Annotated in this window: 61 protein-coding genes and 1 pseudogene (1 of these 62 only partly in view); 39 read left to right on the top strand and 23 right to left on the bottom strand. The window is 60.6% G+C overall.

Annotated features, from left to right (window positions below; translation table 11 throughout):
- The 3 genes from QQK18_RS17110 to QQK18_RS17100 form a co-directional block, all read right to left on the bottom strand.
- Positions 1–411, bottom strand: the 5' portion of a protein-coding gene (locus QQK18_RS17110; RefSeq protein ID WP_284341576.1) for a Gfo/Idh/MocA family protein. 681 nt of this gene lie to the left of the window's left edge; 411 of the gene's 1,092 nt are visible here — the first part of the coding sequence; it begins with the start codon at positions 409–411; the stop codon falls past the left edge of the window.
- Between the two features lie 55 nt (positions 412–466).
- The gene (locus QQK18_RS17105; RefSeq protein ID WP_284341575.1) at positions 467–1,588 is read right to left on the bottom strand and encodes a Gfo/Idh/MocA family protein; all 1,122 of its coding nucleotides are present in this window, start codon (positions 1,586–1,588) and stop codon (positions 467–469) included.
- A 71-nt stretch (positions 1,589–1,659) separates the two neighbouring features.
- On the bottom strand, positions 1,660–2,949 hold the full coding sequence (locus tag QQK18_RS17100) for an ABC transporter substrate-binding protein (protein WP_284341574.1): 1,290 nt from the start codon (positions 2,947–2,949) through the stop codon (positions 1,660–1,662).
- A 138-nt stretch (positions 2,950–3,087) separates the two neighbouring features.
- Here QQK18_RS17100 and QQK18_RS17095 point away from each other — a divergent pair, with 138 nt between their 5' ends.
- Positions 3,088–4,017 (top strand): LysR family transcriptional regulator, encoded by a 930-nt coding sequence (locus QQK18_RS17095; RefSeq protein WP_284341573.1) that lies wholly within the window; start codon positions 3,088–3,090, stop codon positions 4,015–4,017.
- A gap of 35 nt (positions 4,018–4,052) precedes the next feature.
- On the opposite strand, the gene QQK18_RS17090 is transcribed toward QQK18_RS17095, so the two are convergent.
- Positions 4,053–5,192: a Gfo/Idh/MocA family protein gene (locus QQK18_RS17090; protein WP_284341572.1), complete on the bottom strand. Its 1,140-nt coding sequence runs from the start codon at positions 5,190–5,192 to the stop codon at positions 4,053–4,055.
- 479 nt (positions 5,193–5,671) lie between these two features.
- A complete protein-coding gene (locus QQK18_RS17085) occupies positions 5,672–6,571 on the bottom strand; it encodes a LysR family transcriptional regulator (RefSeq protein WP_284341599.1) in 900 nt (299 codons plus the stop codon).
- Between the two features lie 191 nt (positions 6,572–6,762).
- Between QQK18_RS17085 and QQK18_RS17080 the strand changes: the two genes are divergently transcribed.
- From QQK18_RS17080 to QQK18_RS17050, 7 genes are all read left to right on the top strand, one after another.
- A complete protein-coding gene (locus tag QQK18_RS17080; RefSeq protein WP_284341571.1) occupies positions 6,763–8,667 on the top strand; it encodes an ABC transporter substrate-binding protein in 1,905 nt (634 codons plus the stop codon).
- Between the two features lie 89 nt (positions 8,668–8,756).
- The gene (locus QQK18_RS17075; protein ID WP_284341570.1) at positions 8,757–9,857 is read left to right on the top strand and encodes a mandelate racemase/muconate lactonizing enzyme family protein; all 1,101 of its coding nucleotides are present in this window, start codon (positions 8,757–8,759) and stop codon (positions 9,855–9,857) included.
- Between the two features lie 31 nt (positions 9,858–9,888).
- Positions 9,889–10,872, top strand: a complete 984-nt coding sequence (locus QQK18_RS17070; RefSeq protein WP_284341569.1) for an ABC transporter permease — start codon at positions 9,889–9,891, stop codon at positions 10,870–10,872.
- Between the two features lie 4 nt (positions 10,873–10,876).
- Positions 10,877–12,085 (top strand): ABC transporter permease, encoded by a 1,209-nt coding sequence (locus tag QQK18_RS17065; protein WP_284341568.1) that lies wholly within the window; start codon positions 10,877–10,879, stop codon positions 12,083–12,085.
- A 9-nt stretch (positions 12,086–12,094) separates the two neighbouring features.
- Positions 12,095–13,129 carry an ABC transporter ATP-binding protein gene (locus QQK18_RS17060; RefSeq protein ID WP_284341567.1) on the top strand — a complete coding sequence of 345 codons (1,035 nt, stop codon included), beginning with the start codon at positions 12,095–12,097 and terminating at the stop codon, positions 13,127–13,129.
- A complete protein-coding gene (locus QQK18_RS17055; protein WP_284341566.1) occupies positions 13,126–14,175 on the top strand; it encodes an ABC transporter ATP-binding protein in 1,050 nt (349 codons plus the stop codon). The genes QQK18_RS17060 and QQK18_RS17055 overlap by 4 nt, the downstream gene beginning before the upstream one ends.
- Positions 14,176–14,256: 81 nt before the next feature.
- The gene (locus QQK18_RS17050; RefSeq protein ID WP_284341565.1) at positions 14,257–15,219 is read left to right on the top strand and encodes a hypothetical protein; all 963 of its coding nucleotides are present in this window, start codon (positions 14,257–14,259) and stop codon (positions 15,217–15,219) included.
- Positions 15,220–15,618: 399 nt separating this feature from the next.
- Here the strand turns inward: QQK18_RS17050 and QQK18_RS17045 are convergent, their stop codons facing one another.
- The 3 genes from QQK18_RS17045 to QQK18_RS17035 all read right to left on the bottom strand — a co-directional run bounded on the left by QQK18_RS17045 (position 15,619) and on the right by QQK18_RS17035 (position 17,614).
- Positions 15,619–15,942 carry a hypothetical protein gene (locus QQK18_RS17045; protein ID WP_284341564.1) on the bottom strand — a complete coding sequence of 108 codons (324 nt, stop codon included), beginning with the start codon at positions 15,940–15,942 and terminating at the stop codon, positions 15,619–15,621.
- 161 nt (positions 15,943–16,103) lie between these two features.
- Entirely contained in the window at positions 16,104–16,718 is a 615-nt protein-coding gene (locus QQK18_RS17040; RefSeq protein WP_284341598.1) for a metallophosphoesterase, read from the bottom strand.
- A gap of 92 nt (positions 16,719–16,810) precedes the next feature.
- Positions 16,811–17,614 carry a hypothetical protein gene (locus QQK18_RS17035; RefSeq protein WP_284341563.1) on the bottom strand — a complete coding sequence of 268 codons (804 nt, stop codon included), beginning with the start codon at positions 17,612–17,614 and terminating at the stop codon, positions 16,811–16,813.
- Positions 17,615–18,006: 392 nt separating this feature from the next.
- Here QQK18_RS17035 and QQK18_RS17030 point away from each other — a divergent pair, with 392 nt between their 5' ends.
- Positions 18,007–18,276: a helix-turn-helix transcriptional regulator gene (locus tag QQK18_RS17030; RefSeq protein ID WP_284341562.1), complete on the top strand. Its 270-nt coding sequence runs from the start codon at positions 18,007–18,009 to the stop codon at positions 18,274–18,276.
- A gap of 41 nt (positions 18,277–18,317) precedes the next feature.
- Here QQK18_RS17030 and QQK18_RS17025 read toward each other — a convergent pair whose 3' ends face one another.
- Entirely contained in the window at positions 18,318–18,707 is a 390-nt protein-coding gene (locus QQK18_RS17025; protein ID WP_284341561.1) for an SPW repeat domain-containing protein, read from the bottom strand.
- 307 nt (positions 18,708–19,014) lie between these two features.
- On the opposite strand from QQK18_RS17025, the gene msrA (QQK18_RS17020) reads away from it, so the two are divergent.
- Positions 19,015–19,524: a peptide-methionine (S)-S-oxide reductase MsrA gene (msrA, locus tag QQK18_RS17020; protein ID WP_284341560.1), complete on the top strand. Its 510-nt coding sequence runs from the start codon at positions 19,015–19,017 to the stop codon at positions 19,522–19,524.
- A gap of 93 nt (positions 19,525–19,617) precedes the next feature.
- Here the strand turns inward: msrA (QQK18_RS17020) and QQK18_RS17015 are convergent, their stop codons facing one another.
- Positions 19,618–20,148, bottom strand: a complete 531-nt coding sequence (locus QQK18_RS17015) for a DUF1993 family protein (RefSeq protein WP_284341559.1) — start codon at positions 20,146–20,148, stop codon at positions 19,618–19,620.
- Between the two features lie 367 nt (positions 20,149–20,515).
- Positions 20,516–20,857, bottom strand: a complete 342-nt coding sequence (locus tag QQK18_RS17010) for a hypothetical protein (RefSeq protein WP_284341558.1) — start codon at positions 20,855–20,857, stop codon at positions 20,516–20,518.
- Positions 20,858–21,334: 477 nt separating this feature from the next.
- Between QQK18_RS17010 and QQK18_RS17005 the strand changes: the two genes are divergently transcribed.
- Both QQK18_RS17005 and QQK18_RS17000 read left to right on the top strand, forming a co-directional pair.
- On the top strand, positions 21,335–21,781 hold the full coding sequence (locus QQK18_RS17005) for a YybH family protein (RefSeq protein ID WP_284341557.1): 447 nt from the start codon (positions 21,335–21,337) through the stop codon (positions 21,779–21,781).
- A 346-nt stretch (positions 21,782–22,127) separates the two neighbouring features.
- Complete coding sequence (locus QQK18_RS17000) at positions 22,128–23,420, top strand: MFS transporter (RefSeq protein ID WP_284341556.1); 1,293 nt, start codon at positions 22,128–22,130, stop codon at positions 23,418–23,420.
- A gap of 82 nt (positions 23,421–23,502) precedes the next feature.
- On the opposite strand, the gene pdxR is transcribed toward QQK18_RS17000, so the two are convergent.
- Entirely contained in the window at positions 23,503–24,909 is a 1,407-nt protein-coding gene (pdxR, locus tag QQK18_RS16995; RefSeq protein WP_284341555.1) for a MocR-like pyridoxine biosynthesis transcription factor PdxR, read from the bottom strand.
- A 162-nt stretch (positions 24,910–25,071) separates the two neighbouring features.
- Between pdxR and QQK18_RS16990 the strand changes: the two are divergent.
- From QQK18_RS16990 to QQK18_RS16935, 12 genes and pseudogenes are all read left to right on the top strand, one after another.
- Positions 25,072–25,393, top strand: a pseudogene (locus QQK18_RS16990) (carboxymuconolactone decarboxylase family protein); the annotation flags it as partial.
- 134 nt (positions 25,394–25,527) lie between these two features.
- Positions 25,528–26,409 carry a LysR family transcriptional regulator gene (locus QQK18_RS16985; protein WP_284341554.1) on the top strand — a complete coding sequence of 294 codons (882 nt, stop codon included), beginning with the start codon at positions 25,528–25,530 and terminating at the stop codon, positions 26,407–26,409.
- Positions 26,410–26,540: 131 nt separating this feature from the next.
- Positions 26,541–27,506, top strand: a complete 966-nt coding sequence (locus tag QQK18_RS16980) for a DUF5996 family protein (RefSeq protein WP_284341553.1) — start codon at positions 26,541–26,543, stop codon at positions 27,504–27,506.
- Positions 27,507–27,703: 197 nt separating this feature from the next.
- Positions 27,704–28,303, top strand: a complete 600-nt coding sequence (gene wrbA, locus QQK18_RS16975) for an NAD(P)H:quinone oxidoreductase (RefSeq protein ID WP_284341552.1) — start codon at positions 27,704–27,706, stop codon at positions 28,301–28,303.
- Positions 28,304–28,309: 6 nt separating this feature from the next.
- Positions 28,310–28,876 (top strand): DUF1003 domain-containing protein, encoded by a 567-nt coding sequence (locus QQK18_RS16970; RefSeq protein ID WP_284341551.1) that lies wholly within the window; start codon positions 28,310–28,312, stop codon positions 28,874–28,876.
- Between the two features lie 131 nt (positions 28,877–29,007).
- Entirely contained in the window at positions 29,008–29,613 is a 606-nt protein-coding gene (locus QQK18_RS16965) for a sulfite oxidase-like oxidoreductase (RefSeq protein ID WP_284341550.1), read from the top strand.
- Positions 29,606–30,352, top strand: a complete 747-nt coding sequence (locus QQK18_RS16960) for a ferredoxin reductase (protein WP_284341549.1) — start codon at positions 29,606–29,608, stop codon at positions 30,350–30,352. The genes QQK18_RS16965 and QQK18_RS16960 overlap by 8 nt, the downstream gene beginning before the upstream one ends.
- 39 nt (positions 30,353–30,391) lie before the next feature.
- On the top strand, positions 30,392–30,901 hold the full coding sequence (locus QQK18_RS16955; RefSeq protein ID WP_284341548.1) for an OsmC family protein: 510 nt from the start codon (positions 30,392–30,394) through the stop codon (positions 30,899–30,901).
- Between the two features lie 155 nt (positions 30,902–31,056).
- Positions 31,057–31,977, top strand: coding sequence for a LysR family transcriptional regulator (locus QQK18_RS16950; RefSeq protein WP_284341547.1), 921 nt, complete (start codon positions 31,057–31,059; stop codon positions 31,975–31,977).
- Positions 31,978–32,140: 163 nt separating this feature from the next.
- Positions 32,141–32,812 (top strand): peroxiredoxin-like family protein, encoded by a 672-nt coding sequence (locus tag QQK18_RS16945; protein WP_348523238.1) that lies wholly within the window; start codon positions 32,141–32,143, stop codon positions 32,810–32,812.
- Between the two features lie 186 nt (positions 32,813–32,998).
- Entirely contained in the window at positions 32,999–33,937 is a 939-nt protein-coding gene (locus QQK18_RS16940; RefSeq protein WP_284341546.1) for a LysR family transcriptional regulator, read from the top strand.
- 230 nt (positions 33,938–34,167) lie between these two features.
- The gene (locus tag QQK18_RS16935; protein ID WP_284341545.1) at positions 34,168–34,857 is read left to right on the top strand and encodes a peroxiredoxin-like family protein; all 690 of its coding nucleotides are present in this window, start codon (positions 34,168–34,170) and stop codon (positions 34,855–34,857) included.
- Positions 34,858–34,986: 129 nt separating this feature from the next.
- Here the strand turns inward: QQK18_RS16935 and QQK18_RS16930 are convergent, their stop codons facing one another.
- The 6 genes from QQK18_RS16930 to QQK18_RS16905 form a co-directional block, all read right to left on the bottom strand.
- Positions 34,987–35,262: a hypothetical protein gene (locus tag QQK18_RS16930; RefSeq protein ID WP_284341544.1), complete on the bottom strand. Its 276-nt coding sequence runs from the start codon at positions 35,260–35,262 to the stop codon at positions 34,987–34,989.
- A 57-nt stretch (positions 35,263–35,319) separates the two neighbouring features.
- On the bottom strand, positions 35,320–36,744 hold the full coding sequence (gene gorA / locus QQK18_RS16925; protein WP_284341596.1) for a glutathione-disulfide reductase: 1,425 nt from the start codon (positions 36,742–36,744) through the stop codon (positions 35,320–35,322).
- A 292-nt stretch (positions 36,745–37,036) separates the two neighbouring features.
- Positions 37,037–38,731, bottom strand: a complete 1,695-nt coding sequence (locus QQK18_RS16920) for a thiamine pyrophosphate-binding protein (protein WP_284341543.1) — start codon at positions 38,729–38,731, stop codon at positions 37,037–37,039.
- Between the two features lie 299 nt (positions 38,732–39,030).
- The gene (locus QQK18_RS16915) at positions 39,031–39,966 is read right to left on the bottom strand and encodes a pirin family protein (protein WP_284341542.1); all 936 of its coding nucleotides are present in this window, start codon (positions 39,964–39,966) and stop codon (positions 39,031–39,033) included.
- Between the two features lie 103 nt (positions 39,967–40,069).
- A complete protein-coding gene (locus tag QQK18_RS16910; protein ID WP_284341541.1) occupies positions 40,070–40,477 on the bottom strand; it encodes a cupin domain-containing protein in 408 nt (135 codons plus the stop codon).
- 108 nt (positions 40,478–40,585) lie between these two features.
- Positions 40,586–41,272 carry an antibiotic biosynthesis monooxygenase family protein gene (locus QQK18_RS16905; RefSeq protein ID WP_284341540.1) on the bottom strand — a complete coding sequence of 229 codons (687 nt, stop codon included), beginning with the start codon at positions 41,270–41,272 and terminating at the stop codon, positions 40,586–40,588.
- Positions 41,273–41,715: 443 nt separating this feature from the next.
- Here QQK18_RS16905 and QQK18_RS16900 point away from each other — a divergent pair, with 443 nt between their 5' ends.
- From QQK18_RS16900 to QQK18_RS16865, 8 genes are all read left to right on the top strand, one after another.
- On the top strand, positions 41,716–42,120 hold the full coding sequence (locus QQK18_RS16900; protein WP_284341539.1) for a host attachment family protein: 405 nt from the start codon (positions 41,716–41,718) through the stop codon (positions 42,118–42,120).
- 105 nt (positions 42,121–42,225) lie between these two features.
- On the top strand, positions 42,226–43,407 hold the full coding sequence (locus QQK18_RS16895; protein WP_284341538.1) for an MFS transporter: 1,182 nt from the start codon (positions 42,226–42,228) through the stop codon (positions 43,405–43,407).
- Positions 43,408–43,688: 281 nt separating this feature from the next.
- Positions 43,689–44,141, top strand: a complete 453-nt coding sequence (locus tag QQK18_RS16890; protein WP_284341537.1) for a universal stress protein — start codon at positions 43,689–43,691, stop codon at positions 44,139–44,141.
- A gap of 85 nt (positions 44,142–44,226) precedes the next feature.
- Entirely contained in the window at positions 44,227–44,361 is a 135-nt protein-coding gene (locus tag QQK18_RS16885) for a hypothetical protein (protein ID WP_284341536.1), read from the top strand.
- 69 nt (positions 44,362–44,430) lie between these two features.
- The gene (locus QQK18_RS16880) at positions 44,431–46,527 is read left to right on the top strand and encodes an FAD-dependent oxidoreductase (RefSeq protein WP_284341535.1); all 2,097 of its coding nucleotides are present in this window, start codon (positions 44,431–44,433) and stop codon (positions 46,525–46,527) included.
- Between the two features lie 68 nt (positions 46,528–46,595).
- Positions 46,596–47,531: a hypothetical protein gene (locus QQK18_RS16875; protein WP_284341534.1), complete on the top strand. Its 936-nt coding sequence runs from the start codon at positions 46,596–46,598 to the stop codon at positions 47,529–47,531.
- 34 nt (positions 47,532–47,565) lie between these two features.
- On the top strand, positions 47,566–48,009 hold the full coding sequence (locus QQK18_RS16870; RefSeq protein WP_284341533.1) for a c-type cytochrome: 444 nt from the start codon (positions 47,566–47,568) through the stop codon (positions 48,007–48,009).
- 32 nt (positions 48,010–48,041) lie between these two features.
- A complete protein-coding gene (locus QQK18_RS16865) occupies positions 48,042–48,506 on the top strand; it encodes a pseudoazurin (RefSeq protein WP_284341532.1) in 465 nt (154 codons plus the stop codon).
- Positions 48,507–48,531: 25 nt separating this feature from the next.
- On the opposite strand, the gene QQK18_RS16860 is transcribed toward QQK18_RS16865, so the two are convergent.
- On the bottom strand, positions 48,532–48,915 hold the full coding sequence (locus tag QQK18_RS16860; protein ID WP_284341531.1) for a hypothetical protein: 384 nt from the start codon (positions 48,913–48,915) through the stop codon (positions 48,532–48,534).
- A gap of 266 nt (positions 48,916–49,181) precedes the next feature.
- Here QQK18_RS16860 and msrB point away from each other — a divergent pair, with 266 nt between their 5' ends.
- From msrB to QQK18_RS16830, 6 genes are all read left to right on the top strand, one after another.
- Positions 49,182–49,631, top strand: a complete 450-nt coding sequence (gene msrB, locus QQK18_RS16855; protein ID WP_284341530.1) for a peptide-methionine (R)-S-oxide reductase MsrB — start codon at positions 49,182–49,184, stop codon at positions 49,629–49,631.
- 2 nt (positions 49,632–49,633) lie between these two features.
- Positions 49,634–50,146 carry a peptide-methionine (S)-S-oxide reductase MsrA gene (msrA, locus tag QQK18_RS16850; protein WP_284341529.1) on the top strand — a complete coding sequence of 171 codons (513 nt, stop codon included), beginning with the start codon at positions 49,634–49,636 and terminating at the stop codon, positions 50,144–50,146.
- 24 nt (positions 50,147–50,170) lie between these two features.
- Entirely contained in the window at positions 50,171–50,650 is a 480-nt protein-coding gene (locus QQK18_RS16845; protein ID WP_284341528.1) for a peroxiredoxin family protein, read from the top strand.
- Positions 50,651–50,867: 217 nt separating this feature from the next.
- Positions 50,868–51,122 (top strand): DUF2171 domain-containing protein, encoded by a 255-nt coding sequence (locus QQK18_RS16840; protein ID WP_284341527.1) that lies wholly within the window; start codon positions 50,868–50,870, stop codon positions 51,120–51,122.
- Between the two features lie 191 nt (positions 51,123–51,313).
- Positions 51,314–51,526: an ATP-binding cassette domain-containing protein gene (locus QQK18_RS16835; protein WP_284341526.1), complete on the top strand. Its 213-nt coding sequence runs from the start codon at positions 51,314–51,316 to the stop codon at positions 51,524–51,526.
- A 192-nt stretch (positions 51,527–51,718) separates the two neighbouring features.
- On the top strand, positions 51,719–52,000 hold the full coding sequence (locus tag QQK18_RS16830; RefSeq protein WP_284341525.1) for a DUF427 domain-containing protein: 282 nt from the start codon (positions 51,719–51,721) through the stop codon (positions 51,998–52,000).
- A gap of 87 nt (positions 52,001–52,087) precedes the next feature.
- On the opposite strand, the gene QQK18_RS16825 is transcribed toward QQK18_RS16830, so the two are convergent.
- From QQK18_RS16825 to QQK18_RS16815, 3 genes are all read right to left on the bottom strand, one after another.
- On the bottom strand, positions 52,088–52,747 hold the full coding sequence (locus QQK18_RS16825; RefSeq protein WP_284341524.1) for an RraA family protein: 660 nt from the start codon (positions 52,745–52,747) through the stop codon (positions 52,088–52,090).
- A gap of 268 nt (positions 52,748–53,015) precedes the next feature.
- Positions 53,016–53,459 carry a hypothetical protein gene (locus tag QQK18_RS16820; protein WP_284341523.1) on the bottom strand — a complete coding sequence of 148 codons (444 nt, stop codon included), beginning with the start codon at positions 53,457–53,459 and terminating at the stop codon, positions 53,016–53,018.
- A gap of 73 nt (positions 53,460–53,532) precedes the next feature.
- Positions 53,533–54,081, bottom strand: coding sequence for a hypothetical protein (locus tag QQK18_RS16815; RefSeq protein ID WP_284341522.1), 549 nt, complete (start codon positions 54,079–54,081; stop codon positions 53,533–53,535).
- Between the two features lie 592 nt (positions 54,082–54,673).
- Between QQK18_RS16815 and QQK18_RS16810 the strand changes: the two genes are divergently transcribed.
- Positions 54,674–55,801: a site-2 protease family protein gene (locus QQK18_RS16810; protein WP_284341521.1), complete on the top strand. Its 1,128-nt coding sequence runs from the start codon at positions 54,674–54,676 to the stop codon at positions 55,799–55,801.
- A gap of 18 nt (positions 55,802–55,819) precedes the next feature.
- On the opposite strand, the gene QQK18_RS16805 is transcribed toward QQK18_RS16810, so the two are convergent.
- Positions 55,820–55,971: transposase (locus QQK18_RS16805; protein ID WP_284341595.1), on the bottom strand; the 152-nt coding region annotated here is incomplete at its 5' end.

Here is a 55,971-nt window from a genome sequence, read left to right as displayed (position 1 = left end):
CTTGATCAGGCGCGAGAGCGTCAGTATCTCGCCACGAGCCCGATGCTGGAAATTGACCGCAAGCTTGCGTCCGTTGCGCTTTGCCGCTTCGATCATCGCATCGGCCTCCGAAGTGCGGACAGCAATCGGCTTTTCCACCAGCACATGCACCCCGGCATCCAGGAGCTGAATGGCAAGCTTTGCATGGAACGGGTGCGGTGCCAGGATCACCGCCGCATCGGGTCGGGTCTCGGATATCAGCAAGTTGAGATCGTCATAGAACGGAACTCGGAGCTCCCCGGCCCGGAGCCGTCCGTTCTCGGTGACATCCATGCCGCCGACGAGCTCGAACGAACCGAGTTCAAGCGCCATCTTGTGCTGGGAGAGGATGCCGGCCCCGATGCCGACGATGACGTAACGAAGGGTCTTCATATATCCAACCTGTTGAGCTGGCGGATTGCGGCGGTGGAGCGATGCAGCGCAGTAATCAAATCAAAGGGTGTTTGCGTTTTTCGAGGGGGAACGGCACGCGACAGCCACTTAGGTGCGACCAATAGATACCGTGCACCATTTCCATGGCCCAACGCCCATCTCGGGCGCTGACTAGCGGTTCGCGATCCTCTTCGACGGCTCGAATGAGATCGGCGATCGCGAGGCGATTGCCGCGCGTGGGCGGATGGCCGGTCGCCAGCGGCGGGCTGCCGGGAACAACCGGCTCCGGTGGAACGTCGATCGGCTCCCAACCCTCAGCCTCTTCGGGCACCATATTGGCTTGGGTGATCCGCATCTTTGAGGGGGATTCCATGTCCATGAAAAAGCGAATGGCGATGCTCGCTTTGGTGCCGACCAGGACGAAACCCCATCGATCTCCACGATGGTGTTGGTTGGCAGCGCTGACGAAGTGACCAATAACCCCCTTCTCAAAGCCGTACATAGCGTGGACGGCATCGCCGGCGACCGGGCCGCTTCTCTCGGTCGGCTGGAAGGCATCCGCCTTGGTGATCTCCCGCCCATCTTTGGTGACGCGCCCGAACACCCACTGGGGGTCGCCCGCGAACCAACGCATCAGGTCCATCATATGGACGCCGAGTACCAGGGTATCTTCACCGCCACCGCGGTGGTCCTCTTTGCCGCGGGCGTGCATGGTTACGAGATCCCCGATCTCACCGACTTCCAGCAGTTTCTTAGCGGTCAGGAAGGGCTCGACGTAACGGCTCTGCTTGGCCACGGCTACCCGCACACCGGCTTTTTCACTGGCCTCCACGATCTCGTCGCATTCAGCGACATCCACTGCGAGCGGCTTGTCGCTGTAAACATGTACGCCTGCGGCAATGGCGGCAAGGATCATGTCCTTGTGCTCGGCTGACTCACGCGGGCAGACGCTGACGATATCGAGTTGCGCCTTTTCCAGCATCTCCCGGTAATCGGCATACCCGGCCTCTGCTCCGCTCTCCTCGATCGCTTTCTCGCGCCCCGCTTCGTCGGGATCCGCGATGGCGACCATTTCGACGTTCGGGATATGCTGGAACGGGAGGTGCAGTAGGTGACCATAGTCGCCAAATCCGGTGTGACCGATTGCGCCGGCTCGATAGATCCGTGAAGCGTTCACGAGGAACTCCTAGAACAAGAGGGTGGACAGTGAGCGCCCAAGGCGCTCACTGTCCGGGAGGAACAACCGCGTCACACCCTTTGGAGCGTAGCGCTGACTTCGCTGACGAGCTGTTCGCCCGCCGCTTCCGGCGTGGTCACGCCAAAACCCACTTCCTCGCTGATGCGCAAGAGGATTGTCTCCGCCTCGCCCGCCCCTTGCGGCGGCAGCGGCGGTAGATCGGCGAGGACCGTATCGTCGAGATTGGCTATGAAATCGAGCATCTCGCGCTGCTGATCGTCCAGGGTCGGGGCGATATTCTCCTGCACTGCGGGAGAAAGCGGCACTCCCCGCTCCAGCCCCATGATCTTGGTGGCTTCTGGATCGGTTAGCAGGAACGTGAGGTAGTCGAGGCTTTCCTCGACGACCTGCGTTTCGGCCGCAAGACTGAACAGCATGGCTGGCTTGAGGTAGTGGCCCGGCTGTGGGTTGGTATCGGGTACTGGGTAAGTCGCCAACGTCAATCGCTCCGGATTGAGCGACTGATAACCGATGAGATTGCTCGAGAACGCAAAGTTCAGCGCAGCATAGCCGGTGTTCACGAGACCGGTTTCGAATGTGTCAAGATCAAGCGCAACGACATCTGGCGGTGGGCAGCCGCCCCGCTCGCGTAGATCCTGCCAGAATTGGAACCACTCCGTTGCGTCTTCGGCGGTGAATCCGAGTTGTCCCTCGGTGGTGTAGAGGGACTTTCCTCGCTGAAGCAGCCAGACCTCAAGCACCGGTTCTTTGCCGCTGCCGTCACTCGAACCATAATAGTGGGGCCTTTCGGTCGTTTCCGTCAGGGCAACGGCGTTGTCGGAGAACTCCGTCCAAGTCATCGCCGCGGAAGGCGGCTCCAGTTCCACCTCCTCATAGGCGCCCCTGTTCACGACCATCGCAGCCGTGTTCACCCCGCAGGGGACGGCGTAGAGAGTGCCGTTCATCCGCCCGCCATCAAGACCTGGTCCGAAGTCAGCAACACCCAGAGCACCCCCGACATATTGGTCCAGAGGAAGCAATACTCCGCGGCCGCCATATTCGGCCAGATACCGATAGTCCATGTTGATCACGTCGGGCGGATTGCCACCCGCGACCTGCGTTGCAAGGCGCGGCCAATAGTCGTTGAAGGCTGCCGTTTCGCCCAAGATCGCAATGTTCGGATAATGCTGCTCGTAGAGAGTGTTGATCGCCGTTTGAAGCTCATTGCGTCGCGCTGATCCCCACCAGAACATGCGGACCGTCGCTTCCTGCGCAAGAGTAGCCCGGACGCCCATGCCAGCGGCGGCGATCGTTGCCGCGCTGCCGAGCAGAAATGTGCGTCTGTTGGTATTGATTGTCATCTTCTCCTCCCATCCGCGCCGGCAGAAGGTGAGCCAGGCCTCCTCATGGTCACCAGCCCAAACGCAGGTTCAGGCTAGACCCCACAGCGATAGCCGTCTAATGAGTTTCTCCTAGGTTGTTATTACCTGAGGTTATCGATGTTCCACTCCCGCTATCACAACGCCATGGCTCGACTGCGCTTCAGACAACTTCAGTTGATCTCTGTGCTCGGCAGGACCCACAATCTCAATGCGGCGGCGCGGCAGATGGTGATGACGCAGCCGGCCGCCACAAAAATGCTTCAAGAGGTTGAGGACATCGTCGGCTCCAGGCTCTTTGAGCGCTTTCCCCGAGGAATGCGGCCGACCGAGGTAGGCCAGTTGGCCGTCACCTACGCGCATCGCGCCATCGACGAGGCCGTCAAGTTTCTCGATGACTCCCGCGTGATGCGCGAGGGGGGTCACGGCGTCGTGCGCGTTGGAGCGATAACGTCGGTGGTTCACCGGCTCCTTCCGACGGCGATAGCCGACATGAAAAAACTCCGGCCCTTGGTCACCATCCGACTAATGACCGGAACGAGCGATCAGCTGGTGATTGCGCTGCTGCAGCAACGGCTCGACATCGTCATCGGGCGGCGCTCGGAAACAACGTCGTCGGCTACTACGTTCGCGGCCCTCGGCAATGAGGAAATTTGGCTGTTCGCCGCCGCCGATCACCCGTTGGCGCAGATCGAGCCGACCACTGCAGACCTGTTGGAGGAGTCCTGGGTCCTCCAGCCGATCACTAGTCCCCTGCGGCTGCTCATGGAAGAATTCTTCACTTCCAAGGGAGGAGCCCCGAGGAGTTTGGTGGAAACGACGTCGGTACATGCGACAATGCAGCTGGTGCTGGAGGCTGGTATGATCTCGAGTCTTCCTTCTGTCCTCCTTAGATCCGAGATCAAGATGGGGCGGATCAGGCGCCTGCCGATAACCGTTCCCGCAGGTCTGGACGATTATGGCATCATCACCCGCGCCGACGAAGAGAGGCCGCCGATAGACCAGGAGTTTGTAGAAACGCTGATGCGCGTTAATGCGGTGCCCGCTTAGGCACCCGCAACCGTCCCGTTTCCAAAACCGGCCAACTATTCGAGCGGGTGAGAGCGATCTGCCAAAGGTAAGGCCACTCGGCGCTGGCTGAGGTGTGACTGATAAATGCCAAGCGCCATCTCAAGCGTCCATCGTCCATCCCGTGCACTGGACTTGGGCTCGCGACGCTCTTCGGCCGCCTTCATCAGGTCAAAAACCGCCTGCCTGTTGCCTCTCAGTGGCGGATAACCGGTGTTGGCAGGAACGGCACCCGGAACTTCGGGCTCAAGTGGGACCTCAAGAATTTCGAACGGACCAGCCTCCTCCGGGACCGATCGTTTCCGACTGATGCTGAGTTTCGAAGGCGACGAAAGGTCGTTGAACATGCGCAACGAAACCGCCCCTCGGGTACCTTCGAGAGTCAGACCCCAGCGCTCTCCCCAATCATGCTGGTTACGAACTGAGGTGAGGTGACCTATGACGCCGCCCTCGAACCCGAAGGCAGCGTCGGTCCTGTCTCCGGCAACAAGACCGTTGCAGTCCACTGGTACATAGGCGTCCGCCTTCGTCACCGCCCTACCCTCTACGCTGACATAGGCCGATACCCATTGCGGGTCGCCGGCAAACATCCGCATCAGGTCGAGGATGTGGACCCCGCAGCAGATTACATCCTCGCCACCACCCCGGTGATCTTCCTTCACGCGACCTCGCATGGTCACCAGAGAACCGATCTCACCCGCAAGCAGCATTTGATGGGCCGTCAGGAAGGGCTCCAGATACCGACTTTGATGCGCAACGGCGAGCTTTACCCCGGCCGCATCGCAAGCGTGAACAATCCGGTCCGCGGATGCCAAATCAACGGTAAACGGCTTATCCACGAACACATGACAACCAGTGGCGACAGCAGCGAGCACCATCTCTTCATGGCGGCTTGCTTGCCGCGAGCAGACGCTGACGATGTCCAGCCGCTCCGTGGCGAGCATCTCGCGATAATCAGAATAGGATCGAAGGGCGCCTGTGATGTCCATGCCGTGCGCTCTCGCGGATGGGTCGTGATCGGCAACGGCAGTCATCTCGAATTGTTCGAGGTCCTTGTAGGGCAAATGAAGGCCGTGGCTCGCGTCGAAACCTAGGTACCGGCCTGCGTTATCAACGTGCCCGGTGTCACCAATAGCTCCTGCACGATATCGTCTCACGACATGCCCTCCGCTTTTGTGAGAAGAGCTAGGTCGTACGGCCCGGTACGTCCAATTCACATTGGGAACCGCAACATAACGTCAGATTATGGAACTCTGGGCTCTCGCGGACGCGCTCCCCAAACGACTTGGTCAGGCATCCGCGGGGCGCTGGAGCTACTACGAGCGAGCGTCTTGGTTGGATGCGACGATCCGAATAAGTCAGCCGAGGACGAAGTTCACCTGCGCCTCATCGTGCTTGTGCTAGCCGCCAGTATGAAGGATTCCGACTACGGCCGCCTTCTGCAAGGGGTCCTCGATCGATCCACTGACGGAAGTGGGGCCGGAAGCCTGCCGTCCGCTACTGGGGGAGGAAGCAACAAAAAAGCGGACAAACGACTACCGGGTGCCAGAGGCCAAAAGTGGCCCTAACCAATCGTTCGACGCGTGCAAGACTCGCGGCCACTTACGGTTACGTCAAGTACCCTTGATCTCGCTCTCTAGGTGGCCAACATTTCGCGAAACCTGCGTTCCCACTGTGCTCCGGCGGCCCGGAGGCTCTCGAGGAGGTCGGCCTCGAGCTCCGGTAGGACGCGGCGGTTCGAGTGGATCGCAAAGCATTCGATCTGAATGGTGGGGGTAAAAGGCCGCATGACAAGATGCTCGGGCAGGCCAGAGCTGAGGAAGAATGGATCAAGCAGCGCAAGGCCGAGACCGCTGGCGCAGAAGTGCGCGGCCAGACCGGAATCCGCGATCTGAATGCTGATCCGACGGGCAATGCCGGCCGCGTCGAAGGCGTCGATGACTTGCTGGCTGAGCGGCGATAGGCGGCCCATCGAAATCAGGGGCTCCTCGGCGAGATCGCCTGGACCGAGCTCGGAACATGCGGCAAGCGGATGGTCGCAGTGCATCAGGCATACCACGTGGGCGCTGCATAGGCTGATTGCGGTGAGCGCATCATGCTGTGCAATGCCATGTACAAGGCCCAGATCCGACTCTTCTCGGATGACCTCCTGCTCGACGCCAGGACGATGATTGAGCCTGACGGCAATTGGCGTTTGTGGATGCCGTCGGCGCAGATCGACAAGCGCAGGAGTCAGCATGGTCTCGGCCAGAACCGACATGGACGAGATGTGTATAGGGCGGCCGAGGCCGGCACCGAGGGCCAAGGTCAACGCCTGAACGCGGTCGACGCTCGCGAACACCTTTTCGAATTCGCGGCTCAGTGTCGTCAGGTCGGGCGTGGGGATTAGCTTTGAGCCGCGGCGCTCGAAAAACTGCAGGCCGGTACGGTCCTCGGCCTGCTTGACCATACGGCTGATTGCCGGCTGGGAGACGTTTATCATCTGCGCCGCCTTTGCCATCGTGCCGTACGTAAGGATGGCGCGGATCATCTCCATCTCACGCAAACTGATGCGACTGGAGTAGCGAGACATCGTAGCAATAACCTCAGGTCATCGAGTCCTTACTATTGATGATTAGACGACATCCCTATCCCTGCCTATGAGTCATAGTTGGGAAGGCGGAGGACCTTCCTAAGGCGCGGACGGGTCGAAAGCGACCGCCGCGCCGCATCCAGGGAGGGGATACCTTGAGACGCTTCGCGCGACGACTTGCCTATTCGCACGTGGTCCTTGCCGGACTGCTGAGTTCTGTCCTGATTGCACCTTCCGTGCTGGCCCAGACGGCCATCGCCCAGGCCCCCATGCTCGACGCCATGGAAGAGTTGCCCCCGGTCGCCGATCGCGTCGGCAGCGAACCGATGGTCATTGTGCCGGTAGACGGCGTCCGCACCTACGGCGGCAATCTGCGTCAGGTCTACCAGGGCGCGGGCGACGAGTCGTGGCTCCAGACCTTCTACCACTACGAGCCGCTGATGCGCTGGAACAACGAGATGAGCGAGGTGCTCCCGAACATAGCCGAAGGATACGAGGTCAACGCCGATGCCACGGAGTACATCTTCGATCTGCGCGAGGGCATGAAGTGGTCGGACGGCGAGCCATTCACCGCCGCCGACATCGTGTTCTGGGCCGAGCATGTGCAGTTCAACGACAATATCGACCCCCTGTTCCGGTTGGGCTTTCTCACGGCCGAAGATGAGTTGAAGGTCGAGGCGATCGACGACTATACCGTGAAGTTCACCTTTGGCCGCTCCAAGTCGATGCTGCCGCTCCAGCTCGCCACCAACAGCGGCATCTGGCTCGCGACATACCCGCGCCACTACATGGAACAGTTCCACCCGGACTTCAACGCGAACGCCGAAGAAGAGGCGCTCGCCGCCGGCTTCACGAACTGGGAAGAGCGGTTCATGGAGCGACACAACATCTACAATAATCTCGAAAAGCCGGTGATCACACCCTGGGTGTACACGCGGCGCGCAGACGATACCGAGATCATCACCATGGAGCGCAACCCCTACTACTGGAAGATCGATGATCAGGGAAACCAGCTGCCGTACCTCGACGGTTCGACAATTGAAGTCGTCAAGGACTTCGAAGTCATGCTGCTCAAGGTGCTAAACGGTGAGGTGGACTACAACGCCCGCTACGTCAACACGCCGGCCAACCGCGCCGTGATGTTCGACAACGAAGCGAAGGCGGGTCTCAAGTTCTTCGAGATCGTCAATGGGGCGGCGGCATCTCCGGTGCAGATCCACCTCAACCAGACGGCGCGAGACCCGGTGCTGAAGGCCCTGTTCTCGAACCGTGACGTGCGCATCGCGCTGAGCGTCGCTATCGATCGGCAGGAGATCATCGATATCGTTTATGCGGGCCAGGGAACGCCGCACCAGATCTCGCCGCGTCCCGAAGAAAAGCAGTTCTACGACGAGGAGATGGGCACGCAGTTCACTCAGTACGACCCCGAGATGGCGAACCAGCTGCTCGACGCGGCGGGCTACGATAAGCGGGACGCCAATGGGTGGCGCCTATCCCCGGACGGCCAGCCGATCAACTTCGTGATCACCACGCGTGCCGACCGCCAGCCCTATGTCGACATGCTGCCCTTCCTCGAGGAGGACTGGCGCGCCATCGGCTTCAACGTACAGTCCCGCTCGCTGGAGAAGGCCGCCAAGGATACGCTGCGCAACGCCAACGAGCACCATGTCCTAGTGGATGACGGCGACGGCGCCTCGATGAACACGTACGTCTTCCCCCGTGCCTACGTGCCGCTCAACGCCGACTCCGCGTGGATGACGGGATGGGTGCACTGGGCTGTCGGCGGCGCCGACCCGCAGGAGCCGCCGCAGTGGATGAAGGACGTGATCGCGCTTCACGAGCAGATGCAGGTTGAGCCCGACCTCGAAAAGCAGGCGGACCTCTACCGGCAGATCCTCGCCATCCACAAGGAGCAGTTCAACATCCTTGGCCTTGGCCTGCCGGTGAACGGCATCGGCGTGCATCGCCTGCAAAACGTGCCTTCGGTGGCCTATGCCAGTTCGGCGCCCCTGTTCCCAGGCCCGACGCAGGTGGAGCAGTACGCGGCCGGCGCTCAGTAGCCACCCCCAAGGTACCGGGAGTGTGCCACGGCGCACTCCCGCCATGCGACCCTGCCGCCGCTCTACCAGAAGCCATTCAGGACCTACCGATGACTGCCTCCGGACTGAAGATCACTGCCATAGACGTCAAGGAGTATAAGTGGAAGCGGGATGTTCCCATCAGCAACGGGCTCCACACCTACACCAATCATGAGATCAGCTTCGTCGAAGTGCAGACGAACGCGGGCATCACGGGGTACGGCATCGGCCGCCCTCGCCCCGCCGAGCGTGCCTTTCGCGAACAGTTCACCAAGAAGCTGATTGGTCGCGATCCTCTGATGACGGAGGCGATCTGGAAAGAGCTCTGGTCGCCCAAGCTCTATGGGCGGCGCGGCATGGAAACGCGTGCCCTCTCCTCGATCGACACCGCACTGTGGGACATCAGGGGTAAGGTAGCGGGCCTGCCGCTCTACAAGCTCGTCGGTGGCTACCGCACCGATATCCCGATCTACACCGCCGGGGGGTACTACGCGCCGGACAAGGGCCTCAAGGAGCTCGCAGAGGAAATGGTGGGCTATGTCGAAATGGGTGCCCGCGCTGTTAAGATGAAGGTCGGAGCCGTCTCGATCACTGAAGATGTCGAGCGCGTGCGCGCCGTTCGCAATGCCGTCGGTCCAGACATCAAAGTGATGATCGACGCCAATTGCGCCTATCGCGCCTATGATGCGATCTCGCTCGCCCGCCGCCTGGAGGACCAGGACATCTTTTGGTTCGAGGAGCCGGTACAGCCCGACGATTACGAGGGATTCCGCCGCCTGTTCGAGGCGACCGGCGTCACCATTGCGACCGGCGAGAACGAGTATACCAAGCATGGTTTCCGCGATCTGATCGCGACCGGGGCAATCTCCATCCTGCAACCGGACGCCCGATACACCGGCGGCGTTACCGAGTTCCTCAAGATCGCCGCGATGGCCGATGCCAACGGGCTGGACATCTGCCCCCATGGCGAACAACTCGCGCACCTGAACCTGCTCGCAGCAATTCCCAACGCCCGGATGCTGGAATACTACCCCAAACCCGCCGGCACACCGGATTTCTTCCTCCATACCGCTCCCGTGAATGCCGACGGTACCGTGACCTGCCCCGACGTTCCGGGCATGGCGCTCGATCCCGATCCCGACTTCCTCAAGACGGCGGAACGCCTCGCTTGACGAGTCACGCCACCAGCAAGGAGGCAGGAGCATGATCCACTTCATTGCCAAGCGGCTGGTCGCCATGGTGGTGATGATGTTCCTCATCTCCGTCGCGGCGTTCGTGATCATCCAGCTGCCGCCGGGGGACTTCCTCACCACGCTCGTCGCCAGCATGCAGCAGGGCAGCGACGTCAGCCAGGAGCAGATCGCGTTTCTTACGCGGCGCTTCGGGCTGGATCAGCCTCTCTATATTCAATATTGGCGCTGGATCAGCGGCATCCTCCTGGAAGGCGACTTCGGCTACTCGTTCCAGTGGAAGCGCCCGGTGGCGGAACTGATCTGGGACCAGCTCGGGTTCACCATGCTGCTGTCGCTCGCGACGCTGCTCTTTGCCTGGGCAATTTCGTTCCCGATCGGCGTCTATTCGGCCGTCAAGCAGTACTCGATCGGCGACTACATCGTCACGTTTATCGGCTTCATTGGGCTTGCGATCCCCAATTTCCTCCTCGCGCTCGTGCTGATGTACATCGGTTTTCGCTACTTCGGTCAGTCGGTGGGCGGCCTGTTCTCCCCGGAATATCGGACCGCGCCGTGGTCGTGGGCAAAGGTCTGGGACCTCATCAGTCACCTCTGGATCCCGATGATCGTGATCGGCGCGGCGCGCACGGCAGAGCTGATCCGCATCATGCGCGCCAACCTGCTCGACGAGCTCAACAAGCCATACGTCACTACGGCCCGCGCCAAAGGCCTCTCGGAGGTGCGGCTGATCCTCAAGTACCCCATCCGGATCGCACTCAACCCCTTCGTTTCGACCGTCGGATGGGTGCTGCCGAGCCTCGTCTCCGGCGCGGTGATCGTCTCGGTGGTCCTCAACCTGCCGACGGTGGGGCCGCTGCTGCTCACCTCGCTGCAGAGCCAGGACATGTACCTCGCTGGTGGTTTCATCCTGCTGCTCTCGGTTCTGACGCTGGTGGGCACGATCGTCTCGGACATCCTGCTTGCCATCCTCGATCCGCGTATTCGGCTGGAGTAAGGCCATGACAACCGAGCTTCCCAGCGCCGTGCCCGAAACGCATCCCCGCACCAAGGGCGACACGCTCCCGACCGTCGCGGCCCGCAACTCCGTTGCCGACGATATCGCGGAGTCGGATGCCGGCACCGTGGTCGACGTGGCCAGCCAGTGGCAGCTCATGCGCTGGAAATTTTCGCGGCACAAAGCCGCCGTGGTCAGCCTCTGGATCGTCGCCTTCATTTATTTCGTCGGCGCCTTCGCTGAGATCATCGCGCCGCAGGACCCAAACCGCACTTCGGGCCGGCACCAGTACGCACCGCCCATGGCGATCCACTTCTTTGCCGAGGACGGATCGGGCTTCGCGCCACACGTCCATGACTACAGTTTCGAAACCGACCCCCGCACTTACCGCAAGACCTTCGTTGAAGACCCCGAGAAGGTGATCCCGATCGCCCTCTTCGTCCAAGGCGACACCTATCACTTCTGGGGGCTCTTCGAGTGGAACATCCATTTGATCGGTCCGGTCGAGCCGCGCCAGCCGTTCTACCTGCTTGGCACTGATCGTCTCGGGCGTGACAATATTTCCCGCATCGTCCATGGCACACGTGTGTCGATGTCGATCGGCTTGGTGGGCGTAGCGGTCAGCCTTGTAATCGGCCTCATTCTAGGGGGTCTCTCGGGTTATTACGGCGGCCGGGTCGACCACGCGATCCAGCGCACCATCGAGTTCCTGCGCTCGATGCCCACCATCCCCCTATGGATGGGCCTGGCCGCGGCGATCCCCCTGACCTGGGACCCGCTTGCGGTCTACTTCATGATCACCGTGCTGCTGTCGCTCATCGGCTGGACCTCCCTCGCCCGCGAGACGCGCGGAAAGGTGATGTCGCTCAAGAACGAGGACTTTGTCACCGCTGCCCGCCTCGACGGAGTCAGCGAGTTCCGCATCATCACCCGACAGCTGCTGCCGGCGTTCATGAGCCACATCATCGCAGTGACGACGCTGGCTATCCCCGAAATGATCCTCGCCGAGACGGCACTGTCCTTCCTCGGCATCGGCCTCAGGGCGCCTGTCGTCAGCTGGGGCGTGCTGCTGCAGGAGGCGCAGAACGTCAATACGGTAGCCACCGCTCCGTGGCTGATCCTGCCGGGGGTCGCCGTCGTGATCGCCGTGCTTGCCCTCAACTTCCTCGGCGACGGCCTTCGCGACGCGGCCGATCCCTACTCGCACAATTAGGGGGCCGCCATGTCCGACATTCTCCTCGAGATCAGGAACCTCTCGACCTACTTCGAGACCCGGTCGGGCGTGGTCAAGGCCGTCGACGGGCTCGACCTCACGCTCCGCCGCAACCACACCATGTGCGTCGTCGGCGAAAGTGGCTCGGGCAAGTCGATGACCGCTTCGTCGATCCTCCAGATCCTCAAGAGACCTGGCCGGATCGTGTCGGGCGAGATGATCTATCACTTCAGGGATGGCCGCACGGTCGACATCGCCAGGCTCGACCCCAACAGCAAGCAGATGCGGGCGATCCGGGGCAAGTATATCTCGATGATCTTCCAGGAGCCGATGACCTCGATGTCGCCGGTTCACACCATCGGCAGCCAGATCAGCGAGATGATGCTCGTCCACGAAGACGTGTCGAAGGCCGAGGCCAAGGCGCGCACCATCGAGCTTCTGACCCGGGTGCGCATCCCAGACGCAGCGGCACGTTTCTCATCATACCCGTTCCAGCTTTCGGGCGGCATGCGGCAACGCGCGATGATCGCCATGGCGCTGGCCTGCCGGCCCGACCTCGTGATCGCCGACGAGCCAACCACCGCGCTCGACGTCACCACGCAGGCCAACGTGCTCAACCTGATGCGCGAGATCCAGCGCGAGTCAGGCATCTCGATCATGCTGATCACGCACGATCTGGGCGTGGTCGCCGAAGTCGCCGACGACGTCACCGTTATGTATCTCGGTCGGACCATGGAACAGGCCAACGTGTTCGATCTGTTCAATGCGCCAAAGCACCCGTATACGCGCGCGCTGCTCGGTTCGGTGCCCCGTCTCGACCTGCAGCGCGGCGAGCGCCTGACGCAGATCCGCGGCATGGTACCCAATCCGTTTGCGCGCCCGACCGGCTGCCCCTTCGTCACGCGCTGCCCGGAGCGTCGCTTCGGCCTTTGCGACAGGCAGGAGCCCGACCTCTACCGGCTCGACGGCAGCACCTCCCGATGCTTCCAGCACGATCCGGTCCATGCCGCCGCCTGGGCGCAGAACGACGAGGTCCTGGCATGACCGACGTGATGCAGCCTCCCGCAACCGCCAAGACCGCCGAGTCCTGCCTGGAGGTGCGCAACCTCAAGATGCACTTTGGCCAGAGCGGCGGCTTCTTCAGGCAAAAGACCGGAGTGGTGAAGGCGGTCGACGGCGTCGACCTGACGGTCGCGGATGGCGAGACGGTTGGCCTGGTGGGGGAGTCCGGCTGCGGCAAGTCCACACTGGGCCGAGCCATCCTCAGGGTCTACGAACCCACCTCGGGCGAAATTCGCTACCGCCGGCGCGGCGCGGGCGACTGGATCGACCTGGCCCGCGCGTCACCCAAGACGATGACGGACCTGCGGAATGACATTCGGATGATCTTTCAGGATCCGTTCACCTCGCTCAACGCGCGGCAGACCGTGCTGGAGGCGATTGGACAACCACTCTTTGCCCGCGGTGTGGCAAGATCCGAAGTACGCGATCGCGTGGCGATGATCATGGGTAAGGTGGGACTCCGCCCGGAATTCATGCCGCGCTACCCGCACGCCTTCTCGGGCGGTGAACGCCAGCGCATCGTTATCGCCCGCGCCCTGGTGGTCGAGCCGCACCTGGTCGTCGCCGACGAGGCGGTGTCCGCGCTGGACGTGTCGGTGCGCGCCCAAACCCTCAACCTTCTGCAGGACCTGCAGGACGACTTCAATCTGACCTATCTCTTCATCAGCCACGACCTGTCGGTGGTCAAGCATGTCTCGGACCATGTGGCGGTGATGTATGTCGGACGGATCGTCGAGTTTGCGCCAAGCGCCGAGATCTTCGCTCGGCCGCTGCACCCGTATACCGCTTCGCTGATTGCCGCCATTCCGGTGTCTTCACCAAACCTCCGTGGTCGCCCCCGAGCCGAGTTGACGGGGGAGATACCCGATCCGTCGAAGCCGCCGCCGGGGTGCCAGTTCCATCCGCGATGCGCGTTCGCCACGGAAGCCTGTCGCAAGGACGTACCGCCGCTCCGACCGATGGCCGGCGGCCGGCAGGTGGCCTGCCATCATGCCGAAGAGCTCGAGCTCGCGGGGATTCCGGCATGAGGGGCGATCACCGAGGCAGCCCGCTGGTGGGCCGCCCGACAAAGAGACAACGACAATCCCATTTCCTGAAAGGGCGCCACCATGTCGGACATGCTGACTCATTGGGCGATTTGTGACGACAGTCTGAGACTGATGAAGGCGGACGCGCGCGTCGAATCCGCGTTTACCGAGGCCTGCGAACATCAGCCGCAGGTGGTGCGCCTGGGCGCCTGCACGCGCGGCGGCGGCAAGTGGATGCATCCTCTACTCGCAGAATCGATCAAGCGCTGGGACGATGCCGAGGCGCACCCAGAGATCGACAAGAAACTCGCCTGGGCCGTCGGCGGCATCACCCACCAGGCATGCGATACCGTCGCCAAACCCTATCTCTCCATGCATGCCGGATCGGAGTGGAACCTTACGCATGACGTGCTCATGGAGTCACCGAAGGCGCGGGGTCGCGAGCACGAGGTCAACGCGCTCGAGGTGATGACCTGCTCGGCCTATTGCGATGTCCACGTCTTCCGCAAAGTCTACCTGTCAGGTGAGGAGACGCCCTTCACGCGGCTTTTCCTCGCCGACCTCGGTGACGCCGGCAAAGCGTTCGAGAGCTTCATCGGTACCATGTTCCAGCGCGCTCTCCTCGCGGCACATACCTTCAAACCACCGCAGCCGCACACCGACCAGGCTTTCCTCGCGTGGTTCGACCACCTGATGGAATACGTGCAGCCGCTCTACCTCGATACCTCGATCTGGGTGAAGGCGTTCAACAATCCCGATCCGGCGCTGATGGAGCGCTATGCCATCGAGACAAAGTTCTACCTCGACAGCGACCCCGTGATCGAGGTCGCGCGGGCCCTGCATCAGGGCAAGAGCGTGTCGCAGTCGACCATTGAAGGGGCGACGGCCGACGGCATCAACCAATCCATGTACGGGCAGGGACTGGAGCTCAGCATGCGCTATCTCCACAACGCCACCGACCTCTGGCACGGTCGGGCCGATAAGCTGGTGGCGCCTCTCGCCTACCAACCAATCTGGTTCGAAAAATCCTTGACCCAGGCCTGAATACGGCAAAGCCGCCAACTCCCTGTGCTGACCGGCGGAGGCTTCGTCGCGGGTCAGCGGGTCTTCTGCCTGTCGTGTGGCGATTTGACATAGCGCAAAGGGATTCAAGGCGGTGGCTTCCTCGTTGCCGATGCGTTCGATTTTCAAGACTTCCGGTCTCCGTGCCTGAGCTCGTCGATGTGGGTGAGCAAGATGTCGGCAAGGGTGGGCCAGCCCGCTTCGGCGGCTGCCTTGTCGTATATCTCGATGAACGCTCCACAGGTGTGGTTCTCATTTCATCGAAGAGGTCAATCGTTAGGGTCGGGGCCTCGCCGATGATCCTTGCGAAGTCCTCTTGCCGCATGCCGGCGGCCTCGATCGCGAATACAGTGCCGCGAAGGAGGCCGTTTTTGACATCCATCATCGCTTTCTCCTGACGACCCATCCCTCTGGCGTCCGGTCGATGCCTTCTAGCCGAACCAGGCCGTCCTCATGGACCGGGTACCAAATCTCGTCGCGGGTCCAGATCGCAAAGGACTGCCGATCGTAGGCCTCGTGTTGCTCTTTTGTGAGGTCGCCGCCCCAAGGCAAATCTTCCTCTGTCCGAAAGTTCATCTTCTCGAGCCAGCCCTTCAGCTCGCTTGGGCTGACGACGCGGACGTCCCCTCCGACGCGCACGGCCGCGACCTCAATCTCACCGATGGACCGCGAGTACTGGCTCACAAGCTCCCAGCCCGTTTTCATAGCTCGACTACCTTCTCGGGCTCGAAGGACCAGTTCTCGAGCCGCTCGAACGGTGAGCGATCACTATCAATCCGCTTGACCACAGCGTACCCCCTGGGATTGCAGACGATCCTTGTCGCCTCGACGTCGTAGCCTCTCGAGTGATGCACGTGGCCATATATTCACACCGCAGGTTCCGTCATCTTGATGAGGTGACTAAGATCACTCGCGAACGACCCATCCGAGGGATCTATCATCACATGCGACCGAAGCGATGTCGGGTGTGGTGCGTGATGCGTGACGACAATAGTAGGCGGCTGGGCCTCACGCTCCGTCAGCAAGTCTGCTAGTAGCCTCAAGTGCCTGCGGTGCAAATCCAGGAGGTCTCGCGTGCCGATCCTGCGCAGCCCGAGATCAATGGATTGCAGATCAGGCATCGACAACCTAGCCCACGCACGAGCGGCATCGACGTCCCCTGCGATCGCGTAATCTGTCCAAAGCGTGCAGCCTATAATCCTGACCCCCGCAATCTCGATGCTGGGGCGGCCGGGATACAAGAGTTCGATGCCGGCCTGGCGATAGAGACCTGTGTAGTCGTCGACGAGGTCCCATCCATAGAAATCGTGGTTTCCCGCGACATAGATGACCGGCAGGCCGATGGGCACGACATGGTGCCGCAGCCACCTCGCGGACAGGTGGTGCCCGTCGGCGATGTCACCCGCGATGATGATGCAGTCGATGTCGGGCGGGGTCGGGGGCACTTCGTAGTCGGCCGCGTCGACGTGGAGATCGGACATGACCACGCTCTCACGACTCGTCTCCGCTCTTGCGATCCCGCAGTATTTCAGAGCTTGCTGCACATCCGCCCGCGCTGATCGTTCCTCGAGCATCACGTAGCCGTCGATGCGTTTGAGTGCGTCGGCGTTCGAGATGTTTTGGATGCTGCGTCTAATGCTGTTGCGGAGACGATCCCTTTCGATCCCGCGGTCATCAGCAAATTGCGCGCTGATCCGGTCCAGTTCGTCGAGCACCTCGTCGAAGTCGACAGAAAGTCCCGTTTCGAGCTGCACGATGCCGTGAATAACCCGCAGGATTTCGAGGATGCGGGCGGCGTACTCGGCGCGAGGCGCACGAGACGTTGCATCCCGACGCTCATAAGCTCGTCAGCGTCGCCGAAATCATATGCCGCGCCATTCCGGCGCAACGGCAATCCAACCGCAAATGCCAAGCGATATGCGTCTGCCACCAAGCTCTTTTGGATGCCCGATGGTACCCGAAGAGCCTGCTTGACTACGTGACGTTGGGCATCGGCATCGCCGAGATAAGCGAGCCACACGTCGGCACGGTCGGCAAGTAGGGCATCCTCATAATTACCGTGGGCGTCAAAGGAACGAGCGGCACGCTCCCGCACCTTATGAAGCACCTCAGGTTCAGCATTGGCTCTCGCGGTTTCGGTTGCAACGACAAGGTCTGCATCGATTTCGCCGTCGCGACCTGCCTTCCAGCTGTCGAGGTACGCCATCACGTCAGACTGCAGGCTGTCCCTGCAGAACAGCAGCCCGGTTTGCAGCTCCGACGTCGTCGGCAGGGCGGCCGCGGTGATCTCGTCGACACGCACCGCGCGCCTGCGGAGCGCCTCACGATCGTCGTCAGAGAGTGCGGAATCGATCCGCTGGCCGGCCTTGCTGGTCATGATCACGCCTTTCGTCGGCGTTGCACACGCGCCTGAGCGCGAGCACAATAGAATGAGGAGGGTGCGGTTAGTCCGGAAGGATCAGCAGAACCGACGGGGCGTTCTATGCCCTCTGGTAACGCGGCCGGAGTTCCGTGACGTCTTCGTCATTCTCGAGCGCCATCGCCTTACAAGTGTGGATGGGTCGACTCCAGGACGGGTCCTGGAGCGATTGGGAATGCCGGATGTCGGCCGCCTGACAATGGACCCGCCCCCTTTCATTCGCTGGTCCTCGGCGCCACCAATTCCGTGCGAGCGTCGAATGACGTCGCGCAGCGGCAGGAATTGGTTCTTCAATCCTTCCAATCGAGCTTGTCTATCCTTTCCCCTGCGTGGAAAGGTGCCGGCAGCTGATGGTGGATCCTTCGCAAATCCGCGCCGCTAGGGCGCTGTTGAATTGGACGCAAGCCGAACTGGCGAAGCGCGCCGGTACGTCGAGAAGGTCAATCACGACGATCGAGAGCGAATCCAGTGTTCTGGCATCGGAGACGATGCTTGCTTTGGTGAAAGCCTTGGAAGCAGCGGGCATCGAGTTTACTTCGTCGGAGGGACGTCGAGGTGTTTCTGGTCCTGCCAAGATGGTCGTGCGCGGCGATAGGAACTCCTTCTCCGGCGAGCGATGACCATGCGGAGTGCCGTCCATTCGGCACTCCGCAAGGTCGTGTCACCCGGCGACGTGCATGTCGAGGCGGTCTTGAACCGCCGGTGCGTTGAACACCGATGTAACGAGGATCACGGCAACGGCAAGCACCCAATAATACCAGGCGTCGAGCCCTGAAAAGCCGAATGCGAACGGGGCGATAAGGAAGACGATCCCAACGGCACGGTCGACCCAGAGGTGCACTGGATAAGGGATCACCCGGATCAGCCCGGTCGGGTGATTTGTGAGGATCGGGAGCAGCAGCGCCGCCACTCCGGTCACGACGGAAAGCCACATGGCCACGGGGCCGCTCTGACCGAGATTGAGTAGGAACGGGGCTACAATCAGAAAGACGGCGACGGGATAGTCGATGAGATAGGCATGGATCGCCTTGGTGATGAAACGAAATGACATAGCTCAGCTCCTGGGGGCTCGATTGAGATCAAGGTTGTGTTGCCACACCGGGCAGGCACTCCTTGTGCAGGCAGATCGGACCCGAAGCAGAAGCACTCTTCCTCTCGCGTTCGCCAAGTCCTGCCGGTGAGGTGTAAGAAAAGGCTACCGCCGTCCCGAGCGCGTTAGAAATGACCGTTCATTATCGTTTCCATTCCACGCCGCGTCATTTCCGGAAGTTATTATTTGGATGCCTTCGATTCATTGCCCCGTGCCATGCAAGCTCGATAGTTTGAACCTGGTGCTCGCTGCGCCAAGAGGATGCGGGATGACGGTCAAGACTGAGAGAGCGATCCTTGCTGGTGGATGCTTCTGGGGCTTGCAGGATTTACTGCGCCGGGCACGGGGTGTGGTGTCGACCCGCGTCGGGTATACCGGAGGCGATACGTTAAACCCCACCTACGGCGCTCACTTCGGCCATGCCGAAGCAATCGAAGTGGTCTACGACCCAAAGTTGCTAAGCTATCGTAAGCTCCTCGAACTGTTCTTTCAGATCCATGACCCGACCACATATGAACAGCAGGGCAGCGACTTCGGCCCCAGCTACCGGTCCGCCGTCTACTACACCGACGAGAATCAGAAGGAAGTCGCGCTCGCGACGATTGCTGAGATCGAGGCGTCGGGCCGCTGGCCGGGTCCGGTGGTCACCGAAATCAATCCTGAGGAGCCGTTCTGGGAGGCTGAGCCGGAGCACCAGGATTACCTTCAGAAGCACCCTGGCGGCTACAGCTGCCATTTTCCGCGGCCCGACTGGCGGTTGCCACGCCGCGGTGGCTGACGGTCCGGAATGACCAAGTGCGGGATCAGCCGGCGCCCTACTTCATCTTGATCTCCGCCACCGTGTTTGCCGCCGCGCGCCGCACTGCCGTCATCACGAATAGCCGCCACTCTGCTGGCTGAGATTTCCGAGATAGTCACGCTTTCCAACTGGCGCGCCTAGGTGTCGAAGGATCGCGTGCGCGATCGAGATGTGAAAGAAAAAATCCGGCATTACGAGGTGCCGAATGTAGTCGTTGCCGCCATACCAACCATGCGCGATCGTCGGCGTTATATTATAGGTGTGCGTGTGCGCGCCGTTGAGCATGCTCGGCTCGATCGCCTGAAGGAAACCGCGAGTTTCCAGAAGGCGGCCCTTAAGTGCCGGGTACATCATTGCAGGTCGGACCGGAGCTGGTAGGTCGCGCTGCATGAGCTTGGACATGTGCGCCTCGACCTTGTTGCAAGTAATGCTGGACTGTTCGCCGAAGGACAGCATGTCAGATGCGAGCCTCGCCTGAAGCACCTCTCCAGGTGTGAGGCCCCTGGTGCGTTCGAGCGTTTGCGCGTGGTCGAGGTAGTCGTCGAGCACTCTTAGGCCATGCAGCATGGCCGGCACCGTTATTTCGTAGACCGAAAAAGACAAGACAACCTCCCGCGACGGACAGTGGACTGGGCAGTAATACGTCCAAATGCCATGCCTGAGGTGCATCGTTACGATAACACGGCAATGATGCCGGACATCCTCCCGTTGTCATCTACCTTTGGCGTTCAACAGGCATTATGAATGGCGCAAGGCCAGTACGTGCTGCCTTGGGCGAGTAGAAACCCCTAGAATAGCGGTCGCCGAACGCGACAACGTATCTGAAGGGCCCCTGGTCAACCGATGAAAGCTCGATGGCACGCTAGTGGTCGAGCGCATACCTGCGCCCGCACCTTCACGTCGCCCTAGATACAATGGCAGTCATAGCGAAAGCGGGAGCGCCTTGAGTAGCTGACGGGAAACCGGGAGCTCAGGAGAGTCCCGGCGTGTATCGACCGTCGAATTTTGTTCCTCGATTTGGGTCAGCGAATCTGATCCCGAGGGCCCCGCCATCAGGGCTGGCGATCCAGGAAACATCGTAGGTAGTGTATTCCGACGGCGGCCAGAATGACTGGAACCTCCCGTCATCGTCCACTTTCCATTCTCCAGACGACTGAGTCCCGTTCTCGGTGTACACGGTACGCCCGTCAGGAGTGAACACCTGCGTCGCGCCGTCGGCGTAGGTAAAGGGGGCTCGCGTCAGTGCGGCCGCGATGTCGGCCGGGTCGATACGGTCACCGTCGTTGATAGCGGGTGCTTCTGTAGTGGACATCTCGTCCTCCATTCGAATGGGGTACTTGTCAAGCGCTCGTCCGCTGATCCCAGGATGCCAAGCACAGGTGGCTCGAGAGGATTGTCAGCCGAGTTTAGGCATCTTTGCAGGAAGGATCCCCGTATTCAATTTGGGGGCAGGTATCGTTTCCATAGCGACTGGTAATTGGGCGAACGACCACACCCGCGGCGCCTGCAACGCTGGCGGGCATCCACCACCGAGGCAAAGTGTTCGGTATCAGGCTGATTGTCAGTGACCTCGCGAAACTGACGACGGTCGCCATAGAGTCCGTAGACGATCGCTATTGCAGCCCGCTGCAGCGCAATGCTTGCAAGGGCTGAGCCATTTCCCCCCTGTCTTGCGAATCAATAGAGCACCGGCGCGTCACCATTCCGCGGTGGCATGAAAACTATATCTGTCCGCTATTGGAACAGTCCGCTCGACGCTGCCATCAACAACCGGCGCAACTTGCGCATCATGGCTGCAATGCAGTTAAACCGGCACAAACGGGGATTCCTGATGTCCGAGACTTATTCACTCCCTACTGAACCCGAAGGCATAGTCCCGACGATGATTGCGCGATTTAACTCCGGCAAGATCGACGCCATGATGAGCTTGTTCGCGCCGGAAGCCGTGTTCGTCGCGGCAGATGGGACAACCGTCACTGATCGCGCCCAGATTGCCTCTGCGCTCGAGCGCACCCTCAGCCTCGGCCTGCCAATGGAGGCCAAGGCGCGCCATATGTTCGTTGCCGACAACGTCGCCCAGATGGTGCTGGATTGGTCAATTTCGGGCACAGGTCCCGACGGCAAGCACGTCCACCTCTCAGGCATGGCGAGCGATGTGCTGCGGCGCGGCGCGGATGGACTCTGGCGAGTCCTGATCGACAATAATCTAGGGACGGCGGTACGACGGCCTACCTGACGTGTGTACGCCATGGCGGCTCTCTGCGATCGAGCCGTTCGTGAACTTGTGTCGAATGGTTAGTGAAACAGTCGCCATGACCGTTCCGATCCCAGCGACAACTCTGATCATAATGAAAACCACTTCACCAACGCCGGTATTTCGACGTCGTTAGCTGCCCACACGGCCGATGCCATCAGCGTCCTGCTGTGTTGACCCGGCTTTCCAATCGCCTCGGGGCTTCGTGCGGACCGAAAGTTCCAGCCTACTCCATGCGGAGCTGTATGAAGTCGCTGAACTCGCGACATCGGCACTGCGTCGGAAAGGTATGGAGCAAAGTTTAGTCACGTGATGAACGAGAGAACAGATGTTCGAGAATGAACAGAGTATGCCGACTAACGGCCGAATGCAGGTGCGGCTTATTTCGACATCGACGTGCACCGCAGCTCTTGCGACCCCACCGGCAGCCAGTGCTGCCGCCGTTGTCCCGGAGCCCGGGGGTGGGCGGGGCTGGGCGTCCGTCGGTGCCATCGCGTTCGGCGCATTCGTCATCGTAATGACGGAGACGCTGCCGGTGGGGCTGTTGCCGCAGATCGCCGACGGACTGCATGTCTCTCTTGGCCTCGCTGGGTTGATGGTGCTCGTGCCGGGTTTCAGCGCCGCGGTGGCCGCGCCGCTGTTCTTCGTTGGCTCCGGCCGATTCAACCGGCGCACGGTCATCCTTGCCCTGGGTCTAGCGGTATTGTTGTCGAACGCGGTCGTCGCGGTGACGCCGAACTTCGTCGTGGCGCTGATCGCCCGAATGCTCTTCGGTGCCACGCTCGGAGCATTTTGGACCGTTGTCTCACCGGTCGGACCAAAGCTGGTCGGCCCGGCGGGCGGCACGCGCGCCATCACCATCATCGCGGCAGGTATCTCCGGTGGAATGGTGGTCGGTCTGCCGGCGGGACAGTTTCTCGGCGATCTTGTCGGTTGGCGTTTCACGTTCGGTATTGCGGCACTCGTGACACTGTTTGTGGTGATAGGTCAGGCGGTCCTGCTGCCGGGAATTCCACCGGACGGGCGCACACATCTGCGAGATCTTGTGGGAGTCGTGACGCGACGCGCTGTGCGGTTTGGGATGGCGGCTGGCGCGTTGGTCTTTATCGGGCAGTTTGCCGCCTGGACGTACATCACGCCGTTCCTGATCGACCACACCCAGCTGTCCAGTGGCGTCATCACGCTGCTGTACCTGATCTATGGCTTCGGTGGCATCGTCGGCTCACTCATCGCCGGATCGCTATTCAAGCGCGGGGTCATCGGCAGCTTCGCCGGAGCCGGGGCCGTGGTGGCCGCTTTGCTGATCGGCCTGGCGATTGCGGGTACCTTACCGTGGCTGGCTGGCCTGTTGATCGTACTGTGGGGCCTGTTCTGGGGAATCGTGAACCCAGGGACGCTCGTCTGGATTCTCGACGCCGCTCCGGAAACCCCGGAAGCCGCGTCGGCAGTGAATGTTACAAACCTTCAGGTAGCCGTGGCCCTAGGATCCGGTCTCGGCGCCATCCTTGTTACGTCGACATCCTTGCAGACAGTGTTTGTTACAGCGGGCTTCATCGTACTTGCCTCGTCCGCGCTCGCCGCGTTGGCGAAACGGTTCGTCACCCTCGCGCGAAGGGAATGAGGAGCCTCGAGCAGGCCCATGATCGAGAACCGAAGGCACGCCCGCGGACGGAAGATAGGATTCTCCGGAAGTTTTCGGATCATCACGTGAAGCGTTTGATGATCCCGATCAACCGTTCGCAGGAATGTTCGAGCTGTCGCTCAGGCGTGGTCGCGATGCCCAGCAGCAAGCCGGACGGTGCAATCTCTGGTGAGGCATACCAGGCGGACAATGGGCTCGGTCCCATGCCGAAGGCGAGCGTTTCTCGCGCTATAACAATGTCTGGTGCTTTGGTCGGTAGACGCAGCAGCGCCGTCAGGCCCGCGACCGAAACCCTATCGCCTTCCGATCGGAGGTTGCGTAGCAGAGCATCACGTTTGCTTGCGTAAACGCGCTTTGTGCGCCGCAAATGCCGCAAGTAATGGCCTTCGCGCATGAACTCGGCGATCGCGAGTTGAACCGAGGGACCAGGCGGTGGCGCGAGGCACGCGGCTACTTCCGCAACGCGGGTCGCTAGCGCGGGAGGTGCGACGAGGAAACCAAGTCGCAGAGTTGGACTGATGGTTTTGCTAAATGATCCGATGTGAATGACACGTGCGCTCCGATCCAGGGAGGCGAGTGCCGGAGCGGCGCGACCATTGAGCTGTAGTTCGCTCAGGTAATCGTCTTCGATTATCCAGCTTTCGTTCCTTGCCGCCCAATCCAGAAGTCGTAATCGTCGCGTCAATGACAGCGTGAAACCGAGCGGTGCCTGCTGACCTGGTGTGACCACGACCAAGGCAGCATCGGGAGCATTGCGTATGCCATGATCGACGTCGATGCCCGCAGCGTCGACCGGGATCGGGACAAGCGACATTCGCGCGAGCTCCAGCCCCTGGCGGGTGAACGGAAAACCTGGATCTTCCATCCAGACCTTGCGTCCTTCGAGACCGAGTACCCGCAACACCAGCCCGAGCCCACTGCTGTACCCGGCGGTGATTATGAGCTGAGATGGCGAACATTCGATACCCCGTGCAACGGCGAGATAGGCTGCGATCTCACGTCGTAGTTCCAGCTCGCCGCGAGGGTCCGGATAGATCGGGGGCGCGGCCGCTTCCGCACGTAGCGCGTGCGAGCGGATTCTTGCGATAAGCTTCGCGGGGAATGTTTCGTGTGCGGGTACGCCCATCTGGAAGAGGGCCGGCCCCGCCGTCCTCTCCAGATAACTTTCCAGGAAGGAACCAGGATGGAGCGACTGTTCCATCGGAGCGATGTTGGCCGGGCGATCCGCGACACGGGTTCCGGCGGCGCGCGATGCGACGATTAGCTGAGCCGCCGACAATTTCTCGTAGGCTGATTTTACCGTGCCACGGGAGACGCCAAGCTGGGATGCCATGTCCAGCCATGAGGGCAGACGCGCGCCCGGAACGAGCACGCCGGTTTCGATCGCGGCGCTGATGCCCTTTCGAATCTGCTCGGCCAGCGGCACCTTCGCAGATCGGTCGAGCTCCAGTTTCAGCGGTTGGGTCATGCCCCGTAGTACACGATTTTTATCCGTTCTTGGTGCTTTTTTTGGAACCAGATGTGAGTCACTTCTAGGCGGCTGCTCGCGGCATCCGTCGCTGATAGCGCCGAAGTCTCCTTACCACGTCGCTCGAATATTCGGGCTACGGAGCCAATCACATGAGCAAGCGTCTCGCAGATAAACAACTTCGCCTTTTGTCTCGACATGCACACGCGCGACCTGCTGAAGAAGGGCGAAGATCGCGCTGGTGCAGGCGTGGGCGGAAGCAGGTCACCTCTTTGACGAACGTGAGCGCGCGGCTCTTGAATGGGCAGAAACGGTGACACGCGTGGCAGATACCGGTGTGCCGAATGAAGCTTATGAAGCCGTACGAGCGGCCTTCGATGAGAGGGAGCTCGTCGACTTGACGATCGCGATCAGTTTGATGAACGCCTACAACCGGATAGCGATCAGTTTTCGCAATGCACCGCTAGCGGCCCTCAAGAGCTAACGCTGGCGGTGTCGCACATCCTCTCACAGAATGAGAGACACAGTCTCACGTTGCAGGTATTCTCTTTAATGGCGGGAGGTGGCACTTTTCTCGCCGGAAACCTGGCGGAGAATCCCGCGTAAAATAGAGAAGTAATGAACGATCGACTCACAGCGCTGAAATTGTTCGCCCGCGCCGCACGAGTTGGCAACTTCTCAAGCGCGGGTCGTGAGCTCGGCCTCTCCCAGCCCTCCGCCTCACGTCTGGTTGCGGCATTGGAGGCCGAAGTCGGCGCGACTCTGTTCAGCCGGACAACCCGCGCGGTAACCCTGACAGACGCCGGCGTAACCTACCTGACGCGGGTGGAAGCGATTCTAGCGGCGTTGGACGAGGCGGACCACGAGGCGCGCGGAACCGGTGAACTGCGAGGAGTGCTGCGCGTCGGCACTTCGTCGAGCTTTGTGCTTCGGGAAGTCATTCCCCGGCTCCCGAAGTTTTTGTCCCTGCATCCGGAGCTCCGCGTCGAATTGCTATCGAACGATCGCTATCAGGATCTTGTAATCGAAGGCATCGACGTCGCTTTCCGCTTCGGAAGTATGCCGGACTCGAGCGCCACGGCGAGGAAACTAATGGAAGATCCACGGGTTCTTGCAGCCGCTCCATCTTATCTCGCGGAGCACGGTGTGCCCGTTATGCCGTCAGACCTTGCGCAGCACGCTGTGATCCTCGGTCCGGCCCATCTCTTACCGACATTCTCGTTCAGTAAGGACGGGCGCGTTGCGTCCGTTCGTGTGAAAAGCCAGTTGACTGTGACGATCAACGAGGGCGCGATTGCCGCCGCCAAGACTGGGATGGGTATTGTCGCCACGGCCTTCAACAGCGCGAGGGCTGAGTTGGAAAGCGGCGCCCTGGTTCGCGTTCTATCCGACTGGGACTTCGGCTCGATGGAAGTCAACGCATTGTTCGTGAGCGGGAAGGCCATCAAGCCCGCGGCACGCGCGTTCACGGATTTCCTCGTCGAGGAGTTTCGACGCTAGAATTCGATCGGGATTCCTACCCGGTTGTCGATGCGATAGCTTTACCTAGATGTCCACCGTGACGAAGATGCTCGTTCGCTATTCGCGGTGGTCGAGAGTCAGGATTCCATCCGGCGGATGAGGAGAATGCGATGACGATGTCCTGGCCGGATATTCCTTTCGAACCTTGGCGCGAGACTTGTGCTGCGCTCCATCTCTACGCCCAGGTGGTTGGCAAATATAGACTGGCACGGGCTCCCTGGATCAACCATTCCTGGCACGCCACCTTCTATGTCAACGCCCGAGGACTAACGACCTCGATTGTTCCTGATGGACCGGGCGGCATCGAGATTGAGTTTGGTCTGCTCGACCATAAGGTTACCGGTCAGGCAAGCGACGGCCGCTTCGGCAGCTTCATCCTGGCCGATATGTCGGTCGCCGACTTCTATTCCAGCTTTTTGGATCTGCTTGCGGAAATCGGTGGTACGCCCGAATTTCATGGCCGGCCAAACGAGATCGCCGATGCTCTTCCGTTTCGGGACGATCACAAGGCGCGGCCCTACGACCCGAACGCCGTGACGTGCTTCTTTCATGCCTGTGTGCAGATCGATCGCGTATTTAAGCAGTTTCGCACCGGCTTTTTGGGCAAGGTCAGTCCGGTGCATTTGTTCTGGGGCAGTTTCGATCTTGCGGTAACCCGCTTTTCCGGCCGCTTGGCGCCACGGCATCCTGGCGGCATCCCGGCACTTCCAGACGACGTTACATGCGAGGCTTACTCGCACGAGGTCTCCTCCGCCGGATTCTGGCCGGGTGGCGGTGGCGTCGAGTTTCCCGCGTTCTATTCATACGCCTATCCGGCACCGGACGGCTTTTCCGATGCGTCGATTGCGCCAGATTCTGCCTATTTCGACACCGTGCTGGGTGAGTTCATCCTGCCCTATGACGCGGTACGCAGGGCCGATGACCCAGACGCAACTTTAATGCAGTTTCTCCAGACGACCTACGATGCGGCGGCGCGCTTGGCTGAGTGGGACCGTGCGCGGCTGGAATGCGAGACCGGCGTGCCGCGACGCCCGCGCGCATACACGAATGTCCTCCCGGGCAAGCTTTCAGACTGACTCCCGGCGGCATTCCTACCGGTTATCGATACGATAGCTTTACCCAAACGTTCACCGGATTTACGTTCCAAACCTACCGGCCGGGGTCGGTACGGCGCTGATTTTCATAAATAAATCAGCGGCTTACTTCGTGCTACCGCCAACCTGCGCACAAACTCGGCCGATTGGAACAATATTCGAACGATAGGGACTCAATCGTGGCCAAGGTACTCGTCCTTTATTACTCCTCTTATGGGCATGTCGAGACATTGGCACATGAGATTGCCGCTGGTGCGACCGTTGCAGGCGCAAGTGTCGACGTCAAGCGCGTCCCTGAACTCGTGCCTGAGGAAGTAGCCAAAGCTTCCGGATACAAACTCGATCAGATCGCACCTGTGGCCAAGATCGAGGATCTGCCGAACTACGACGCGATCGTCGTGGGTACGGGCACTCGCTTTGGGCGCATCTCGTCCCAGATGGCAAGCTTTCTCGATCAAGCCGGCGGCTTATGGGTGAGAGGTGCCCTGCATGGGAAAGTGGGCGGCGCTTTCTCTTCGTCCGCGACGCAGCACGGTGGCCAGGAACTGACGCTGTTGGCGATCATCACCAACCTGTTCCACATGGGGATGACGGTTGTAGGGCTCGACTACGGTTTTGCAGGGCAAAGCAAAGTCGACGAGATCACGGGCGGCGCTCCTTATGGCGCCACGACCGTTGCCGGTCCGGACGGCAAGCGTGAGGTCAGCGAAAGCGAACTTGCCGGCGCGCGCTATCAGGGTCGGAGGATCGCCGAGGTTGCAGCCAAGCTCCACGGCTAGAGTCCCATGGAAGTCGCGAACCTTGAAATTGACGACATGGAGCCGACCGAGCGTGAGCTGCTCGCCGAGTTGCGGCGGCTTCGCCGCTCATTGCGTCTTCATCCGACCGACATGCCCGATCCAATGGAGGCGCTGTCGGTCGGTCAACGCGTGGCGGACTGGGTCGCAAGCGTCATGGGATCCTGGAAATTTATCATTTTCCAGACCATTGTCCTTGTCGCATGGGTTTCGATCAACCTCATCGCCGTGGCGAAAAGCTGGGACCCCTATCCATTCATTTTATTGAATCTAGTGCTCTCATTTCAAGCGGCCTATGCCGCGCCGATCATCGTGATGAGCCAGAACAGACAACAAGACATCGACCGCAGGGCGGCGCAGAATGACTATAGGATCAACCTGAAGGCGGAGCTGGAAATCGAGCTGCTTCACGAGAAGATTGACGAGCTTCGGGTCCAAGAGGTGTTGCGGCTATCCGAGGCGGTTAGCTCGCTAACCGATTTGCTCGTACAGTCGAGGGGATCGAATGGCTCGGAAATGACCGAAACCGCGGGCCGATCGGATGGACCCGCGTAGGCCGACATCTCAACTGTTGCACCCGCAGCCGCGGGCGCCCCTTGCTTCGCAGCAGGTCTCGCCCGGCGTCAGCTACGGTCACTGAACCAGTAGCATCCCCCGAACTCAAACACGTCGCATAGGAGTGCGCCATGGTTACGAGAGGTTTTTTCGGACGTAATTCGGGAGGTAACGAGGCCGATCGGATCCCGCCAGGCCAGCACGTTGTCGATCACTGGCCAGTCCTCACAGCCGGACCAACGCCGCGCATCGATACAGCCGAGTGGAAGTTCACCCTCAAGATCGGGCCGAGGCCCGTCAAGGTTTGGACTTGGAGCGAATTTAACGCGCTGCCCCAGACCAAAGTGACGAGAGACATTCATTGCGTCACAACGTGGTCGAAACTCGACACCAACTGGGAGGGCGTGACCGTCGACGACATCCTTGCCGATGCCGGCGTCGAACGTCCCAGTGATTTCGTGCTCGCGCACTGCTTCGATGGCTATTCATCGAATGTTCCGCTCGCGGATCTTACCTCCGGAAAGGCCATGGTCGCTCTGAAGTACGAGGGGCAACCGCTTCCGCGCGACCATGGTGGGCCAGCCCGTCTTCTCGTCCCGCACCTTTATTTCTGGAAGTCCGCAAAGTGGATAAATGGACTTCAATTTACCGAGCGCGACGAGCCCGGCTTCTGGGAACTGCGCGGTTATCACATATATGGCGATCCGTGGCGTGAGCAGCGTTACACCAATGACTGAGAGGAGCACACGATCGGCGGTGTGGCAGACATGCACGATTGCCCAGATCGTTGAGCAGACGCCCAGCATCAAAAGTTACTTCTTACGGCTCAGCAAGCCATTCACATACATGGCCGGTCAACACGCCGATGTGCGACTGACTGCTCCGGACGGTTATGTAGCAATGCGGAGCTATTCGATCGCATCAGCACCGAGTGCCTCAAATGTGATCGAGCTCGCGATCGAACGCCTCCCGGATGGCGAAGTCTCGCCATTCTTCCACGATGTCGCAGCCTTGGGCGACGAGATCGAACTCCGCGGCCCGATTGGCGGCCATTTCCTGTGGCCAGAACGTCCAACCGCACCAATTCTGTTAATTGGAGCCGGCTCCGGCGTCGTACCGCTGATGGCTATGCTCAGACACCGCCGCGATCTGACTCAGACTGTGCCGACTGCACTGCTTCTGTCATCGCGGACAGAGCGTGACGTGTTGTTCGGCGACGAACTCCTCTTGTTGGAGACAGCCGACCCCAACTTCGAGTTGGCTCTCGCGATAACTCGTGAGAGCCCAAAGCGCACCACTGATTTTGGGCGGCGCATCGACAGCGCTATGGTCACCGAGGTCATTGGCCGGCTTCCGCGTACCCCGGAGCACGTTTTTGTGTGCGGATCAAACCCCTTCGTCAATATCGCGGCCGATGGCGCGCTCATGGCGGGACTCGACGCCTCGACTATCAAGACCGAACGATATGGCGGTTGATGGCGCCCGTTCGCGTTCAACACACAGGAGGGATGCAATATGACACCAGAGGACAACGCAGCTAAGCTCCGCGAGGTTGTGGTCGCGAGCGACCCCAACAAGCACGGAGCCTTGGTAGGGCACGTCGGAGCGTCCGAATTTCCTATTGGCGGCCCGGATGCCGTCGGTCAGGTCTCTCCCGGTCCCAATCCTTACGACCTTCTCAGCGCATCGCTTGCTGCATGCACTGCCATGACCGTTCGGTTTCAGGCCAAGCGCCAAAAACTCCCTCTCGAGCGGGTCGAAGTTGGTGTCAGCTTCCATCATGGCGCCGAGGGCCAACGGGACTCATTCGAGCGCACGCTTGTGCTGGAGGGAGAACTTGACGCGCAACAGCGCGCCTTCCTGCTGGAGGCGGCAAACCTCTGCCCGGTTGGCAGCATTCTCGGCATCAGCGCCGATATTCACACTCTCTCGGACCTTACCCTCTCCAGCCAGACGGCGGGTGCTCAAGCGAGTTATGAGGACGACTTGGCTGAGCTCCCCATCCCGTACATCGATGCCGACTGAGCCACACCGGACCGTCGGTTGCCTTTGCCGTGGTTTCCCGGCCGATTCCTTCACTGCCTCAGGGTTCTCGAATCCGAACCACATGAAGAGGTGACTCTACCACTCGCCCCAGTATCAGGTTAACAAGCGGCTGACCTCTCGGAAAGTGAGAGAAGATGGATCGTTTGGAAGCTATGCAATATTTTGTCGCCGCGGTTGAGGCTGGGAGCTTCTCCGCGGCCGGACGGCAGTTGAACATTCCTCTTCCCACGATCAGCCGCAAGGTCGCTGATCTCGAGGCTCATCTCAAAACCCAGCTTCTCGTCCGGTCGACGCGAAAGTTGGCGCTGACAGAGGCCGGCGTCAATTATCTCGCCGCATGCAGGAGCATTCTCGATCAGGTTGGAGAGGCCGAATCCCAAGCTGCCGGCGAGTACAGTATCCCGCGTGGCGTTCTGACGATTACTGCACCGGTCGTTTTCGGCCGGCTTTATGTCGTCCCGATAATCATCGCGTTCCTGGCCAAATTTCCCGAAATAGGTATCTATTTAACGCTCTCGGATCATACGCTCGACATCGTCGATGAGCACGTTGATCTCGCCATTCGCACAGGGACGTTATCTGATAGTGCGCTAATTGCGACCAAGGTCGGCGAAATTCGCCGTGTCGTGTGCGGGAGTCCCGCCTATTTTTCGGCCCACGGAACACCCAAGACGCTGGACGATTTGGCCAAGCATATGTGTATCACCTACACGGCGCTCGCGTCGGGCATGACATGGGTATTCGACCCTCGGGACGGCAAGCCGAGTCGAGGTGTCCGGCCTATTTGTCGATTGAAGATCAATACCGCCGAAGCGGCGATAGACGCCGCGATCGCGGGTGTCGGCGTTACAAACGTCCTCTCCTATCAAGTCGTCAAGCCTGTCTCGGAGGGAAAGCTGTCGATTATCCTGCGGGATTTCGAACCCGCGCCGACACCGGTCCATATCGTTCACGCCCGGCAGGCGCTCTTGCCCTTGAAACTGCGCTTGTTCATCGATTTCGCGGCTTCGCGTTTGAGAAAATCTCTGGACGACGACCTCGCGATACTGAGCTAAGGTCGCAGGAGTCGCACGAGGCAAAAATCGACGGTGCGCGCGAGGCAAACACCGCCCATGTCGGGCGGAATTTGTCAAACTTGCATTTTGGCACTACCGCCACACTGCCGCCAACCCAATATGCCAACCCAATATAAAGTCGCTGGTGCCGACTGGGGCAAGAATGACCACGATGCCACTCCAGGATGAACTCGATGCTGTTAGGGAAAGGTGCCATGAAAGCACCCCTCAGCATATCAGCCGTGTCCGCCAGGGGGCTATTGAAGACCTCGTGTCGTCGGGGATTGCCGAAAGGGCTGTTCGTGCTGGGGACTACGCTCCGCGCTTCCGTCTGCGCGATTCCGATGGGAAGGCGATTTCATCGAACGACCTCCTAGAACGTGGCCCAGTTCTCGTCGTTTTCTATAGAGGGCGGTGGTGTCCATATTGCAGACTGGACTTGCGCGCGCTTGAGGCCGTCGCGAGGAATTTGCGCTCAACAGGTGTTTCGATTGTCGCGGTTTCTCCCCAAACCGCGGACGAGAGCGGCGCTACGGAACGTATCCACAACCTCTCGTTCCCTTGCCTGGTCGACAGGGGCGGGAGAGTCGCCAGCGCATTCGGGCTGCGATGGAAGGTATCCCAAGAGTTGCGGGCCGCCGAACTGGAAACCGGCCTCGACCTTGCCGCCGTGAATGGTGAGCCGAGCTGGACATTGACGATGCCAGCCCGGTACGTGATAGGGCCGGATGGCATCGTCGAGTATGCCGATATTAGTGTCGACTATACGCGACGCGGGGACCCAACGGAACTCTTTCCCGTCCTGAACCAAATTCGCGCACGCGTGGTGCACTAATCCTCAAGCGTAGCCAATCCTGGATTCCAGAAAACGTGTCCGACCGTCCAAGGATGCCGGACGCGGGTTTCATCGCGCCAGAACCGGTGCCAACCTAACTTCACGATCGTGCCCTTCCTGCCGTGTGAGCTGCATGGTGATCGCACGTGGTCGGTAGTGACACGTAAAGTTGGCGGTGAACATCCGATGGAACTTCATCAGGTTCGGTACTTTCTGGCGGTTGCAAGCACGCTCAATTTCACGCGCGCTGCGGAGATGTGCAACGTTACGCAACCGGCCCTGACCAAGGGCGTGCAAAAGCTGGAACAAGAGCTCGGGGGCCAGCTTATTTATCGCGAGCGTCAACTTACCCACCTGACTGACTTGGGCAAAGCAGTGTTGCCCATGCTTGAACGCGCACTTGCATCGACAGAGGCTGTTCGACGCCGGGCGCGTCAATTTCAGCAAAAGGAAGTGGCTTCTCTGGCTATCGGCCTCGCACCATCCATCTCCGCTTCGCTCGTTCTTGAGCCAATCGCCGAAACCCGCAAATTCGTCCCTGGTCTCCATGTGGAGCTCCGAGAAGAGACGCCAGACGACCTTGTCGAGCTTCTGCTAGAGGGCGAAATAAACGTCGCCCTCGTCGGCGATATTGACGACAAGCCAGAACGTATCGACGATTGGTCTCTGTTTGCAGAACGCTACGTTGCCGTCCTCGCAGCGTCGCATCAGCTTGCAGACCTTCCGGCGATCGGTGTGGAAGCACTTCGCGAAGCCACTATCCTAGACCGCTCGAACTGCGAAGCAGTTCTGAAGTTTCAGCATCTCCTGTTTCCAGACGAGCCCCCGGACCAAAATCATCGGAGCGGCAGAGATCTGCACCTGCAGCACCTGGCGGCCGCCGGTTTCGGAATAGTCCTTGCTCCCGAACACATGCCACGGCTACCCTCCCTAAAGGCGCTTCCGATCGAAGGGGATCCTGTATGGCGGGAGGTCCACCTTCTTGCTGTGCAGGGACGCCGCTATTCACCCGCGCTCGATGCCTTCGTTAAAGTCGCGCGGCTGCGTGATTGGTCTCTTCACATGGGATCACCCCCGAGACCGCCGCATCACAACCACCTCGACGCGGCCGGCGTATCTGCGTGACAGCTTCTATTGCCAGATTATTGCCGTCTTACAATTAGATGGGTTCCGCGCGGGCCGCTCGGCCTTCGCATGAGGGGGAGGACCGGACTGTCGTCTGGCTGAGATCGCCGACCTGTTCGGTCATAAACCATTGGAATAGAAACAATAACGCGTGGATATTTCCCAGTGAACCGCCTTCGACGTAGCGTCGCGCAGGAGGCAACAGGACTTTCAGATGAGCGTCGAATTTAATGTCTGATCACTTAGCAAAAACTCTCGATCAGGTGCGTCAGGAACTTCTGGGCGAGTTCAGTGATGCCGACCGGGACTCGTACGTCCATCTTGTCGATTGGCTCCGGAGGACTGACGTCGTCTCGCACGCATTGCAGGTTGGCGATACCGCACCGGACTTTCTCCTGCCGGACGAGAATGGACGGCTTCATTCGTCCAAAGACCTTCGAGAAGGCGGTCCGCTTGTAATCAGCTTCTACCGTGGTGGGTGGTGCCCGTTCTGTAAGGCCGAGCTTCGCGCGCTTCAGGCGATCAAGGCAGACCTTGATCGCCTGAAGGCGAAGGTTGTTGTGCTCTCTCCCGATACCCGTGATCTGCCAAGGCAGCTGAAACAGGAGCTGGGTATCGACCTCATGATGCTCGCCGACGTCGACCATGGCGTCGCCACAACCTACGGTATCGTGTTTCGGGTCCCCGACGAAACCAGGGCGCATTATGCAGGGCTTGACCATGACTTCGGGCACCGTCATGGATCGTCGGAATGGATGCTGCCAATCCCGGCGACTTACATAATCGATCAGGACGGCGTGGTCAGAGGCGCCTTTGTCGAGCCCGATTTCACGATCCGCCAAGAGCCATCGGACATCCTCACCAGAGTAGGCCAACTTACCGGATCTCGGACTGGGAAGTTTCCCGCATCCGACGAGTGATGTCGGCCGCGGGACATCGTCGCTGTTGCGTTGAGTGCTGCCATGCACCCCCCTCGAGAGGGACAGGGTGGTGCCAGGTTCTCCGCCGTCGCGCCTCGATGGTCCGACGGACCGGAGGAGAAAGACGGGTCAATCATCAGACCCGCTTGATCGGAATCCCAAGACGAACTCTCTCACTTTCTCCACGGACATCTCGCATGGCTTGAGAGATGCGCCGCCCGATCCCAACCGGTAGAGGTTGAAACTGACAATGTCGGTTCCGGCCAGGTCTCGAGCAAACAGGTTGCTTCGCCGTCCGTCGTCGGATCGACGAAAGCTCACGCCGTATCGCCGTCCCTGATAGATCCTTTCGCTGTAACCCTCGGGGAGTGCTGATAGCGCCGCCTCGAAGTCATCATCGTCCATCGAACATCGCGCCCTTTACACATAGCAGGAGCGTTTTCTGTCCGCGGAGCGCGTGCGTCAATGGGCTGCGCCTGCGACGAGAGGTGCCGAAGATTCACGCCGATCGTAACGTACGGTCGGCGTCAGCATTCCCACGAGTTCCTCGCCGATCGTCGGGTGTACGGCCATGACAGACATGAAGTGTTGCATGGTGGCTCTGCTACCAACGGCGATGGCCAGCACCTGGATCATTTCGCTGGCTTCCTCGGTAAAGATGTGAATCCCCAGGATACGGTTCGACTCGCCGTCGACGACGATCTTCAATAGCGAGGTTTCGCAATCACCCGTCACCGCCGCCGTCAACGGGCGGAAACGGACCTTGTAGATATCGACAGCAAGATATTGTGCCCTGGCTTCCAGCTCGGTCAGACCAACCGTGCCGATTTCCGGACTGGAGAAGACTGCGGTCGGGACATTGGAGTAGTCGACCTGCCAGGCTTTTTTGCCAAAGACGCTGTCGGCGAAGGCATGGCCCTCCCGGATCGCGACGGGCGTCAGATTGAACTGGTTGGTGACGTCGCCCACTGCATAGATGTTCGCAATATTCGTGCGCGAGTTCGCGTCGACGATGATGGCGCCGTCCCTCCCAGTCCTGACGCCGGCGCGCTCGAGTCCCAGGGCGGTCGTGTTCGGAGCGCGGCCGAAGGCGAGCAGCACCTGATCAGCCACCAGCCTCCCACCTTGTTCGGTTGTAACGTCGATTCGCGCTGCCTCCCGCTGCTCAAGACGGGCGATGCTGTCGCTGAGCATCAGCTTGATCCCGCGGTTCGTGTAGGATGCGGCGACAGCCTGGCGCACGTCCTCGTCAAAGCCGCCGAGCACATTGCTTCCACGGCAGACGATCGTGACGTCGCTCCCCAGCGCGGCGAACAGACCAGCGAACTCCATAGCAACGTATCCGGCGCCGCCGATGACGAGCTTTCTCGGGAAGGTCTTCAAGTCGAAGATCTCGTTCGAAGTGATGCCAAGTTCAATGCCCTGGAAGGCAGGCAATTCGGGCCGTGCGCCAGTCGCGATCAGGATCGTGCGCGCACGCACCCGTCGGCCGTCATCGAGAAGGTGCACCGTATGGGCGTCCTCGAGTATGGCCCTGGACCTGACGACCTCGACGCCCGCGGTCGCTTGACTAGCGCTGTACACCTCTTCGAGTCGCGCGATTTCGCGGTCCTTCGCCGCAACCAGGGAAGGCCAGTCGAAACGTGGGACCGACAGGCGCCAGCCGAATTGCGCGGCGTCTTCGAACTTATCGCTGAAACGGCTCGCGTAGACGAACAGCTTCTTCGGCACGCAGCCGCGAATGACACACGTCCCCCCGAGCCGGTATTCCTCCGCAAGCATCACCTTGGCGCCGTGCTCTGATGCCACGCGCGCCGCACGGACCCCTCCAGATCCGCCACCGATCACGAACAAGTCGACATCGAACTCTGGTTCATGCGAACGCACGGAAGCCAAGGTTACCGACGTCAGTACGCTTGACGGCGCCTGCACAAAATCCGTATCGCTCAAATCAGTATCCGTTCGGTTCTGTGTGGGTGGACGAAACCCGGCGCCATTGGAGCAGGCGTCTGTCGAAACCAAGAGTCACTGTGAAACCTAACGGCCAGGATTCCTATTGCGAGATCTGAAACTTCGGACTCCCGGCATCGTGTTTTGGACTTTCGAGTGACGCCATCCACCCGCGATTATCGGGCGCATGCCTCGCGCCGTTCGTAAGGCGAGCGACAGCGAGTAACCGCTAGCCGCCGACGACGGCGGCGATGGCTTCCTTGACTTTGGCAATAGCGTAGCCGCCAACCTGCTCGAGCTCGATGTGAGGGAGATTCGGCATCTCGTCGGGTACAACGCCGCAGGCGACGATCGCCGGGCCCGGGCACGCGAACGCTTCGATCAAAATCGCCTCGAGCAGCGCTGGATCACGCACTGTGAATCCCTGCGCGCCGCATGCGCGCGCAAGCGCGGCGTAATCCGGGTTGGGGAATTCGATTGCCTCGCGGAACGGGAGAATTCCGACGCTCTGTGCCTCAAGCGTGATGAGCCCGAACGCGGCGTTGTCGAAGATCACGATTTTCACCGGCAGGTGGTGGTGAACTGCCGTGAGGAATTCGCCCATTAGCATGTTGAAACCGCCATCTCCAGTGAGCGCGATCACTTGTCGCGACCGGTCGAGTGCCTGAATGCCGTTGGCTTGCCCCAGCGCCGTGCCGACGGCCGCATTGTTGAAGGAGCCGACAATGCGTTGCTTGCCGCTCTGCCGAATCCAGTTGCCTGACCACAGCGTATTGAGGCCGGTATCGAAAACGAACACGGCGTCATCTTTTGCGAGGTCGCTGACCATGCGGGCCACCGCCTGCGGGTGGATCTTGTCGCGGCTGCGAACCGGGTCGCTCTGCTTGTCGAGGAGCTCGTCCCAAGCGCGGCGGTCCCGCGCGACCTTGTCGAAGAACGCGCTTTCGGTCTTCGGTCGCACTTTCTGCAAGAGGGCGGTGAGTGTCGGCCGCACCGAGCCCCTTACGGCAATTGCCGTCGGCGCGCGTCGGCCGATCGCCGCGGCCCGCTCGTCGATCTGGATGACGTTCCCGTGCGTCGGCAGGAAGTTCGAATAGGGGTAGTCCGTGCCGACCATGAGCAGGAGGTCGCAGTCCTGCACCGCATTGTAGGCCGGCTTGCTGCCGATCATGCCGAGCCCGCCCATCCAGCGCGGGTCGTCATAGGCGATGATCTCCTTGCCGCGCACCGTATGGACGAGCGGCGCCTTCAGCCGGTCCGACAGGTCGCGGAGCAGGTCGGCCGAGCCTCGGCATCCCGCCCCGCAGAGAATGGCGACCGAGCTAGCTGCGGCGACGCGGCGCGCGACCGCGTCGATGTCGTGATCGTCCGGCGCGATCTCACCGGGTGGGTTGAGTGTCGCCACGCTCAGAACGGCGTGCTCGATCCTGCTGGACAGCACGTCTTGGGGAAGGGTCAGGTGCGCGACCCCGGGTCCTGCGTACGCAGACGAAATCGCCTGATGGATCACGCTGGGCGCCTGCGCTGGCGTGGTGATCGTCTGGGTGTAGAGCGACACGTCCCGGAAGAGCAGGTCTGGCTCCGTCGACTGGTGATAGTCGATGCCCTTCAGGCGTCGCGGCATCTCCCCTGACAACGCCAGGACGGGAGCGTGATCGCGCGCGGCCTCGTAGAGGCCCGCGACGAGGTGCGTGCTGCCGGGCCCCGTCGTTCCCGCGCACACTGCGAGGCGGCCCGTCAGCTTGGCCTGACCGGCTGCGGCCAGCGCTGCGCCCTCCTCGTGCCGCACACCGACCCACTCTATCTTGCTCCGCCGGACAGCATCGCCCAACGGGTTCAGCGAGTCGCCGATCAGCCCAAAGACCTGCTTGACGCCGACCTCCTCGAGGACATCGACGAGTGCGTCTGCGACGGTATGCGACATGTGTCGCCTCCATGTGGCCCGCTCTCGTCGAAATGGCCGCCGGGCCCGGGCCAATGCCGCGGCGTCACTGCAAAAACTTTGCGCTCTTGCACTAAGCGCCTCGTTGTACAGTAGGATTCGCCCGCGCGGTGATAACCTGCCTTTATGAATAGCATGCCCCCGGATGTATTCCGGGCGCGCCCAGTGGGCAGGCTGGGAACAGGGGGCATCACACCGCGGTGGACGAGACTGACAGAAGGCCGTGGTTGCGACGTCGATGCGCCTTGAGCTCCCCGACAAGGCGCCCGTTTGCGTCGCCTTCAATCCGGTAGCGGGATGAATTCGTGATCGTCCCCGGGGGGAAGGTGAAAGCGACCATGAGCCCAGTCGCCTTTGGCCCAGGCGTCCTTGGCCGCTTCGATCTTCTCCTGCGAGGAGGCGACAAAGTTCCACCAGATGTAACGTGGGCCGTTCAGCGTTTCGCCACCCAGCAACATCAATCGCGCCCCATTCTCGCCGGCGCGCACCGAAATCGTGTCGCCCGGCCGGAACACCATCATCCGGCCGCTCTCGAACCACTCGCCAGCGACTTCGATCGTGCCTTGGGTGATGTAGAGTCCGCGATCCTCGTGATCGTCAGGTAGCGGCAAACCGGCACCGGGCTCAAGCACCACGTCTGCGTAGAACATGTCGGTGAAGGTCTTCACCGGCGCCTTGGCACCCCACGCTGATCCCAGGACCAGCCGCACTGTCTTGCCCTCGCCTTCGAGCAAGGGAAGTGCATCCCTGCCGTGGTGCTCGAATTTTGCGGCGGTCTCTTCAGCATGGTCAGGGAGTGCTACCCACGTTTGAATGCCAAAGAGGCTGCTCTTGCCGGCACGGGTGGCCGCGCTCGTGCGCTCGGAGTGGGTCACGCCGCGCCCGGCAATCATCCAGTTCACCTCGCCCGGATAGATCATCTGGTTCGAGCCCAGTGAATCCCGATGCTGGAACTCTCCGTCATAGAGATAGGTCACCGTCGCCAGCCCGATGTGCGGATGCGGCCGCACATCGATTCCGTTCCCCGTCAGGAACTCGGCCGGCCCCATCTGGTCGAAGAAGATGAAAGGTCCAACCATCTGCCGCGCTGGCGCCGGCAGCGCGCGCCGCACCTCGAAACCGCCGAGATCGCGGGCGCGCGGGATGATCTGGGTTTCGATCGCATCGAGCTCTCCCGCCTGCGGGCAATGCGGCTCGAGACCCGGGTTCCAGCTCATGTCAAAGTCCTTTCATGGCGCGTCGATTGTTCGTGATCTCGCGGATCCGCATAGACCCGAGACACTTGGCCGGGGAGCCTTGACGACGCCGTCGGTTGAACGATTATTCGAGCGGCGTGGTCAGCGGATTGTCACCGGTGTCGAGGACGAAGACCGCGAGCAGCTTTGCCCGCTCGGTCTCGCTCGCGTTCCGGCTGACCGAATGGGTAGCGCCCGGTGCTTCCGACCAGCTCTCGCCAGCTTGAAAGATGCGTGCCTCTTCGTCGTTCACCTTGGACTCGATTGCACCCGAGATTACGTAGGCGTAGATGAACGCCGATGTCGCATGAGAGTGAGCTGGAGAGGCAGCCCCCGGAGGATACGTCACCTCGACGGCAATCAGGGATTTCCCAGGGATATTGGGAATGGCCGCCTCGAAATTCTTGGCGACGGTTTCCGCTTCCTGGTCGCCGGCAACGCTTGACGTCGGCAAGGCAAGGGCGGCCGCAGCAACAATTGATCGGATCTTCATGGTCGTTCTCCACACTGAGTGTTCCCCGCCTGTTGGGGACTATTCGGAGGATCGCCATTCTCAGGGTAAAAATCACCGGGAGTGCCGGCACCTTCCGACGTCGAACTGTCAGGCATGCAGGGTCTCGCCGCCGTCCGCATCTGGATAATACTGAGGCGCCTCGCGACGATCGTATTTCCCATAGTCGCGCACGATCCGAACTCTCCGCATTCTCGCTCTATCATTGGGCGCGGCAGAGTCCTCGTAGGTCCGCGCCGCCGCTGCGTCCTTCCAGGATACGAGCACAATAAGATCGCCCGGCGTGAGCAGGGCATCATAAATGTCCCAGGACGTCATATTGTCAGCCCACGGGTTAAGGCCTAACCACTCGGCGCAGTCGTACGGGTTGTTGGTCTGCTTCCACTCCGAGGGGCGTGTAGCGTTGATCAGGGTAACTGTGGTTCCCTCCCCGACCTCAGTCTCGTCGAGCCGCTGCTCCGTGAGGGCGTATCCTGCGGGCACCTGATTGTCGGCAGTGATCTGGCCAACGCGCAGGTGGTAATCCGCGAAGATTTCGTCTCGGCCCCTCTTCTGGAGCTCGTGATGATGCTTGGTTGTACGCCACCGGACGAGCGACTTTTCATCCCGCCAGTTTGAAATCGAAAGGTACCAGCCCTCGCGGGTCAGGCTCCTGTATCGGATGTTGTCGACGAAGCCGGCTATCCGCTCCAGCCGCGGCTGGAGCATTTTGGCACTCTCAAGGTAGTCAGCAATCTTCTCACTTCTCGGGAGGGCCTCGAAAATCGCTGAAAACATGTTCGTTTCTCATTCCTGCGGTGCCAATGCGTAGTCCATCCCAACGCACGAGGGACGCGAACATCCGCGCCGCCTTCTCGGAGCAAATCCGCGTTGTGCGTCAGATCAGCCCGCTACCCAAGCATGGAATTCCAGGCTGCGAAGGGGAAGTCACATCACGCTATCGAGTCGATAGCCGCCCGTTATGATGACCTCACAGACATAAGTATCTCCCACCGCCGTAGAGAGCTTTGCTTGAGCTGGCGCTTTCCGCCCGTAGCAGCGCAGACCGCCGACCACGTGTCCGCTCCCCGACCGATAACGGTCGGCTATCGACTCCATGGCCAAAGGTGATTTTCCTTCGCGGCGTCATCACCCCAAGATCCGAGCTCTCGCCGCCCTCCGCCGGGGAAGTATCGTAACTCGCCCGCGCTTGAGCGGGATCGTGAACAGGAGACCTTCGCTTGATTCTACCTCCCGGTACGACAGTGGCAGTCGCTGACGGCGCGACGCTCCGCTTATTCCGCAATAAGGGTGTGAAACCAGGAGTTCATCTGGTCGAGATCACGCCACCCGCGCTTGAACTCACCAACTCAGGCTCGGGAACGCGCCATCACACAGGGTCCGCCAACCCCGACGCCAGGCGGCTCAGTGAGGATGACTTCGCAGCATCGACTGCTGCATTCCTCAACAAGCTGAGCATGGACGGGAAGGTAGAGTATTTGGTGGTTGTCGCCGACCCGAGGACCCTGGGTGAAATGCGCAAGCACCGCCATCCTGATCTGTCAGGCAAGATCATAGGCGAACTCGCCAAGGACATCAGCCGACGCCCGCTTGAAGACATCGCGTCGCTGATCGCCCACGCCTGACGCCCGGTCGCAAACGGCGGGGCAGTAACTGCTGCTGCCGACCTGACAGAAGACGCTGACGTCGTGACCCAAAGCTGCGGCCGCGTGGCGAAACAGGACGAAAAGATGCCTTTCGTGGTTTATGCGATTGCTGCCTCTACATTTGCGATCGGCACGACTGAATTCGTAATCGTCGGCTTGCTTCCTGGCGTAGCCAAAGACCTGAACGTCAGTGTCCCCACGGCAGGTCTTCTCGTTAGCCTCTATGCCTTGTCGATCACGCTTGGTACGCCGATCTTTTCGGCACTTACCGGACGATACCCACGTCGCGGCCTGATTCTGTCACTCATAGGCCTGTTCACGGCGACCAACCTCACGGCCGCGATCGCACCCGATTACTTTACTCTCTTAGCCTCACGCGTGGTGATGGCCGTTTGCCACGGCGTTTTCTTCGGGGTCGGAGCTGCCTTCATCGCGTCGATCGTTCTGAAGGAGAAGTCTGGGTCAGCGGTCGCGGTCATGATTGGCGGTTTGACGATCGCGATGGTGATCGGCGTTCCGGTCGGTTCGTGGATCGGCCAGAGCTTTGGCTGGAGGGTGACGTTCCTGGTCGTCGCCGCCATGGGCGCAATCGCTCTGGCGTTGCTGATGATCTTCATGCCGCGGAACACCCCGCAGCCGCCTGCGCTGAGCTTCTTCGCGCAGATGAAACTGCTCGGCAACCGCGATCTCACCTTGATGTATCTGCTGAGCACTACGGCGTTTGGCGGGACTTTCGTCATCTTCACGTTCCTGGCGCCGATCCTCACCGAGGTGACTGGTGTCAGCAGCGAAACCCTCAGCATCGGATTGGTAGTCTTCGGCGCCGCAACCGTCGTCGGCAACTTCGCTGGTGGCAAGCTGACCGATAAGATCGGCACGTCGAGGACAATGGTCATCACGCTCAGCGGTCTGATCGCATCCTTCGTGCTTGTTGCGCTGGCGATGCGTGTCGAGGCCGCCCTTCTGGTCGTTCTCGCGATTTGCGGCATCTTTGGCTTCGCGGTGCCTCCGATCATGCAGGACGGGGTTGTGAAGGTGGCAAGTGCGGTCACGCCTGACGCAATACCAACAGCGTCCGGATTGAATGTCTCCGCGTTCAACCTCGGCATCTTCGGCGGCTCGTTCATAGGAGGGCGGGTGGTGGAAGGATCTGGGTTGACCGCAACGCCCTACGCGGCAGTCGCCATCGCTGTCGTCGCCCTCGGCATCACCGTCCTCATCGGCAAGTCGAGAACCCTACGCGCCGCCGAGGGTATTGCCAGCTAACTCGGATCTCATTGAGTTCATAGAGGGCGCCCACACGGCTGTGCACTTCGCAACACCGTCGGTGACTTAGCGCCGCAAATCCGCACGAGTGAAGCATGAGTGGCACCCCCTTGGTTTCGTATGCAGCGCCGAATGAATAGATTCCATAGCCACAGGTCATTGGACCATGGAGACCCGCGGTCCTACTTTTAGGACACTCGCTAGGGAGATCAGAACATAAAGATAACTGGAAAACCCAAGCAGTAGATTAGCTGACATAGTAATTTCGAGCTTAAGGTAACATGACATACGCTCATATTCTTGTCGCAACGGATGGTTCTGATCTTGCGGATCGGGCACTCGATCAGGCGATCGTTCTCGCGAAGACCCTCAATTCCGATGTTACCGTTGTGACCGTGAGCGAGCCGGCCTCGGCAGTAGGAGCGGGATACTATGCTGGCACGGGTTACATCGGTAATCCGATCCCGGGGCTCATCGAGGCGCAGGAAAAAGCGGCCAAGGATTTGCTCGACAAGGCCGAGGCCAAGGTGAAGGCTGCTGGCGTTCCGGTAAAGACCGTCTACGTCAATGACAGTTTCCCGGCCGAGGGCATTGTCGTCACTGCCGAGAAGCTCGGGTCCGACCTGATTGTCATGGGGTCGCACGGCCGCCGCGGCGTCGGTCGCCTGCTCTTGGGCAGTCAGACAAGCAATGTGCTGGCCCAGACCACGACGCCTGTGTTGGTAACCCGGTGACCTGCGTCCGGCTATTGCCAAGGGCGCCGGACCGTGGAGGTCGGCGTTTCTGTCCTTAGATTTGCCCAGAAAGCGAGATCCCAAGATGAAGACATACAGAAAAATCCCCGAAGCGGTGGCGCAGCTGACGCCGGAACAGAACCGGGCCACTCAGGAAGATGGGACAGAACGTGCCGATTCAGAAGAAAAGTTAGGCGCAACAAGGCGCTTGTTAGCCTAGATATTGCGGTATAGCGTGATGTGATTGTTATGCAAAAGATACTGACCAGGCGCTAGCACGGAGGAGAATATGGCCAAGAGAGTCAAAGCGAATATCCCTGTCACCGATGACCTGAGAAGGCCGGAAACGGGCCTGAACAGGCGTGCCTTCTTCACCCAGGGCGTGGCCGCCGCAGGCGTTGGCGCCGCAGTGTTAGCTGGGACCGTTCCCGCAACCGCCGAGCAGGACGAAGGCTCGGGTATCGAATGGGATTATGAGGTCGACGTCGTGGTTGTCGGCGCCGGAGCGACTGGTCTCCCGGCAGCCATCCGTGCCCGCGATCTCGGCGCGACCGTGCTGATTGTCGAGCAGAATTTCGAAGTCGGCGGCAAGATGCTGCACTCGACGGGTCTCGTCTCGCTCGGCGGTGGCGATCAGTTGCAGCTGCGCGACATCCGCGGCGAGGCCGATCCCGACGGCTACATAACCGTGCCGCCGCTCGAAGACCCGGAAGAGCTCGAGGACGATGTCGACCTGCTCTTCCGCGATATGACCGACTGGTCGGTGGTCGACCCCGCCGCGCAGGCGCCCTACCGTTACAATGAGCGTCCGCTCCATCGCGCTTGGGCCGACAACTGCCCGGCCGTGCGCACGTTCCTCCTCGACAACCATGTTCGCATGGCGCGCATCTCCGGCACGCACGGCAACGCCGGTATGTCGCGTGCCCGCCGCGCCTATACGTTCTTTGTCGAGGGCGAGACGACTGACGTCACCAAGGGCACAATTACGATCGAGGACGCCGGCATTCCAGGCGTCTCGTCATCGCTGTTCGCCCCGACGCTGATGCAGGATGGGAGCGCCACCGTTCGCGAAGGCGCTCGCACCAACGGCACCGCGCTTGCCCGTCCGCTGGAGTACAGTGCACGCCAGAAGGGTGTGAAGTTCCTGATGAACCGCCACATGGACGAGATCATCCGCGAGGAGCAGTTCTCAGGTCGTGTGCTCGGCATCAAGGCGACCTTCTCGCCGCGCCTCGATCCGGTGACCGGAGAACGCCTCGTCGGCTACTGGAACGACGGCAATATCGATGACGAGAAGGAGGTCGTCTACATCAAGGCACGCAAGGCGGTTGTCATCGGTGCTGGCGGACATACCGCCAATCCCGAGTTCCGCGGCATGTTCCACCCAGGCTTTCGCGAGCCGGCGTTCGTCTCGAGCGGTTGGGCCTTCCTCGGCCCGCGCGGCCAGGATGCGAGCGGGATCAAGGCCGGTATGCGCGTGGGTGCAGGCCTCGCCGGCATGCAGCAGAATCTGAGCTACCCTTCGACCTTCCACTTCCCGGGTACGCTTGCAACGCGCGATCCCTATACGACGATGCTGCCCGGCCATCCGACGTTCTCCCTGCGCGGCGCGACGGGCATCGATCTGGGTGCAGACTCGTTCCAGCACCTGATTGCGGTCAACCAGGTGGGTAAGCGCTTCTTTAACGAGATGACTATGATGCAGGGCTGGTCGAACGCGGCCTATCCACCCGGCCCGAGGAAGGGTCAGCCCGAAGAAGGGCTCGCCTTCAGGCAGCTCGATTGGCGCAACGCCAGCGCCGAGAATATACGCACCACCTACAGCGCCAACGCCGGCGTGCACGCCGCTACCGCGGTCAACGAGGGGTCTCAGGCGCCCGATTTCCACTCGGGTCCGATTTGGGCGATCTTCGACCAGGGCGCCCTTGACCGCGATGGTTGGGATATCAACCCGCCGTTCACCTCACCCGACAACGGCCTCTTCTTCTCGGCCGATACGATCGAGGAGTTGGCCTGGAAAATCCGGGCGGGCTGTGAGTGGCAGCGCGTCGAGCTCAGCCATCTCGTCGAAACCGTCGAGATCTGGAACCGCTACGTCGACGACGACCTCGATCCGGAATTTGAACGGGGCCCCGATGCGCCCATGTTCAGGATCGACAAGCCGCGATTCTTTGCGGCCGCGCTCTTCCCGGTGTGGCACGACTCCTATGGCGGGCTCCACATCAACGGCAAGGCGCAGGTCGTCGATCTCGAAGGGCAGGTCATTCCCGGCCTTTACGCCGGAGGCGAGTCCTCGGGCGGCGGCAACCAGCATGGCCTCGGCCGCGCAATCGTCCATGGCTATATCGCGGCCACCAATGCCGTCCAGGAGCCGATCGTCAGCTGACGTTGTATCCGCGCCAGCCGGGCCATGCGGTCCGGCTGGCCCTTCCTTCAAGCCGACGGGCCGATATCATGGCAAACAACGACGACACCGTGTCGGGCTCGCCGAGCTTGACGGTAACGGTCGGTGGTACTCCGGTGAACGCCGGCGCCGATCTGATCATAACCGCGAGCGTGATTTGCGACCCGCCATGCGACCTGACGGGCGATCACCTGCTGATCCGCGACAATGCAGGCGCGCAGGTAGGCCTGCTCCTCTTCACCGGTTTCGAGTCAGAAAGCGCCGCGAGCACAGGTTCGATTACGCTGTCGGCACCTGACACCCTCGGCGATTGCATCTGGTCCGCCGAGCTTCCTGCTTTTGCAGCCGACGATCTCCAGTTTGCGGCAACGACTGCCCCCTTGGCATTCGCGGTGTGCGCCCACAAAACGCGCGTCAACGTCTGGGGTACGCCCTCGGCGGTTCCTGCTGGAGGAAGCTTCAGGAGCACGGTTGGCGTCAAATGCGCTTGCGGCTGCGATCTTGCCGGTCAAGCCTTCACCATACACGACCAGACGGGCCGCGAAGTCGCGGCGGGAACGCTTGGCCCCGATGTGTGGCCGGAAAGCGAGGCGCTTTACCATGCCGATGTGGAGTTGCCTGCGGCAGCAACGCCTGGGCGGCAGACGTGGGAGGCGCGTTTTGCCGCTGCCGGTCTCGATCTTCCGCATGCGGCAGGCACGGCGCAGTTTGGCGTGATTTTCACACCGCACGCCGAGCACGTTGTTCAGATCGAGGCGGTGGACGCGGCGAGCAAAGCTCCACTCGTCGGCGCGGTGGTGATGATGCATCCCTACCGCGCACTGACCGACGAGCGCGGGATGGCCGAACTGCGCGTGCCCAAGGGCACCTATACCCTGTTTGTCTCGGCACGCCGTCACGTATCCGATCGCGCGAGCATCGAGGTTGACGGCGACGTCGCAACGCGCGCTCGGCTTGCCGTGGAGGTGCGGTCCGAAAGGCTGTGAGGGGGCAAATGCTGCCAGAGAAACGGAGAAATCGATGTTGAAGAGTTTTGCAGGTGCCGCCCTCGCGGCTGTTCTGATCACCATGCCCGTCACCGTGGCGGCGCAGGAGGAGCAATCGATCTGGGAAGGAGTTTATACGCAAGAGCAGGCCGCGCGTGGCGAGAAGGTCAATTCAGGGGTCTGTGCCAAATGCCACGGCCTGCGCGGCGACGGCGCCAACGAACCGGATCAACCTGGCGGCCCGGCAATCGCGCGCTATAGCTTCCTGCGCAAATGGGACGGGACCTCGCTCGCGGCGCTTTTCACCTATGTGAAGACGGAGATGCCGCCCGATAATCCGGCATCGCGCAGCGACCAGGATTACATCGACGTCATCGCCCACATGCTCGCCCTCAGCGGCGCGCCGACAGGCGAAACGGAATTGCCGACGGATATCGAAACTCTCGACTACATCTTCATCGAGCAGAAGCCGGAATAGGCAGCAGGGCGCACAGCATTAAGGAGAACGCTATGACGATCAACCGCAGGCACGCTGTCCTCGGTACGATGGCACTTGCCGCTACCCCCGCAATCCTGTCCGCGACCCCCGCGCGCGCGGCCGAGGTCGAGGTGCAGATGCTCAACCAGGGCGAAATGGGCGCGATGGTCTTCGAACCGGCATTGATCCGGATCGCGGCGGGAGACACGGTGACGTTCGTCCCGACCGACAGGGGCCACAATGCCGAGACCATACGTGGCATGGTCCCGGAGGGTGCCGAGGGATTCAAGGGAGCCATAAACCAACCGATATCGGTGACTCTCGACGTACCAGGTATCTATGGGGTGAAATGCCTGCCTCACCATGCCATGGGTATGGTCGCGCTGATCGTCGTGGGGGACGACACGAGCAACGTCGAAGAAGCCAAGGCCGCGCGGCAGCCGGCCAAAGCCAAAGAGCGCTTTGACGCGCTCTTTGCTGAAATCGAGGCGACGTAACCCGGAGCCTGCCGGCTTCGTCGGACTACATCGAAGGTTCGGCGAAGCCGCCATCCTCGCAAGCCTCGACGGTAAGCATTGCGAGGTCGATCGCAGTCTCGGCTTCGCTATCGGCGGCCATATTGCCGTTGCTCGTCTCGGCCGTCGGATCGACCGGCGCTTCGGCCGCGGACTCGGTGGTCGCCGGGTCATTGCTCGCGCCGGCGGCCGGTGCCTCCGCCGCGGGCGCCGCTTCATCGACGTCAGCCTCGCCTTCGGCGAGAAGTTCGTCGCACTTTTGCTGGACAGCTTCCAGCTGGCTATCGGGCACGGCAACCCCTCCGATGGATCGCTCCTGAGCCACGGTCGGAAGGGAAACGAACGTCGATGCCACCAACGCAGCTAACACCGAATGGGTCAGATTTCTCATCTTCATCTCCTTGGTCTCTTGCATGCAAGAACCCAACCCAACCAGGATGGTTGCCGCGTTGCGCTTCGCAAACAGAACTCCAGCGGCCGACGGTCGAGGTCGGCTTCGGGACGGCCACACTCCCTTTCGACGTGAGAAGCATACGTTTGTGCCGCACCGATGATTCTTGCGTGCCGCGCCGAGGGCATCCATTCCATAGCCAGTGGGCATTGGACCATGGGGGCTCGCGGTCCTACTCTTAGATTGCCTGCAAAGGAGATCACGAGATGAAGACCTACAGTAAAAATCCCGAGGCAGTGTCGAAGCTCACGCCTGAACAGTACCGCGTGACTCAGGAAGATGGAACGGAACGCCCATTCCAGAACGAATACTGGGACAACAAGGAACCGGGACTATACGTGGATGTGGTGTCGGGCGAGCCACTATTCGCGTCTGCCGATAAATTCGACAGCGGCACCGGTTGGCCGAGCTTCACAAAGCCCTTGGAGCCGGAAAACGTGGTCGAGAATGTCGACCGGTCCCACGGAATGACCCGCACCGAGGCTCGTTCCAGACACGGCAACAGCCATCTCGGCCATGTGTTTCCAGATGGACCTCGCGAGAAGGGAGGTCTGCGCTACTGCATGAACTCGGCGTCTCTCCGCTTCATTCATCGCGATCAGCTCGAGAGCGAAGGATACGGCGAATATCTCAAACTCTTCAGTCAGGAGGCTTAACGATGGCTGCGAAAACTGAACGCGCACTTCTTGCCGGAGGTTGCTTCTGGGGAATGCAGCAACTGATAAGGCGCCAGCCAGGCGTTGTTTCGACCAGGGTCGGCTATTCCGGCGGTGACGTCCCGAACGCGACCTACCGAAACCACGGTACCCACGCCGAGGCGATCGAAATCACCTTCAATCCCGACGAGACCAGCTATCGGGATATCCTCGAATTCTTCTTTCAAATCCACGATCCGACGACATTGAACCGCCAGGGCAACGACCGGGGCATGAGCTATCGCTCCGCAATCTTTTACACCAGCGATGAGCAACGTCGCACGGCCGAGGATACAATAGCTGATGTCGAGGCGTCGGGCTTATGGCCAGGCAAGGTCGTCACGGAAATTTCGTCGGCCGGCGACTTTTGGGAGGCGGAACCGGAACACCAGGATTACCTCGAGCGCATCCCCAATGGCTATACGTGCCACTTCGTTCGGCCGGACTGGAAACTGCCACGACGGAACGCCGCGTGACGCACCGATCTGCACGGGCGCGACATGACAAATGGAATTCAGGGTTTGGTCGCACCGGATCTCCTCGTTTCCCACTGGATCGATGAGACCGGACGGCCGCGTACACCGCTGACACTCAATGATCTAGGGTCACGGCATCGTATCTTGTTCTTCTACCAGCATTGGTGCCCTGGCTGTCACTCGCATGGATTTCCGACGCTGCTCGAGTTGATTGAGCATGCAGCGCCACTGGATGTTGGATTTGCCGTTGTCCAGACCGTGTTCGAAGGGTTCGACGTAAACACGGCCGATCAGTTGCGCCTCGACCAGCAGCGATACGAACTCCATGTACCTTTCGGCCACGACCCGATCTCGCCAGACGGACAATATCCAAAAACGATGGTGAATTATCGGACCGGTGGTACGCCGTGGTTCGTCGCTATCGATCCCGAGGGAACCGTGATCGAGAATGGGTTCTCGGTCGATGTCAATAAGCTTCTGAGCATCTTCCGGAAGCGGTCGTAACCGTGAGCCTGCAGGCCGTATTGCAACGGCTTCTGGACGTTTGGACACGGCGTTTGGACCAAACTGGCATGGGATTGGACTAGTCTCGTGTTCGAACGAGGGCCTACGGCCCGCCGGCGACCACGCCAACTATCGAAACGTTCCACGGCTTGGTCGATGGGCATTTTGGGCGGCTACCCAGCAGATAACGAATTTAGTCAACTTGAAGGAGAACACCATGAGCAACCAACAGATCGCTCAGAATATGGAAGTGATCGGCGCTGACGGTGTCCATCTGGGCACTGTCGAGGCCGTTGTCGATGGGCGCATCAAGCTGTCCAAGCGCGATAGTGGCGAGGGCCGTCACGCGGGGCACAATCACTTTATCGATCTCGGCCTGGTCGCCACGGTCGAAGGAAAGCAGGTCCGGCTCTCAGCGAATGCGGCCGTGGCTGTCACCTTCGAGGAAGAGGAGTCTCGCAAGCCGGTGTGACCGGGAACGGCGCTTGCTCATGGTCGTTCGGGGGCAGGCAAGTCGACGCTGCCCAAGGCCACCCGCCGGCAAATTCTGGATCTCCGGCGGTGCACCGCCTTCGTCTTTTAGACAGGACGGCGCGGCAGAACACCCCGAGGCGTTGATCACCGTGCGCGGCCAGTCGCCCGACGAGGCACGCGCACGGGCCGATGCAATCCTGGGTGAGACCGGTCTCCTCGACAAGGCAGAATCCCGCTGCGCTTTCCGGCGGACAGCAGCAGCGTGTCGGTATCGGCCGTGCGATGTCGCTCGAAGCGGACCTGATGTTGTTCGACGACCCACCTCTGCGCTCGATCCGGAATGGGTGGGCGAGTGGCAGCCCTAATGCGCCGCGTCGCCGAAAAACCGGCAGACCATGCTGATCGGGCCTCACGAGATGCAGTTCGCTCGTGAGATTTGGGCATCGCGATTTCTGGGATGACGGCCACATCGTCGAGCAGAGGCCACCGGGAGTGATTTGCGGTGCGCCACAGGATCCGCGCACCCGTGATTTTCTACGGTGGGTTTCCTGAGCCACCACAATCTCGAACTCATAGCAAAGAAAAGGAACGGGAATGGCAATTGCGAGATGGAACGGCACGCTGATAGCGGAATCGGACAAGACCGTTGTCGTCGAAGGCAACCATTACTTTCCGCTCGAGTCCGTCAAGCTTCAGCATCTAAAGCCGAGCGACACAACCAGCCGGTGTCCGTGGAAGGGCGTTGCGAACTACTATTCGCTCCTCGTCGATGGCGAGACGAACGAAAACGCAGCATGGGTGTATGCCACCCCCTCCGACGCAGCGGCCGCAATTAAAGGCCACATTGCATTCTGGAAGGGTGTAGAGGTGACCTAGTACGGAGGCCGCGATCGGATCAATCCGACCCTGTGGGGTTTTCGCGGTTTTCTTACCCTCACGAGCCTGTGCACAGAGCCGGCCGCTTCAGTGTTCGCGGCTGCCCACGTTCACGTCGTCCGGATTTTCCTCTCGGATCGATTGCAGTTGGGCTACTTCATTGGCTTCAATTTCGGTGGCTGCTGCCCACACCTCGTCGAAGCGCGTCGCAGGTATAATGACGGCACCCGAGGAGTCGGCGTACACATAGTCTCCCGGGACGACGGTGACACCGTCCAAAACAACCGGCACGTTCGCCGCATCGGGCATGAGTTCGGCCGTGCCTGCACGCACCGCCTCGCCGGCGCAAAAAAATACGGGCTCATACTCGGCCAGCTCGCGAAAATCGCGGAGCCGCGCATCGGTTATCAGTCCGGCGACACCGGTGTTGCTTAGCCTGGAAAGCTTCGTGCCGCCGCCTACCGACGTGCTGCCGTAGCCGCTGCTGTCAAACACGACGACCTTCCCCTGCGGCTCATTGCCGATCGCCGCGTAGAAACATCGCGCGAAACTGTTGACCTCTTCCTGGAACAGATCCTCCCGATAGGGAAGGAAACGGATTGTTACGGCAACACCAAACAGAACGCGCCCGGGCGTCGGTGAGACGAGGTCCAGCACATTGGCCCGGTGATGGAGCACCCTCCCAAGCGCGTCGGTCACTGCTGCCACACTTGGGCGCTCCGGCGGTTCCTGCACACTGTCGATCAACGGTCCCGCCTCCTTCTGTGCTTCGGCCCGTGGCAATACTCTTTTTGCGGCCTGCCGAACACTTTGGCCCGTTCAGATTGCTTACTCAAGCAGCCATCATTGAGCCAGGTACCCCCAGATGCTCACGTTCAATAAGCGCACCCTTCTGACCTTGCTTGGCCAAACGGACTGCAAGGAAAGCACCGGACGGGTCTGCGCCAATTATTATGATCGCGTCGAATTTTCCTACCATGCGCTCCTCTCGTTGCAGGAGCCACAGTGAGCGTCTCTATGCGACGTCTTCGATCAAAAGCTTCCTTCCCTTGACTTCCACGGTTTCGCCGGCGCGCGCTCCTTCGATTGCTTCGAAGATTGGAGCCATTGTGGAAATCCCCATGACCTCTTGACCATCGCATGTGAACTGAGCCGTGGAGACCGCAATGATGAAGTATCGACCGGAGAGCCGCACGAGCGCTCCCTCGGCGACAGTCGATTTTGGCCCGAAGTCGATCTTTCTCAGCTTGTCGAGCTTGTCGCTGTGATCGTGAACGGTATCGTCGAGAGCTTCAGAAAAATCACTGGCGACCTCTGCCTGGGCGTGCTCATCGTTTTCTATCGGCTCGCTGCGGTCGAGCCGGGCGTCAGCGACATAATCGAGGTACTTTTCGCGGGCGCTTTGAAAGGCGGCGGCCTCGAGCGAGAGCATCGTCTCTTTGATGATGTTCTTGTCCAATGTTCACTCCCTCAGGGTTCTGTTCGACTGTCCGTTGCGGCTTACGAAGCACCGCCATGGTCGCGGACGTGGTTCATTCGTTGTCGGGGACATCCGCCCCTTGATAGGGAATTCGGTTCAGCCGCGAATTCCGGAGTATGCCGGTGACCAGCCACACATATGTCTGCTCGGCGGTGTCGAAGCCGAGCATCGAGAATGACTCGCCGAACGGGCATTCTGGAAAGTCCGGATAGTCGATGCGCAGGACGTAGCGCTCCGGATCGCGGTCGAACTCGCTCTTGTAGACCTTGCGCAGGCCGTAGCGGCTCGGGACGTCGCTGTCTTCGACAAAATCGGTTCTACGGTTCTCCGCCAGCCGATCCGCCAAGCCGCGGTCGCAGATCTCGTCGAAAATGTCGAATGCGTCGATCAGCAATCCCTTGCTGTGCGACTTTCGATCCGAAATGGCATAGATGTTGGAGGCATCCTCGCCGTCTCGTCCGCTCGCCAAACGGAGGGCGGTGTCGACGTGGATGTCCTTCGGATCTAGCGCCGAACTATGTGCCAGATCGAAAAGTCGACCATCCTTTATGCGGAATTCGCGATCGTAACCCTGGCTGACGAGCTGCGAAACGGCGTCCACGACGTCATTGACTTTCAATCTCATCCGAAACTCCTGGTGAGTCTTTGCCGACAGTACGTCGGCGGCCCCTCTCTTGGAAATATCCGACCGTTATCGAATCCATTCCACGCGTTCACATCGACGATGGGGTCGACGGCGCAGACAGGCAGAATGGAACGCCAACTCCGGAGCCGACTGGCTGCAAGCGATGATCAGTTGCGGAGTGAGTTCAAGCCCGTCGAGTGAACGATCACTTCGAGCGGATCGCTTGCCGTTACCGGAATGGCCGAGGCCAGGCCCGCTTGGATCCTGCGGCGAGAGTCAGGCGCTCATTTCACGAGCATTCGCTCGAGCGGAACGCTCGACTGTGCCAACGACATCTTCACGCTCCGACCATCCCGGCCCCGGCATTACATGCGGTTATTGAAATCATACCTTTACCGGTGAATTTCGCGGCAATAACACCGGCTCGAGAGAGGGGCATGAGACCGCCACCGGCGGCCAAACCTCTCGTCCCGCCGCTCGGCGAAGATCCGCGCGACGTCGACGGACCTCACTCGCACCGGATGTCTCCTGTCCACAACAGAAACGCAACTACCAACGAGAGGCCTACGTGTCCTGGTCACTGAACATCGGAAAGGTAGCGGGCACAGTCGTGCGACTGCACATCACGTTCGTGCTGTTTCTCGCGTGGATCTTCGCCTCGAGCTACGCATCGAACGGCGCTGCCGCGGCGTGGAACACGCTGCTCTTCGTGGTGCTTCTGTTCTTGTGCGTACTGCTGCACGAATTCGGGCACATCTTCACGGCCCGGGCTTTCGGCGTGCCGACGCCATATGTGACGCTGTTGCCCATTGGCGGTGTCGCGCAGCTCGAACGCATTCCGGAGGAGCCTTGGGAGGAATTCCTCATCGCGATTGCGGGTCCGGCCGTGAACGTGGTTATCGCCGCTGCGCTGATCGTCTTTGCCCATGCACATCTGGGTGCAACTGCCGCTATGGGTATCGACGACATGCAGGTTCCAATGGTGGACCGGCTTGCTACGGTGAACCTGTTTCTCGCGCTCTTTAACCTCATTCCCGCTTTCCCCATGGATGGCGGCCGGGTGCTTCGTTCGGCTCTCGCAAGCCGCATGGGCTTTGTGCGGGCGACTGAGCGCGCCGCTTCGATCGGCCAATTCACCGCCTTCGTACTCGGCTTCATCGGCCTCTTCCACAATCCGATACTCGTCTTCATCGCCATCTTCGTTTATCTGGCTGCCTCCTCGGAAGCCCATTCAATCGCGTTGCGGGCGGTCTCGCGTGGCGTGCCGGTGCGCCAGGCGATGATGACACAGTTCGTAACGCTCCGGCCGGATACTCACATCGACGACGCTGTAGAGATGCTTTTGCGGACCGCGCAAAGAACGTTTCCCGTGGTCGACGGCAATGGGGGTTTCGTGGGCGTTCTGGATCGCACCGACATCCTCCGGTCGATAAAGCAGGCGGGGCCGGATGCACGGGTGGCCGACGCCATGACCGCGCCTGCTCCGACGGTCGACTGTCGCGCCACCCTCGAGCAGGCTTTCAAAGTGATGCAGGATAATTCTGCGACGACTGTAGGGGTGACGGACGTCAATGGGAAGCTGGTCGGCCTCGTAACGAGCGAGACGCTTACGGAAATGATGGCGCTCATGGCGTTGCCAGCGCGTGGCGGGAATGGAGCAGCGTTGAGCTCAGTAAGGCCTCGGTTCGAGGCCTAGGTTGTAGTGACAATTTAGCTATTTGAGCCACAGCATGATGCTTGCGATCTTGATGAAGCCAAGGAAGTTGGCTGCCAATTTGTCGTAGCGAGTGGCGATGCGCCGCCACTGCTTGAGTTTGGCAAAGAAACCTTCGATCCCCCAGCGCTGTCGGTAGGCGAACTTGTCGT

The sequence above is a fragment of the Devosia nitrariae genome (assembly GCF_030160115.1).
Classification (GTDB): Bacteria; Pseudomonadota; Alphaproteobacteria; order Rhizobiales; family Devosiaceae; genus Devosia; species Devosia nitrariae.
The sequence above is the reverse complement of the archived record's forward strand: the minus strand, read 5'-3'. Positions and strand labels throughout refer to the sequence as shown.

Coding starts and splice junctions, on each gene's coding strand:
- QQK18_RS17095 (WP_284341573.1), top strand. CDS start 3,088: ATGTTCCACTCCCGCTATCACAACGCCATGGCTCGACTGCGCTTCAGA.
- QQK18_RS17100 (WP_284341574.1), bottom strand. CDS start 2,949: ATGACAATCAATACCAACAGACGCACATTTCTGCTCGGCAGCGCGGCA.
- QQK18_RS16970 (WP_284341551.1), top strand. CDS start 28,310: ATGGAAGTCGCGAACCTTGAAATTGACGACATGGAGCCGACCGAGCGT.
- QQK18_RS17050 (WP_284341565.1), top strand. CDS start 14,257: ATGTCGGACATGCTGACTCATTGGGCGATTTGTGACGACAGTCTGAGA.
- msrB (WP_284341530.1), top strand. CDS start 49,182: ATGAAGACCTACAGTAAAAATCCCGAGGCAGTGTCGAAGCTCACGCCT.
- QQK18_RS16870 (WP_284341533.1), top strand. CDS start 47,566: ATGTTGAAGAGTTTTGCAGGTGCCGCCCTCGCGGCTGTTCTGATCACC.
- QQK18_RS16895 (WP_284341538.1), top strand. CDS start 42,226: ATGCCTTTCGTGGTTTATGCGATTGCTGCCTCTACATTTGCGATCGGC.
- QQK18_RS16915 (WP_284341542.1), bottom strand. CDS start 39,966: ATGAGCTGGAACCCGGGTCTCGAGCCGCATTGCCCGCAGGCGGGAGAG.
- QQK18_RS16875 (WP_284341534.1), top strand. CDS start 46,596: ATGGCAAACAACGACGACACCGTGTCGGGCTCGCCGAGCTTGACGGTA.
- QQK18_RS16940 (WP_284341546.1), top strand. CDS start 32,999: ATGGAACTTCATCAGGTTCGGTACTTTCTGGCGGTTGCAAGCACGCTC.
- pdxR (WP_284341555.1), bottom strand. CDS start 24,909: ATGACCCAACCGCTGAAACTGGAGCTCGACCGATCTGCGAAGGTGCCG.
- QQK18_RS17005 (WP_284341557.1), top strand. CDS start 21,335: ATGGCTGCAATGCAGTTAAACCGGCACAAACGGGGATTCCTGATGTCC.
- QQK18_RS16885 (WP_284341536.1), top strand. CDS start 44,227: ATGAAGACATACAGAAAAATCCCCGAAGCGGTGGCGCAGCTGACGCCG.
- QQK18_RS17035 (WP_284341563.1), bottom strand. CDS start 17,614: ATGACCAGCAAGGCCGGCCAGCGGATCGATTCCGCACTCTCTGACGAC.
- QQK18_RS16830 (WP_284341525.1), top strand. CDS start 51,719: ATGGCAATTGCGAGATGGAACGGCACGCTGATAGCGGAATCGGACAAG.
- QQK18_RS16905 (WP_284341540.1), bottom strand. CDS start 41,272: ATGTTTTCAGCGATTTTCGAGGCCCTCCCGAGAAGTGAGAAGATTGCT.
- QQK18_RS16935 (WP_284341545.1), top strand. CDS start 34,168: ATGTCTGATCACTTAGCAAAAACTCTCGATCAGGTGCGTCAGGAACTT.
- msrA (WP_284341529.1), top strand. CDS start 49,634: ATGGCTGCGAAAACTGAACGCGCACTTCTTGCCGGAGGTTGCTTCTGG.
- QQK18_RS16930 (WP_284341544.1), bottom strand. CDS start 35,262: ATGGACGATGATGACTTCGAGGCGGCGCTATCAGCACTCCCCGAGGGT.
- msrA (WP_284341560.1), top strand. CDS start 19,015: ATGACGGTCAAGACTGAGAGAGCGATCCTTGCTGGTGGATGCTTCTGG.
- QQK18_RS17085 (WP_284341599.1), bottom strand. CDS start 6,571: ATGGAGATGATCCGCGCCATCCTTACGTACGGCACGATGGCAAAGGCG.
- QQK18_RS16845 (WP_284341528.1), top strand. CDS start 50,171: ATGACAAATGGAATTCAGGGTTTGGTCGCACCGGATCTCCTCGTTTCC.
- QQK18_RS16950 (WP_284341547.1), top strand. CDS start 31,057: ATGGATCGTTTGGAAGCTATGCAATATTTTGTCGCCGCGGTTGAGGCT.
- QQK18_RS17010 (WP_284341558.1), bottom strand. CDS start 20,857: ATGTCCACTACAGAAGCACCCGCTATCAACGACGGTGACCGTATCGAC.
- QQK18_RS16865 (WP_284341532.1), top strand. CDS start 48,042: ATGACGATCAACCGCAGGCACGCTGTCCTCGGTACGATGGCACTTGCC.
- QQK18_RS16840 (WP_284341527.1), top strand. CDS start 50,868: ATGAGCAACCAACAGATCGCTCAGAATATGGAAGTGATCGGCGCTGAC.
- QQK18_RS16955 (WP_284341548.1), top strand. CDS start 30,392: ATGACACCAGAGGACAACGCAGCTAAGCTCCGCGAGGTTGTGGTCGCG.
- QQK18_RS17060 (WP_284341567.1), top strand. CDS start 12,095: ATGTCCGACATTCTCCTCGAGATCAGGAACCTCTCGACCTACTTCGAG.
- QQK18_RS16980 (WP_284341553.1), top strand. CDS start 26,541: ATGACGATGTCCTGGCCGGATATTCCTTTCGAACCTTGGCGCGAGACT.
- QQK18_RS16965 (WP_284341550.1), top strand. CDS start 29,008: ATGGTTACGAGAGGTTTTTTCGGACGTAATTCGGGAGGTAACGAGGCC.
- QQK18_RS16835 (WP_284341526.1), top strand. CDS start 51,314: ATGCAATCCTGGGTGAGACCGGTCTCCTCGACAAGGCAGAATCCCGCT.
- QQK18_RS16985 (WP_284341554.1), top strand. CDS start 25,528: ATGAACGATCGACTCACAGCGCTGAAATTGTTCGCCCGCGCCGCACGA.
- QQK18_RS17000 (WP_284341556.1), top strand. CDS start 22,128: ATGTTCGAGAATGAACAGAGTATGCCGACTAACGGCCGAATGCAGGTG.
- QQK18_RS16910 (WP_284341541.1), bottom strand. CDS start 40,477: ATGAAGATCCGATCAATTGTTGCTGCGGCCGCCCTTGCCTTGCCGACG.
- QQK18_RS17045 (WP_284341564.1), bottom strand. CDS start 15,942: ATGAAAACGGGCTGGGAGCTTGTGAGCCAGTACTCGCGGTCCATCGGT.
- QQK18_RS17030 (WP_284341562.1), top strand. CDS start 18,007: ATGGTGGATCCTTCGCAAATCCGCGCCGCTAGGGCGCTGTTGAATTGG.
- QQK18_RS17070 (WP_284341569.1), top strand. CDS start 9,889: ATGATCCACTTCATTGCCAAGCGGCTGGTCGCCATGGTGGTGATGATG.
- QQK18_RS16960 (WP_284341549.1), top strand. CDS start 29,606: ATGACTGAGAGGAGCACACGATCGGCGGTGTGGCAGACATGCACGATT.
- QQK18_RS17055 (WP_284341566.1), top strand. CDS start 13,126: ATGACCGACGTGATGCAGCCTCCCGCAACCGCCAAGACCGCCGAGTCC.
- QQK18_RS17040 (WP_284341598.1), bottom strand. CDS start 16,718: ATGTCCGATCTCCACGTCGACGCGGCCGACTACGAAGTGCCCCCGACC.
- QQK18_RS16880 (WP_284341535.1), top strand. CDS start 44,431: ATGGCCAAGAGAGTCAAAGCGAATATCCCTGTCACCGATGACCTGAGA.
- QQK18_RS17075 (WP_284341570.1), top strand. CDS start 8,757: ATGACTGCCTCCGGACTGAAGATCACTGCCATAGACGTCAAGGAGTAT.
- QQK18_RS16945 (WP_348523238.1), top strand. CDS start 32,141: ATGACCACGATGCCACTCCAGGATGAACTCGATGCTGTTAGGGAAAGG.
- QQK18_RS16860 (WP_284341531.1), bottom strand. CDS start 48,915: ATGAGAAATCTGACCCATTCGGTGTTAGCTGCGTTGGTGGCATCGACG.
- QQK18_RS16920 (WP_284341543.1), bottom strand. CDS start 38,731: ATGTCGCATACCGTCGCAGACGCACTCGTCGATGTCCTCGAGGAGGTC.
- QQK18_RS17065 (WP_284341568.1), top strand. CDS start 10,877: ATGACAACCGAGCTTCCCAGCGCCGTGCCCGAAACGCATCCCCGCACC.
- QQK18_RS17025 (WP_284341561.1), bottom strand. CDS start 18,707: ATGTCATTTCGTTTCATCACCAAGGCGATCCATGCCTATCTCATCGAC.
- QQK18_RS16890 (WP_284341537.1), top strand. CDS start 43,689: ATGACATACGCTCATATTCTTGTCGCAACGGATGGTTCTGATCTTGCG.